The sequence below is a fragment of the Glaciibacter superstes DSM 21135 genome (assembly GCF_000421145.1).
Lineage (GTDB): Bacteria > Actinomycetota > Actinomycetes > Actinomycetales > Microbacteriaceae > Cryobacterium > Cryobacterium superstes.
Genome location: NZ_ATWH01000001.1, coordinates 287749 through 344451, shown reverse-complemented (window position 1 = coordinate 344451; position 56703 = coordinate 287749). Strand labels below are relative to the sequence as shown.

Sequence of the window (56703 nt, the reverse complement as noted above, 5' to 3'; positions counted from 1 at the left end):
TACGCGGAGCGGCTGCGCCCGATGGTCGACGACACCGCACTCACCCTGCACCGCGCTCTTGATGACGGCAAGACGGTGCTGTTCGAGGGCGGTCAGGCGACGATGCTGGATGTCGACCACGGCACGTATCCGTTCGTCACCTCATCGAATGCCACGTCGGGGGGTGCGGTAACCGGTTCGGGGATCGCGCCGAACCGCATCGACCGGATCATCGCCGTGGTCAAGGCGTACACGACACGCGTCGGCGCAGGGCCGTTCCCGACCGAGCTGTTCGACGAGTCGGGAGACTTTCTGCGCGAGAAAGGCTTCGAGTTCGGCACCACCACCGGCCGTCCGCGCCGCACCGGCTGGTACGACGCTCCGATAGCCCGCTTCACGGCGCGGATCAACGGGGTGACGGACTTCGTGCTCACCAAACTCGACGTATTGACCGGGCTCGAGCAGATTCCCGTTTGTGTCGCCTACGAGGTCGACGGGGTGCGCTTCGACGAGGTGCCGGTGTCACAGTCCGATTTTCACCACGCGACGCCGGTCTACGAGAACTTCCCTGGCTGGAAAGAGGACATCACGGGTGCCCGCGCCTTCGACGACCTGCCGCAAAACGCCCAGGACTACGTGCTGGCGCTCGAGGCCATGAGCGGTGCGCGCATTTCGGCGATCGGCGTCGGCCCAGACCGCGAGGCCATCGTCGTGCGTCACGACCTCATCGACTGAGACCACCGGATGCCGGGGGCGCCGGCAGATAATCTGTAGTTTCCCGTGGGGGTGTAATGAGTTCTTCTGACCAAGTGTGGCCAGTCTTTGCCGCGATCTTCGTCGCAACCATGGTCTTCACGCTGGCAATGCTCGTCGTGGCGTACGTCGTCACGGCGATCGCTCTGTCGTTCTTCTTCACGAGGGTCGGTGTCGAACCGTGGAAGGCGTGGGTACCGGTTTACGGGTACTACATCTGGCTGCTCATCGGCGGAGTGCCTGGCTACTGGGCCTTCTTCTCGATCATTCCGTACGTCAATGTCGTCACGTCGGTCTTCCTGTACATCGGGATGTACAGGTCGAACATCGCATTCGGAAAGTCGACAGGCTTCTTCGTGCTCGGAATTTTCCTGCCGTTGGTCTGGCTCTTCATGCTCGGATGCGGGAGCGCCCCTTATCGCCCGGATCTGATCTCCCGCGCGGGATATGCGGGGCCGTGGGCGGGCCACGGCGCCTATCCGGCCGGAACTCCGGCTCCTTCGACGGGATACCGCCCGTAGCGGTCGGCGTGACGGTGTCATCAGCCCAACACTGCCCGTCGACCACCGGATGCGCTACGCTTCGTCCGCTGCTCTGCGCTGAGCCGAGCCGAGCTGAGCTGAGCCGGGCACAGCTGAGTCGAGCACAGTGGAAGGAAGCTGAAACTGCCCGCTGGTGTGCGCGTAGAAGAGGCCGCGCTGCGGCAGCCAGAGTTCGCCGAGCCTGGCTTGCGAACGCAACGACTGCTGCGCACCGAGATCGCGCCCCTCGATCTGTGCAGTGGACCGCTCAACGACCCAGACTTTCCGTGGTGCCAGACGATAATCGTGACCGTTCGGCATCTGCCCCGTCAGCTGCATCCGTCCGCTTCCGAGCATCGGGCCGATGCCGGCGCCCATGGCACGCAACAGCCAGTGCATCCCCCAGATTCGGTTGGACATGGCCGAACCTGCGGCGCTCAGCAGGCGCGTGGCGCTCGTCTCCGCCAACTCCATGGACCACGTGATGTGCGGGGCCACCCGCACGCTCAGTCGACGATCGTCATGCCAATCGATGGTGATCCCGGCCGTCTTCGTGCGATGCGCGGCCGCACCCACAAATCGTGCGCAACTGAGTTCGGGTGGGGCATCGGCATAGATCGTCCAGTCGCCGACGCGGTCACGATGCCACACCGACCGGTAACCAGGGCCGAATGAACTTGCCGTCCAATGCCGGAGCGCCAGGTACTCGCCGTTGGCAAACGGAACGCCCATCACGCCGTAGCCGGCGACTCGGTCCCCGACTCCCGCTGGTACGCGCGCTTCCCGCGCCGTTCGCTCTGCCTCGCTGTGGGGGCTCTGTGTCTTCATGGCTCAACCTCACCTTCATGCTTCGTGCTTCTTTCTTCTACAGTGCGCGAGCGGGAATGAAACGGCATGAGGCATCCGCCTCATTTATCGAGGGCAGCGCCCGTTGACCGATTCAGGGCAGAGCGGATGCGTCGTCGACGTTTCCGACGATGCCGTGCTGCAGGGCGAAGAGCGCTGCGCCGGTGCGATTGGTGACGGCGAGTTTCGCGTAGATGTGCTCAAGGTGATTTCGGGCGGTCTTCTCCGAGATGACGAGATCCGCGGCGATCTGGCGGCTCGAGAATCCGCGCACGATCAGCCGGAGTACATCGACCTCTCGACTGGTCAGCCCGGCGGGCCCGGCCGGCCGTCGCGAGCGTCGGTGACCGGCGGCGTCGAGCACGGCTTCCACTGCGGACCCGTCGAGGCGGAGAGCGACCACTTCGTTTCGAAGCCTGGCGGCGGCCTCCGCCATTGACGATGGCTCCCGATGTGGCCGGGGTTCGGTCGAGGCGCGGTAGCTGTCAGCGGCCGCAAGTATCCGGGATGTTACGCCGAGGCCCTCTGCGGATACCCCGCGCGAATACCCTGATCCGTCGAGACGCTCGTGATGCGCTCCGGCGAGTGCAGCGATCGGGCGAAGGGCTGGCACGCGGCCCAGGATTCTCTCCGTCAGATAGGGGTGCAGATGCACCCGTTCCTGCTCTGCGGTGGTCAGCGGTGTCGTTTTGTCCCAGATCGCGTTCGACACGCCCATCCGGCCGAGGTCGTGCACCAGTCCGGCCAGCCGGAGTCGGCGTTGTTCAGCCGCGGGCAGCCCGGCGTTCTGCCCGGCGGCTTCGGCCAGGGCTGCCACGGCGCGAGAGTGCCCGATCGTGAAGGGGGACTTGAGATCGGCGAAGTCCCCCATTGCGGTGAGCACACGATCGAGCTCGGAATCGTCGAGCACCTGATCCTCCGGCGCAGAGGCGAGCGCAGTTGACCATGCGTCTTCCTCGGCCAGCCCTCGGCACAGTTCCGGTGCGGAGTCGCAGAAGGCGTCGGCGATCTCCGGGTCGAAGTGGGTGCCGCGGCGCTGCCGAACCATCTTCATTGCGGCCTCCGGCCCGCCATCTCGAAGGTATGTTTCTGCTGTGTCACACAGATGAACGATGCGCATCTCCACGGGGATCTCCGGGCCATGCGCACCGTTTGGCAGCCCGGCGCCGTCCCAGCGCTCGAAGGTGAAGCCCAGCAAGCGCCCCACTTCGTCGTCGACGCCGAGACGGCCGGCCAGCGCGCCGGCCGAGACACAGTGCGAGACGATCACGTCATGCAGTGTGCTGCGTCCTGTCACGAGGAACGCTGCGGTGCGCACGCCACGAACGAGCGGCGGTTTCCCGGAGGCGACTTTTCTCAGCATCAGCCCCATCAGTGCCGCGCCATGCATGTCGACACGATACGTCGCGGCACGAAACCCGATGTCATCGCCGAAGACGGCGGCCAGCTCCGGAGAGTCTGCGTGGCAGCCGATCCAGGCGAGAAGTGTCGCGTAGAAGACCCGGTCGCGGTGCTCTCGCCCGAGTCCGAGCTGCTCGGTCAGGCGCATGCCCAGCGTGCACGATCGCAGCATGTGTTCCAAGGGTTGGCCAAGCCCGAGGTCGATCGCCAGTGACGTCGCTGCCAGGAGCTCAACGCGCCTCGGCATCAGCGGCGCTTGAAGGCCGTCGTTGTGACCGCCCTGGTCCCGGGTGTTGTGCGCCATAGCGCCCACCTCCAGTGCCAGTATCCGCCGGGTGGACGCCGGTGTCGACAGCAGCCGCCGTCGCCGCACGCGGACGGGGTGCGGGGGTGCGCGGGGCGAGCGCGGGCGAGCAGGCGACCGGGAGCTGGCTAGAGCGACGCCTGGTTGCGGTCGGCGCGCACCAGCACAACGCCGGCGACGATGCCGAGACCGCCGAGTAGCTGGATGAACGTCGGCAGCTCGGCGAGGAGGAGCCACGACGCCAGCACAGCGAACATCACCTCGGTGAGCCCCACGAACGAGGCGATCCGCGAGCCGAGCTTGCCCGCTGCGACGATGCCGGAGATGTAAGCGAACACGGTCGGCACCAGGATGAGGAACAGCACCGGCCAGATCCAGTGCGTCTCCCAGCCGACGATCGTCACCGGCTGATCGGAGAAGCGCATCGGGAGGAGCCCGACGAGTCCAAGCAGCCCGATGGTGACGGCGCCGGTGACAAACCCGCCCGACGCCAGGATGATCGGGGGAAGCTCGTCGTCAACGCGTGCAGACAGCACGAAGTAACCGGCCAGGCAGACGGCAGCCGTCAGCGCCCACAGCACACCAGGAACACTGATCGACACCTCGCCGATGATGCCAAGCACCAGCACCATTCCGATCATTGCGAGAACGGCCCCACCGATCGTGAGCCATCCGGGGCGTCGGCGCCGGATGATCCACACGGCGAGCACGAGCAGCACCGGCGCGAGATACTCGATGAGGAGCGCGACCCCCACGGTGAGGGTCTGCACGGCATTGAAGAACGACACCTGCGCACCGGCGATCGCAATCACGCCGTAGGCCACCAGCATCCGGCCCTTGCGGAACAGCAGCGACCAGCGGCCGCGCAGCATCAGGATGCTGGGAATGAGCATCACAAGCGCCGCGCCGCCCACGCGCACCAGCACGGCGGCGCCCGGCGACCATCCGGCTTCCATCAACGCCTTGGCGAACGGGCCGGACAGGCCGAACATCGCTGCTGAGAGCAGGGCGATCAGGATGCCGGCTCCCGCGCCCGACTGCGCGGCCCGGGTCGGCACGGCGATCGACCCGGTGCTCGCGAGGGACGGTTCGGTCACGGTAGGCCTTTCGGGCATCGTCGGTGGTGCGTTGGCGCGGTGGTCCGGTGGTGGGGTGTTGCGAGTGAGTGGTGTTCACGCGTTTCGGGGAGTGGCTCTGGCGGCAGCCGGGTCAGCAGGCCGCGTCAGTACCAGTGTCAGGAGTCAAACGACGTTATACTCATGACATCCGTCAGTATCACAGTAGACCTGAACGAGGACAGGAGTCAACATCCTCTTTGCTCATGACACCGAGGTGTCTCTCCAATCAACCGCAGCGCTCGTGAATACGGTTCCAGGTGCTTCTCATTCCGGTGAGGACGAGCTCGCGACGCCCGGGCAGTTGGCGGGTCTCCTGGACCTGTGGGAATTCACCGGGCGCCGTGATGGCGACGATGCCGAACTCGAGGCCATCCGCGAACTTCGAGGCAGACTTCGCCGCCTGTGGACGGCAACAGAAGTCGACGTCGTCGCTGAGGTCAACGACATGCTGGAGGAAGCGCACGCCATGCCCCAGCTCGTCAGACACGACGCCTGGGACTGGCACCTGCACGCGACATCCGCCGACTCGGCGCTCGTCAGTCGAATAGCGGTCGAATCCTCAATGGCAATCGTCGATCTGGTGAGGTCAGGCGAACTCTCGCGCCTCGGGCTCTGTGCCGCAGACGACTGCGATGGTGTGCTCGTCGATCTCTCCCGCAACCGCTCCAAGCGGTTCTGTGACACCGGCAACTGCGGCAATCGCGTGCATGTCGCCGCCTACCGGGCCCGACTGGCCGACCGCGACTGAGCTCGGAGCGGGCGGCTCAGCCGCTGTCAATCCGTCGACGCCGGTGACGGATGCCGCCCGTCGCGTTTGCAGAATCGCCCCATTGCCGCAGCCCAGCTGCCTCCGTAGGGTGGCATACGGAGGGAGGATGCCATGCGAATTCTGATTGCCGGGGCAGCGGGGGTGCTCGGTTCCGGCGTTGCGCGGGCGCTGGCGGCAGAGGGGTACGAGGTCGTCGGCACAACGAGGAAGCCCCACCGATTCGCCGAGATCGAGCGCTCGGGTGCGCGGGCCGTGCTGATGGATGCCCTCGACGCGGCATCCGTTCAGGCGGCGGTTCGTGAGGCGGCACCCGACGCGATCATTCATGAGCTGACCGACCTGGCCGATGCCGACTTCGCCGGCAATGCCCGGGTTCGGGTGGAAGGCACCAAGAACCTGGTCGATGCTGCACTCGCGAACGACGTCCCGACCATGGTCGCGCAGAGCATCGCCTGGGCCTACGAGCCCAGCGATGACTTCGCCGACGAATCGGTGTCACTCGCCACGGACCCGGAGACCGGCGAGCCGGCATTCCCCGCGATCAACGCGCTGGAACGCGAGGTGAGGCGGATGCCGCGGGGCGTCGTCCTGCGGCTCGGACTGCTTTACGGACCGGGCACCTGGTACGCCAGCGACGGCGCGATCGCCGACCAGGCCAGGCTCGGAACGGTCGTCGCCACCACGGCGTGGACGAGCTTTCTGCATGTCGACGACGCGGTGAGCGCAACTGTTCTGGCGCTGGACTGGCCGGCCGGACCGGTGAACATCGTCGACGACGAGCCGACCCATGTCGGCGAATGGGCGCCGGCGTACATCTACGCGGTCGGCGGCCTGTCGATCGCTTCGATCACCGCTCGCGGCGAGGGCAGGAGCGCCGACAATGCACTCGCGCGTTCCCGCGGATGGGTGCCGGCGCATCCGAGCTGGCGTACCTCACTGATCCCGCTCGAGTAGTCCTGCGCTCTGCGCTCTCCGCCCGCCGCCTTCCCCCCGCTGCTTTCTCGCCCAGAATCGCCCCTCGCGCCGACCATCGCCGTTCCGGCGGCGATTCTGGGCCGAAACAGCGATTCTCGGCGCAAGCCCGGGCGCACGCGCACGCGCACGCACAGACAGCGGATGTCGGCTGCCATACTTTCGGCGGATTACGGACATCGTGTTGGGCAGGCGACCAGCGTGTCGGCGGCGGGCGGTACTGTCGACAAGTGAACGAGATTCCTCCCGCGCGAAAGACCTTTGTCACCCTTCAGTTCCTCGGGATGGGCGTGGTCTGGGGTGCGAGCTTTCTGTTCATGAAAGTGGCGCTGGAAGGGGTCGAATTCGGCCAGATCGCCTGGTCGAGACTTATTCTCGGCGGTCTGACGCTCGGGCTGATCGTGCTGATCACGAGGCCGCGCATCGGCGGCGGCCCGGTGCTGCCTCGCGAGAAGATCGTCTGGGCGCACTTCCTGGTGATCGCAATCACCGGATGCGTCATCCCTCACCTCCTGTTTGCCTGGGCTGAGCAGTACGTGTCGTCAAGCCTCGCCAGCATCTACAACGCGGCGACCCCGATCATGACGGCAATCATGGCGACCCTCGCCTTCCGAGTCGAAAGGCTCGCACGCGGCCAAATGGTCGGAGTCGCGATCGGCATCGTCGGTGTGCTGATCATCATCGCGCCGTGGCAGTACTCGGCGCTGACCGGCGACCTCTGGGGTCAGCTCGCCTGCCTCGGCGCGGCGACCTGCTACGGCTTCACCTTCGGTTACACCCGAAAGTTCCTGAGTGGCCGGCCGATCGCGGGCACAACGTTCGCCTTCCTGAACATCGGCATCGCCGGGGCGATCATGCTCCTGCTCACCCCGGTTCTCGCCTGGCACCCGGTGGCATTGACGTGGCCGATCGTGTTGAGCCTGCTCGCCCTCGGCGCTGTCGGAACCGGTTTCGCCTACATCTGGAACATCAATGTTCTGCGCGCCTGGGGCCCGACCAACGCCTCGACGGTCACCTATGTGACTCCGGTCGTCGGGGTCCTGCTTGGGGTGCTCGTGCTCTCCGAAACACTGTCCTGGCACGAGCCGCTTGGCGCAGCCCTCGTACTGTTCGGCATCCTGCTCACCCAACAGCGCCTGCGGATGCGGCGCCGGCTGGCCGCCGTGCGCGAACCGGTGCGGGCAGGCTGACGCGAACGGCCCAGCCGTTCACCTTGCGCTCACCCTCGTGTCAGCGCGCCGATGCCCCAGGCCACAGGCGCCAGGTACAGGATGATCGGCGGGCTGTCCCTGGTGACGGCAAGCAGCCCGAGCGAGAGGACGCCGAGAGCGATCGCCACCCATCCCGTCCAGGCCGGGAGGAGACCCCAGAGCAGGGTGGCGATTCCGATTCCGAGAACTGCCAGTCCCAGGAACGCCGCGGCGATGAGCCAGAGCGTCGCCGCCCACTCGGCAATGGGGCCGTACCAGGTGGGCGGATCGCTTGCGTGCTCGCGCGCCACGGTGACCGTCACGCTGAGCCGGAAGGCCAGGTTGGCCGCCCAGAGTGCAGTGCCGACACCGAAAACGACGACGGATGCCGTGGCCAAGTGCGAGGCTGCGCCCGTGGCGCTGCCGAAGAGAAGGGCGGTGCCGACCAGCCCGACGATCGCGCTCGCCAGGAAGAGGAGGCCATCCAGCCGCCAGGCGACGAGGTTGTCGTGGATGACGTCGAGCGATCCGCGTCCACGCGCCATCCACACCGGGTAAAGCTGCGGCAGCAGCGCGGCGACGAGAGCTGTCGCACCGCTGAACAGGAGGAGTGCCGCTGTCGCAATTCTCATGGCAGTTCGCCTCGTGTCAGGTCGCCCGGATGTGATCCGTGAACAGCATTGTAGACCCACTGCCGAAGGCAGGGAATCGGTTGGTGCGGTTGGGCGTCGAACGGTCACTGCATTATCGTCGGACTATGGCCGCAGACTCCGAACCCACCCCCGACGGCTCCACCGTCGCAGACCAGAGCGTGCTCGATGAGCTGTCCGGCATCCGGCAGAGCATCGACAACATCGATGCGGCACTGGTGCACCTGCTCGCTGAGCGGTTCAAGTTCACCCAGCAGGTCGGGCGGCTCAAGGCGGCGCACGGTCTGCCTCCCGCCGACCCGGAGCGGGAGCGCCTCCAGATCCAGAGGCTGCGCAGCCTCGCGGAGGGCGCGCACCTCGACCCGGCCTTTGCCGAGAAGTGGTTCAATTTCGTCGTCGCAGAGGTGATCCATCACCACGTGAAACTCGCGGGCAGCGACGTTGCACCCACGTCCACGGCGTCACTGCCGGAATCACCGGCTTGATGCCCAGGCCGACATCGTGAAATGAGCGACATCGTGAACTGGAACCCCTACGCCGTACCGCTGCAGGCAGGCAAGACGTTCGTCGTCACCGGCGCGAACGCCGGCCTCGGCTACTTCTCCAGTGAACAGCTTGCCCGCGCAGGCGCGCATGTTGTGCTCGCCTGTCGCAACCCGGTGAAGACGGATGCCGCACTCGCCGCGATCCGCAGGCGCGTGCCGGGCGCATCCGTTTCTGGCCTGCATCTTGACGTTGCCAACCTGCAATCGGTGCGTACCGCCGCCGATGCGCTGCTCGAGATGCCGCGCATCGACGGGCTCATCCTGAACGCGGGAATCGTGCACCCGCCGCGCGATCGAGAGGTCAGCGCTGACGGCAACGAACTGGTGCTCGCGACGAACTATCTCGGCCATTTCGCGCTCACCGCTCACCTGCTGCCCACCCTGCATGCAACGCCCGGCAGCCGGGTCGTCGCGCTCGGCTCGATGATCTCGCGAATACTTGACTCGTCCCTCGAGAACCTGCAGCTCGAGACGGGTTACGACCGGTGGAAGGCGTATGCGCAGTCGAAGATCGCGTCGCAGGTGTTCGGGTTCGAGCTCAATCGGCGTCTCCTCGCGGCCGGCATCGGTGGGGCAGGCGGCGTGCAGGCCATGGTGGTGCAGCCCGGATATTCGATCTCAGGGGTGACCGTCGGCATCCGTGGGGTCAACCAGCCGACCCGCGGCAAGCGATTCGTCGACAATCTGCAGGGCAGCGTCATGGCCCAGAGCAAGGAGCGGGGAGCCTGGCCGTCCGTGCGGGCTGCGACAGACACGGATGCCGTCGGTGGGCAGTACTACGGCCCGCGTTGGTTGACGCGCGGCCTTCCCGTCGTGCAACGGCCGACCCGCACGTCGCTCGATCGCGCTGTCGCGGCACGCCTCTGGGCCCGCTCGGAGGGCCTCACGGGCGTTCCCTTCCCCGTCTAGCTCCGGCACCGAACTCCACCCGTGCGCCCCATGTGCCGCTTTGAGTGCTCGCGAGGCGACACTTGGAGCGCACGCGCGATCATGTTCAGCTCGGCGGATGCCAACCACGTTCGATGAGAGCCCGCCGGATGCGGCCCTCGATCTCATTCTTACGCGGGCCGAGGTGGCTCTTGTTGTAGCGGATGACCCGCCAGTTCTCCTCCATGAGTGCATCGAGCCGATCAACATCGCGGTGAAACTGCTTCTCGTCTTCTCGGTGGCCCTCGCCGTCATACTCCGTGAGGACCTTATAGCGCCGATACAGCAGGTCTCCCCAGGCCAGAAACTCTCCGAAGCGCCCCAGAATCTCGCCGTTCACCTCCGGCTCCGGCAGTCCTGCACGCAGGATGATCAACCGGAGCACGGTCTCCCGCGGTGAGTCGGTGCATGGCCGAACGTGACGGAACGCCTCTCGCAGAAGACGGGCCCCTGGGCGTCCGGCCTGGCGACCCACGGCATCCTCGAGCTCCGCCATGGTGGCAGGCGGGCGCTGTCTGCACACGAGTGCGTCGCCCATGATGATCAGCTCGTCAAGCGTGAGTGTCGTGCAGAGCTGGCGCCAGGTGTCGACAACGGATGCGACGGGCAGTCCGCCGACGTCGACGACCGTCACTGAATCGGCCGGGATCAGGTGGCCGCGCACCTTCGTCCCTGTGCGCCGGCGCGTTCGCACCGACGTCGCCGCGTCGATCATGGAGTACTCCCGGAGCCGGTTCGGAAGAGGCAGGCCATGGAGGAAGGCGGCCGTGAGATGGCTGAAGTACTGGTCGCCTGGCATCCGTACCGCGTATTCGCGGGCCAGGGCATCGGAGGCTGCGTAGGCGCGTACCCAGAGTGCCTTCAGGGACTCGTGCCTGCCAGGGATGCCCGGCTCCACGGCCGGGCGCGCCTGGGCGCGAACCCCTCGAAACGATTGGCGGAGGTCACTGCGCCGAAGTCGTCCGCGATTGACTCCCTGGGCTTGCGCGGATTGCACATCGAACGGACCGTCGCGGAGCGCTTCGGGTAGATCGGCTGGGCGGGTCATCGCTCGATAATGGCACCGCCTACCGCCACCACGCGGAAGTTATCCACAGCCCCGGCTGCCCGGTCTCGCCCGTGCGCCCGTTGTGCCGCCCTCCGTCAGCGTGAGGCGGCACAACGGGCGCACGCGTGAAGTAAGTCGCGGCGGCGTCAGTTGGCGAAGGCGGCGGGTAGCGTCGAACGGTGCCGGGCCGCCAGTTCATCGAGTGTAACCGTGAACTGGTCCTGCACCTCGATGCCGGGCGCCGTCGCATCCGTCACGCCGATGCGCAGCACCGGGTAGTCGCGCCCCTCGCAGAGCCCGCGGAACTTCACGTCGTCCTCGCGTGGCACGGTCACGATCACGCGACCGGTCGACTCGGAGAACAGGGCGACGGATGTGTCGATGCCGTCACGCTCGACGATGTCGCCGAGCCACACCCGGGCTCCGACGCCGAACCGCAGTACCGCTTCGGCAAGCGCCTGCGCCAGGCCGCCCTCGCTGAGGTCGTGCGCGCTGTCGATCAGTGCTTCCTGCGACGCGGCGTGCAGCAACCCGGCCAGTGCCTTCTCGCGACCGAGGTCGACCGACGGCGGACGCCCGCCGAGGTGGTCGTGGATGACGCCGGCCCAGGCGGAACCGTCGAGCTCCTCGCGGGTGATGCCGAGCAGGTAGATGTTGTGGCCGTCGTCCTGCCAGCCGCTCGGCACGCGCTTGGCGACGTTGTCGATCACGCCGAGCACGGCGATGACCGGCGTCGGGTGGATCGGCACATCGCCGGTCTGGTTATAGAACGAGACGTTGCCGCCGGTGACCGGGATCTCAAGCTCGAGGCATCCGTCTGACAGCCCTTCGACGGTCTGGCCGAACTGCCACATGACCTCTGGATTCTCGGGCGAGCCGAAGTTCAGGCAGTCGCTGACGCCGGCGGGCACGGCGCCGGTTGCGGCGACATTGCGGTACGCCTCGGCGAGGGCCAGCTGTGCACCGCGGTACGGGTCGAGCTGGCAGTAGCGGCCGTTGGCGTCCGTCGCGATAGCGAAGCCGAGCCCTGACTCCTCGTCGACGCGGATCATCCCGCCGTCGTCTGGAGTCGACAGGGCGGTGTTGCCCATCACGTAGCGGTCGTACTGATCGGTGATCCAGCTCGGGTCTGCCAGGTTCGGCGAGCCGAGAAGTGTCAGAAATTGCAAGCGCAGCGTGTCGGCATCCGTCGGCCGAGGCAATGCGGATGCCGAGTCGGCCTGCAGCGCGTCGATCCAGGTCGGGTAGGTGACGGGTCGGTCGTAGACGGGCCCGTCGACCGCGACGGTGCGCGGGTCGACGTTGACGATCTCCTCGCCGTGCCAGTCGATGATGAGTCGGCCGGTGTCTGTGACCTCGCCGAGCACGCTGGTCTCGACGTCCCATTTGGCGGTGACCGCGAGGAAGCCCTCGAGCTTCTCCGGCGCGACGACCGCCATCATCCGTTCCTGGCTCTCCGACATCAGGATCTCTTCGGCGGTGAGCGACGGGTCGCGCAGCAGCACCTTCTCGAGCTCGATGAACATTCCGCCGTCGCCGTTCGAGGCCAGCTCGCTGGTCGCGCAGGAGATGCCGGCGGCGCCCAGGTCCTGGATGCCCTCGACGAGCTTCTCGCGGTACAGCTCGAGGCAGCACTCGATGAGCACCTTCTCGGCGAACGGGTCGCCGACCTGCACGGCCGGGCGTTTCGTCGGGCCGCCTTCTGAGAAGGTGTCAGAGGCGAGAATGGATGCCCCGCCGATGCCGTCTCCGCCGGTGCGCGCGCCGAAGAGCACGACCTTGTTGCCGGCGCCGGTGGCGTTGGCCAGGTGCAGGTCTTCGTGGCGGAGCACGCCGACAGAGAGCGCGTTGACGAGCGGGTTGGCCTGGTAGACGGAGTCGAATACGGTCTCTCCGCCGATGTTCGGCAGGCCGAGGCAGTTGCCGTAGAACGAGATGCCGGAGACGACGCCGTGCACGACCCGGGCGGTGTCGGGGTCATCGATGGCGCCGAAGCGGAGTGCGTCCATCACGGCGACCGGTCTGGCGCCCATGGAGATGATGTCGCGCACGATGCCGCCGACGCCGGTCGCAGCGCCCTGGAACGGCTCGATGTACGACGGGTGGTTGTGCGACTCGATCTTGAACGTCACGGCCCAGCCCTCGCCGACGTCGAGCACGCCGGCGTTCTCGCCCATGCCGACCATGAGGTTCTTCTTCATGGCTGGAGTGACCTTCTGGCCGAACTGGCGCAGGTAGTTCTTCGAGCTCTTGTACGAGCAGTGCTCGCTCCACATCACCGAGTACATGGCGAGTTCGCCGCTGGTCGGGCGCCGTCCGAGAATCTCGCGGATGCTCGCGTACTCGTCGTCCTTGAGCCCGAGCGCGCCGTAGGGCTGTTCTTTCTCCGGAGTGGCGATCGCATTGGTCACGGTGTCGGCGACGCCGCGACCTGCACTCGTCGAGACAGCGCTCGTGGAAACACTGGGGGATGCAGCGGTGTCGGTCACAGGGAAATGCTCCTTGAAGAAACGGATGCCGGGGGTCGTTTCAGTCTACTTCGGCCGGTTGGCCGACACTCCCGCCATGCCCGCAACGCTTCGGCATGCATGACTCCTGCACACGTGCGGCAGGAGCACATGGTCACCCGGAATTACGCGGCCGCATGTGCCGGAGTCCGGCGGATTGCAGGAGTCACGCCACCGAGGTCGCTCACCGAGGTCGTTGGCACGGGCGAGGAGCGGCGCTACTTCCAGCCGCCGGGAGGGCCGACGATCAGCAGCACCGTCATGATCACAACGATGCCGACGACGAACAGGGTGATCAGGATCGCGGGGTGGTTCAGGAACCAGCGGAGCAGTCGCGACACCCAGGTGTGATCGCGCGGGTCATCCGTGGCGGTCTTGCGCCAGACCCCCTCGAGCTGACGATTGCGGTCGAGCCAGATGTCGAAGGGGATCGTCGCGTACGGCACGATCGCGGTGATCACGGCGAACACGATGAGTTTGACGCTCCAGCGCTGGTTCACACCGACCAACACCGCCGTCATCGCATAGGTGATGAACACAAAACCGTGGATGGACCCACCGATCAGCACCGGCAGGCTACCGGCGTTGCCGACGTACTTGAGCAGCATCCCCGTGATGAGGAGGGTCCAGGTCACCGCTTCAGCGATGGCGACGGTTCGGTAGAACAAGCGGGGAGACACGGGGGCAACACTCCAGACATGGCGGTAGCCGGGCAGGCCGGCTGGGGGACTCCTCCATCGTGTCAGGCTCGGCTGGGCGACGCATGGTCCGAAAGTTTGAACCAGAACTGAAGGTTTGTCGCCGTTTCCTCCCCGCATCGCTGGAGGAGCGGCGATTCTCGGCGCGAAGTGCGACTCTGGGCGGCTACCGAGGGGGTGCGGGCGGCTACGGACCTACGCGCCGACGAGGGAGCGCTCGATGACGGACGCGAAGAACGTCAGCCCATCGATGCCGGAGCGCATGGCAGCGGGGGTATCAGGACCGAAGCCAGGCTCGACCGCGTGCTCGGGGTGCGGCATCAGGCCGACCACGTTGCCGCGAGCATTCGAGACCCCCGCGATGTCGTTCAGCGAGCCGTTCGGGTTGACGTCCAGGTAGCGGAACACCACCTGGCCCTCACCCTCAAGCCGGGCCAGCGTCTCGGCGGATGCGATGAAGCCGCCCTCGCCGTTCTTCAGCGGAATGGTGATCTCCTGACCGGTGGAAAATCCGCCGGTCCACGCGGTCGACGTGCTCTCCACCCGCAACCGCTGGTCGCGACAAATGAACGTGCCGCTGTCATTGCGGATCAGCCCGCCGTCAACGAGATGGGCTTCTGCCAGCATCTGGAATCCGTTGCAGATGCCGAGCACCGGCATCCCCTTGTTCGCCGCGTCGATGACCTCGGTCATGATCGGTGAGAGGCTGGCGATCGCACCGCAGCGCAGGTAGTCGCCGTAGCTGAACCCGCCGGGAAGAACGAGTGCGTCGACACCGTGCAGGTCGTGGTCGCCATGCCAGAGTGCGACCGGTTCTGCCCCGGCGATACGAATGGCGCGCTGCGCGTCGCGGTCGTCAAGCGAACCGGGGAAGGTGACAACACCGATGCGCATCAGTGCGTCTCCCCGGCCGGCGGCGTCGCCACGTCGGTGCCTGTCACGTCGGTGTCCTCGGTGACGTTGCCGACGGCGAAGTCGGCCGCTGCACTTGCCCCGAAACCGTCGACGCCGGCGTAGTGCACGCTGATCACGTCTTCGATGACGGAATTGGAGAACATCGACTCCGCGAGTTCCTGTACCTCGGCCAGCACCGCGTCATCCGCCGGCCCATCGACCGTGATCTCGAAGCGCTTGCCGATGCGCACACCGGTGAACTTGTCTTTGCCGAGTCGACCGAGGGCGCCTGCGACGGCCTTGCCCTGCGGGTCGAGCAGCTCGGCCTTCGGCATCACTTCAACAACGATGGTTGGCACAATTCACTCCAGGGCGGCTCGTGGGTGGATGCGTCGATTCTACCGTTCGCGGGTGAGGTGCCAACTCCTCGTGCCGCCGGCTCCGCACGAGGTGTCGCACGAGGAGAAGTTGGCACCTCACGGCTCGAGCAGCCCACTCCGGCCGAGCAGGATGCCGCGCAGCACATCGCGAATCGCCGCAACGCCCTCGTAGGTCTCGACATAGCTCGTCGACAGCGGCGACAGACCGATGCGCAGCCCATCCGGCGCGCGGAAGTCTGGGATGACTTCGTGCGCCCAGAGCGTCGCGGTCACCTGCCGCATGTCGGGGTGATCGATGGTCACGTGCCCGCCGCGATGCGTCTGCTCGCGAGGTGACGCGACGGTCACCCCCATCGGAGCCAGCCACTCGTCGACGAGCGAGATCGCGAATTCAGTCAGCCCGACCGACTTGGCCCTCACCTCTTCTATGCCGGCTTCGGCGATCATGGCGATGGTGTCCTGCATGGCGAGCATGCCGACGATGGCCGGCGTTCCACTCATGAAGCGACGGATGCCGGCGGCCGGCCGATACCCCGGCCCCATTTCGAAGATGTCCTGTGTTCCCATCCACCCCTGGATCGGCTGGGCGAGAACCTCCTGCAGGTCGCTGCGCACATAGCCGAACGCGGGCGAGCCTGGGCCGCCGTTCAGATACTTATAGGTGCAGCCGACGGCGAGGTCGACGCCCCACAGGTCGAGCTCGATCGGCACGGAACCTGCGGAGTGGCAGAGGTCCCAGAGCACCAACGCTCCAGCGTCGTGCGCGACGCGGGTGATCCCGCGCACATCGGCCAGGAACCCGGAGCGATACGCCACGTGACTGAGCAGCACGAGCGCCGTCTGTGGGCCGACGGCATCCTGAACCTGCTCTGTGGTGACGCCGCCCGAGTGATCTGGGCGGATCCAGCGGAGAGTGAGCCCGCGCTCCGCGGCGATGCCCTCGAGTACGTAGCGGTCGGTCGGGAAGTTATCGGTGTCGAGCACGATCTCGGTGCGGTCGCTGCGGGAATCGACCGCGGCTCGCGCCAGCTTGTAGAGCATCACGGTCGTCGAGTCGCCGACCCAGACCTGGCCCGATGCCGCACCGAGTGCGGCACGCCCGAGATCGTCGCCGATGCGGAGCGGCAGCTCCATCCACTCCTCGTCCCAGCCACGGATGAGGCGGGTGCCCCAGGCGCCGGTGAGAAACTCGGTGATGCGCTGCACGCTGGCGAGCGTCGGGCGGCCGAGCGAATTGCCGTCGAGGTAGGCGACCGGGTTCGCACCGGAGGCGCCCCCGCTCGCGTCGTCCAGTCCGACGCTGTGCATGCCGAAAAACCGCGCCCGGTAGTGTGCCAGACCATCGATCCGGTCCATGCGCCTGGCGAACGCGAGCTGGGGACTCTGGCCGCCGTCTGTGCCCTGCAGGTGCGTCAATCCGTGTCCTCGAGGTCGTCGGCGGTGACGGCGCGCGCTTCGCACAGCCAATCGGCGAACCCTTCGCGGTCGGTCGGGCGCTCGCCGGGTACAACCGTAACCCGCTTCAACGGATGCCGCCCAGCGCCGCCCGCAGTCCTCGCGAGGGCGCCGCCCGGCAGCGCGGCGGTGAGCGCGCCGATAACCTCATCCGGCGCCATTCCTGCGCCGAGGAGAGCATCGATCTCTCGCCGATTGAGGCCGACGGGAAGAGGCCCGTTGCCGAGATCCGTTCCGTAGAGCACGCGTCCGCCGAACGCATGAAATCGACGCAGATTGTCGCTGGCACGGGTGAAGTCGTCTGTGGGCTCGCCCCAGCCGTGAATGTCGAGGGTGCTGATCCACGTCATCCGCCCGGCCATGGCGTCGACGAGTTCATCGACGAGGCGCTCGCTGAACGGCGTGTGCGCGAGCATGTCGACCCCGGCGCTGAACGCCCGAACGGCCTGTCCGACACCCTCGGCGTGTGCGACGACGGGCACACCGTTCTCATGCGCGCCGGCAACGATCGCACGCAGCACATCGGTGGCGAAAACCGGACCGGCGTCTGAATTCAGGGTGACTTTGATGACGGATGCGCCTGACGCGAGCTGTTCTCCGACGGCTGCTGCGGCATCCGTCACCGTCGTCACCTCACGAACGCTGCCCGACGGCGCCCATGCCTGCCGACCGGGGTAGCCGCCCGGTGCGGCGAGGAACTGGTTCGCGTACGCGATCTCGAGCTCCGCAGCCTCAGCTGGTGCGCCGGGCTGCCAGCCGCCGAGGTCGAGCACACGTGCGACACCGCCCGCAGGAAGCACGGCCGGGTCGATCAGCGCGAGATGGACGTGGGCGTCGAGGAACCCCGGGAACGTCGTCTGAGTCATTGCCCGATCTCCGTGCGCACCGCGAAAAGCTCGGGGAAGAAGGTGAGCTCGAGCGCCTTCTGCAGGAATGCAGCGCCGCTTGACCCACCGGTACCCGGCTTCATGCCGATGATGCGTTGCACGGTCTTCAGGTGGCGGAATCGCCACAGCTGAAAGTTGTCTTCGAGGTCGACGAGCTCTTCGCAGGCCTCGTAGGCGGCCCAATGTTCTGTCGCGTTCTCGTAGATCGTGCGGAATGTCTGCACCAGTTCCGGGTGCAGCACCCAGGCATCCGTCACATCGCGGTTCAGCACATCGACCGGAATGTCGAAGCCGGCGCGGTGCAGGTAGCGTAGGAACTCGTCGTAGATGCTGGGTGCTTCGAGCACTTCGGTGAGGAGGGCGTGCGCGACCGGGTCGCTCTCGAAGACACGCAGCATGCGACGATTCTTGTTGCCGAGCGCGAATTCGACGGCGCGGTACTGGAACGACTGGAATCCGGATGCATTGGCCAGGAACCCGCGGAACTCGGCATACTCTGTCGGCGTGAGCGTGGCCAGCACAGACCATTGCTCGGTGAGGGTGCGCTGGATGTGCTTGACCCTGGCGATGGCCTTCAGCGCCGGGGCGAGCTGGTCGGTGCGGAGGAATTCGGTCGCGGTGCGGAGTTCATGCAGCACCAGTTTCAACCACAGCTCTGTGGTCTGGTGCTGGATGATGAACAGCAGTTCGTCGTGGTGCTCCGGCACGCTGACCGGCTTCTGGGCGCTGAGCAGGGTTTCCAGCTCGAGGTACGACCCGTAGCTCATCCGTTCCCGAAAATCGGTGACGATCTCCGGGTCGAAGGCGCGCGTGTTGTTTTCGACCGGCATGTGGACTCCGTTTCCGAACCCGTGCTGGCTTGTGGCCGCGATGCACCGGTTCCGCTCTACGCATTCTCAGGGCAATCGGTCCGCTGTGCAAGACGGCGGGGAGGTCCGGCGCAAGTTGCCCACTACCGCTCGCAGGATTCGGCCTTAGAATCAAGCCCATGACCTCGTCTGCTCGCCCCTCGCCCGAGGGGTCGCCCTCACGCCGCCGCGATGCCAGGGCGAATCGCGATCGGTTGATCAACGAGGCGCGAGCGCTCATTGCCCAGAACGGCGTGGATGCGTCGCTGGAAGAGATCGCCAGGCGGGCGGAGGTCGGCGTGGCAACGCTGTACCGCAACTTCGCGACCCGCGACGACCTGGTGCGCACCCTCTTCGGCCTGGCCATCGAGCAGCTGCAGCACGTGCAGGAGGAGATCGCCTCTGCGCCGAGCGCGTGGGAGGGCATCGTCGTCTTCCTGGAGCGGGCCTCCGAGTGGCTGGTGGCCGACCCGTCGATTCCGCCGATCATGCAGCGGATGGAGAAGATCGACCCCGCATATCACCCGGCGGAACAGCTCAAAGAGTTCATCGCGCCGCTGATCGCCCAGGCGCGGAAAGACGGCGACCTCAGGGGGGACGTCGACGGGATCGACATCGGAGTGCTGGTCTCCATGGTCGGGTCGCTCGGCAGGAGCGACAGCGGCAATGCCGGGCAGTGGCGTCGGCAGCTGGCGGTCATCATCGACGGGTTGCGCGCGCCAGGTCATGATCGACCCAAGCTGCCCGCGCGACCGACGGCGCGCGGTGCCTCCCGGCGCGCGGCACGCAGCCGGGCGTAATTCTCGCTGCCACCGCCGCCCCGGCGTCAAAACATCAAGAACTGGCCAGCGACGCCACCCTGCAAGAGGCACTCTACGGCGTGGGTCGGGTCGCTTCCTCGAGCAGTTCGAGCACGTGGCGGTAATTGGCTCCGGTCGCCCGGCTCATGCCGATCTCACAGGTGCGATTGGTCGAGGCGTGGGCGTCGAAGTCGCCCGCCCGCACCTCGGCGGCCTCAGCGGCGGTTGCCGAAGCGGTCAGTTCGGGGTGCAGCATGCCGCGGTCTCCTGCGAACCCGCAGCATCCCCAGTTCTCCGGGGTGTGCACGGTGCCGGCGATGCGCCCAGCGATCTCTCCCAGCGCGTCATTGACGCCTAACTGTGTCGACGAGCAGGTCGGATGCAGCGTTAGGGAGCCGAGTGACACTGAGACGTCGAGATGACCCAGGAGGGTGTCGCGCGCGAAGTCGATCGAGTCGATGAAGCGCAGCTCGGCGAATTTCCCGCCCTCCGACATGGCACTCGCGCGCAGGGTCTCGAGCCCTTCTGTGCAGGAGGTGGCGTCGCAGATCACCGGGAGGCGCCCGCCGTCACTGGCCGCGAGCAGCGCGGGGAGCACGATCTCGCGCATCCGGTCGTAGCCCGCGAGGTGGCCCTTCGACTTCCACGGGGTACCGCAGCACATCGATCCGACACCCTCCGGTATTCGCACCTGCACGCCGGCGCGTTCGCAGAGCGCCAGCAGGGCATCCATGGCGCCGAGCCCTTCACGACCAGCGTCGTCGTTGCCGGCCTGTTCCGGCGCGAACATGGTACCGATGCATGACGGGAGATACACCGCTACCGGGTCTGCTGCCGCCAGAGGCTTTCGGGGGCGCCCACCGGCGGGGAGATCGTCGCTGTAGAGCGGAACGGTGTCTTCGCCGAGAAGCGCCCGCCCCAGCTGGGTCGCACCGCGCACGAGGGCAGTGGGCACGGCATCCGCCACGTTCAGTGCCACCGCGCCGACGCGGGTCACGGTGCGCCAGTGCCCGGCAGCGGTCTTCCAGCCGCGCCCCTCGAGCGCCGAGGAGTTCTCTGCCCGAAGCCGCCGCACCAGGTCGCCCGTGTTGATGGTGACGGGACACGCGGTCTGGCACATTCCGTCGACGGCGCAGGTGGCGAGGCCCTCGTAGTCGTAGTCCCGGCGCAACTCGTTCAGAAGATCGGTGTCGCCCACAGCCTCGGCGTTCGCCATCTCGCGCCGGATGGCAATGCGGCCGCGTGGAGTGAGCGTCAGGTCTTTCGAGGGGCAGGCCGGCTCGCAGTACCCGCACTCGACACAGCGGTCGACTTCTTCCTCGACCGTTGGGGTGATTTTGAGGTCGCGCAGGTACGCGTCGGCCTCGTCGGAAAGTACCGAGCCCGGGTTCAGGATGCCGGCGGGGTCGAACAGGCGTTTGACCTCGCGCATCACCTGATACAGCTCGGTACCGTACTGTCGCTCGACGAACGCGGCCATGATGCGTCCGGTGCCGTGCTCGGCCTTGAGCGAGCCGCCACGGCCCAGGACCAGTTCGACCATGTCTTCGGTGAACGCGCGGTACCGGTCGAGGCTGGCCGGGTCGTCGAAACGTTCGTTCAGCATGAAGTGCACGTTGCCGTCTTTGGCGTGCCCGAAGATCACGCTCTCCTCGTAGCGGTACCGGTCGAACAGGCCGGTCAGCTCTGTGCAGGTGTCGAGCAGCGCGTCGACGGGAACGGCGATGTCTTCGAGCAGCGCCGTCGTGCCAGACGGTCTGGCACCGGCCACTGAGGTGTACAGCCCTTTGCGAATGGACCAGAGACGCTGACGGATGCCGACATCGGTCGAGAATTCGGCCGACGTCGACACGCCCCGGCGGCCCAGGATCGCGGCGCTGTTCGCCACCCGTTCTGCAAGCACGTCGGCGGAGTCGGCCTGGTGCTCGATGAGCAGGGCGGCATGACCGTCGACGGTGAGGGCATCAAGCTCGGCCGTGCGCTCTGTCAGGGTCTTGGCAACCCGCAGCGAAACGGAGTCCATGAGCTCAATGGTCGCCGGAGCGGATGCGACGAGGTCGGGAAGTGCCGCCGTGGCGGCCGCGAGAGTGGGGAAGATCGCCAGCGCCGTCGACGCCTGGGGCAGCGTCGGCACGGTGCGGAAGGTGGCCTCGGCGATGAAACCGAGTGTGCCCTCGCTGCCGACCAAAAGATGGGTCAGGATGTCGATGGGCGAGTCGAAGTCGAGAAACGAATTGACGCCATAGCCCATGGTGTTCTTCATCGCGAAGAGCCTGCGGATGGTCGCGACCGACGCGGAGTTGCCGCGCACCCGGTCACGCAGCCGCAGGAGCCCGGCATACAGCTCCGGCTCGAGTTCGCGGAGTGAGCGATCGGCATCCGGCGCCACGGTGTTGATCGTCGTGCCGCTCGGGAGAACAACGATGAGCGACCCCAGGGTGCGGTAGCTGTTCTGGTCGATGCCGCAGGCCATGCCGCTGGAGTTGTTGGCGATCACGCCGCCGATTGTGCACGCGATCTCGCTCGCAGGATCGGGGCCAAGCTTACGGCCGTACCTGGCCAGTGCGACGTTGACCTGCCGCACCGTGGCACCGGGCTGCGCCCTCACCAGGGAACCGTTCTCCAGCACCTCGATCCGCCGGAACGACGAACGGGTGTCTGCGAGTATGCCGTCGGTGACACCCTGGCCGCTGAGGCTCGTGCCGCCGGATCGGAACGTGAGCGACCCGGCGCCTGCGTGCGCGTCACGGAACAGGGCCTGGACATCCGTTGCCGTATTCGGCGTCACAACGGATGCCGGCACCAGGTAGTAGTGAGACGCATCGTGAGCCTTCGCAAGGCGATCGATCGAGCGAACGGATGCCGTCGGCGTCGGCGGCTGGCGATCGGTGTGAGTCTGGTGAATCTTGTGTGACTGCTGAATCGTGTGAGTGTGGCGAATCATGGTGGGTCCCGTTGTCTCTGCCAGCCTGACTCTAGCTCGCGTCGGCTTGCGAGCCGGAAATCGCCACCCTCAGCAGCCCATTCGCTCGCGCCAGCTCGGCGACGGCCTGCTCGCGGCCTTGCCCGGTGGCCAGCATGAATATTGCGGTTTTGACGGACCCATCGGCCGCACTCAAGGCTGCGCGCGCGGCCCCGGCGTCAACCCCGGTCGCGGTCATGACGGTGAGTTCGGAGCGTACCTGGAGCTTCTCGTTGGTGGCCTGCAGGTCGACCATGACGCCGTTGTAGGTCTTGCCGAGCTTGATCATGCTGATCGTGGTGAGCATGTTGAGCACCAGCTTCTGGGCGGTGCCAGACTTCAGACGCGTCGAACCGCTCACGAATTCTGGGCCAACGACGACGTCGATGGCGATGTCTGCGACGGCAGCGATGGCGGAGTTGTCATTTGAGGCGATCGAGACGGTGAGCGCGCCAACTTCGCGGGCGAAGCGCAGGCCGCCGAGAACGTAGGGGGTGCGACCGGATGCCGAGATTCCCACGACGGTGTCGTCGGCCGTGAGGTTCAACTCGGTGAGCGTTGCTGCCGCAGCCTGCGTGTCATCTTCGGCGTTCTCGACTGCGGTGAGAATGGCCGGCTTCCCGCCGGCGATCAGCCCGACCACCAGGCCGGGGTCGGTGCCGAAGGTGGGCGGGCACTCGCTGGCGTCCAGGATGCCGAGGCGACCAGGGGTCCCAGCGCCAACGTAGAACAGGCGGCCCCCGCGCATGAAGCGCCGGGCGATTCCGTCGATCGCGGCTGCGATCTGCGGGGCCTGCCGCCCGACGGCGGTCGGCACCAGGGCATCCTCACCGTTCATCTCGCGCACCAAGGTGAGGGTGTCGAGCGTGTCGAGGTCCGGTCGATTCGTGTTGACGGATTCCGTGGTCAGCCCGGTGAGTTCCGCGCGGAGCTCGTCGCGCGCGGAGGATGCCTGCTGGTCGGCGAACGGGAGATTATCGTGCACGGTGGATGTGCCTTTCATGCGGAAGGTCGGTGCGGAGCGCTGCGAGAGATGCGCCCCAGAGTGCGTCTGAATGCGGATGGATGGCCGTCAGGCCAGCCGAGGTGATGGCGTCGCTCAATCGCGCGTTGAACCACGGATGCAGGGAGAGACCACCCAGCACGGCCACCGTTTCTGAGTCGGCCGTTTTGGCCGAGTCGTCGCGGGCCGTTGCGGCTGGCGTTGCGGCTGCTGCGGCCGCCGCAGTGGCGCTGAGCAGCCGGGCAGCTTGATCGGCGATGCCGACGGCGACCGTGTCTGCCTGCTCTGCCGCCTCGAGCACGAGCGGAGCGAACCGGGCAAGCTGCCTGGCCGAGTTCTCGGACTCCGCCACCCAGCGAACTGGGTCACGGCCGAGGGTGAGGGACGCGAGTCTGGCTGACAACTCGGTGGGTGGCCGCAGCCCTGATCCCGCGCCGAGCACGGCGCGCAGGCCCTCTCGGCCGATCCAGGAACCGCTGCCGAGGTCGCCGATGTCGGGCCCCCAGCCGTCGACGCGGCGCATTTCGCCCGCTGCATCGATACGAACAGCCACGGCCCCGGTGCCGGCTACCAGGATGGTGCCTGGTGCGCCGTCGAAAGCGCCGAGGTGCGCCGTCACGACGTCAGACGCCACCGCGACAGGCACTCCGAGCCGTTCGTGGACGGCTGCTGCGATGGTGTCGCCGGCAACCGGGTCGGTGAGAACGCCGGCCGCTCCGACTCCGCAGGCCTGCACGGCCCGGGCGTGGTGAGCGGGGAGGAGCCGAACGGCGGCGATCAATCGGTCGACGGCCAGGGCGCCGCCGTCGGCGTCCGCTCGAACCCCGTCGAGTTCTGAGGACGCCAGAACGACTCTCGCCCGGATGATCACCGCCCGACACGACGTCTTTCCGAGGTCGAGGCAGAGGAGAGTCGGTTCAGTGCTCACAGTTGAAAATGTACTACAGATAATCGAAAGAGTTCGAAAATTCTTTCCGGGTTGCGCACCATGCGGCATACTTCTCGTACAACTGTCGCGGCCCATGCCGGCCGCGATCACTGAGTCGCGAGGAACTGCATGAGCATCCAGTCCACGATCGAAGCGGTCGTTTCGACGTTGTCACCGTCGACCAGGCGGATTGCCGATGCGATCAGGGAGAATCCGTCGATCGTGCTCGGGAATACCATCAGCGAACTGGCGACACTCTGCCAGACGTCTGAGGCATCCGTCGTGCGCTTCTGCCAGGCGATCGGTATGTCTGGCTACTCGCAACTGAAGATCAGCCTGGCCACGGAACTCGGGAGGGAATTCGCCCAGTTCGGGGAATCGCTCAACTACGGGTCGGACATCGCTCGGACGGATTCCCTGCAGGAGATGGCTGTGAAGATCTCCTCGCTCGAGATCCTGGCCATCCAGGAGACCGTGGCCAAGCTGGATTTCGGCGCTGTTGCGCGCGTTGTCGATGCCCTGGACGCCGCGGATCGCAGCATTCTGTTCGGGGTCGGGGCGAGTCATTTCATCGCTGAAGACCTGCAGCACAAGTTGTTTCGAATCGGGCGAAACGCCTTCGCGCTGAACGACGCCCATGAAGCCTGGGCAGGGGCCTCTCTGCTGACGCCGAACGCCGTCGCCATCGGCTTCTCGCACATGGGCGAGACGAAGGAGACGGTGAACTTCCTGCGGGTGGCGCGCGAGGAAGGGGCATTCACCGTCGCGGTGACCAGCGCTAGGGAATCCTCGCTGGTAGCGGCGGCCGAGGTGAGCCTGTTCACTGAGGTGCGCGAGACGACATTCCGCGCCGGAGCAATGGTGAGCCGGATCGCTCAGCTCGCCGTGGTCGACTGCGTGTTCGCCGGAGTAGCCCAGCGTCGGTTCGACGACACCGTCGAAGCGCTCAAGCGCACACGGAACGCCACTCGCGGCGCTCGCGGCGTCTGAAGACTCGCACCGCGCGATTCCCGCAGTCTGCACGGCGCATTTCGGCGATCCTTGGGCGCACTTCAAGACAATCGCGTAAATGAACTCCCAAAAACTGGAAGTCTTTGAAAATTCTTGACATCATCGGACGAACGCCGGTAAGTTCTAGCCAGCGAACCGATGGGGTCTCGCAATTCACGCCCGGCAGAGTGAAAGGGACACACGTGTCACAGCCCGACTCCCCGACCGTCGGCGAGGTCGACTTTCGCACGTTCGAGGTCGGCGACGCCGCGAAGATCGCCGCCGCCTGGACGCACGCTGCGCCCCAGGACGGCATGACGGCGCTGCGCTTTCGCGACCTGGTGTTGCTCGATCGCAACTTCGATGCGTCCGGACTCTTCGTCGCAGAACAGAGCGGCCAGGTCGTCGGTTCTGCTTACGCGGTGCGACGGCGTGTCGCCCACGACGGCGATGATCTCGAACCCCAGACCGGCTGGATTCTCTACTTCTTTGTGACCCCGCCGGCGCAGAACAACGGAGTCGGCCGGCGACTGGTGACCATGGCGATGGACTGGCTTGCCGGCCTCGGGCGCAGCGAGGTGGTGTTCTCCAGCTACACGCCGAACTACGTGTTGCCCGGACTCGACACCGACCGATACCCGGCGGCAAGCGCACTCCTCTCCTCCCTCGGCTTCGAGACGATCGAGCGGCCGAGCGCCATGGACCGCTCGCTCATCGGTTATCAGATGCCTGCCGACATCCGTCAGCTCGTCGACAACCTGCGCGCCGACGGGTATGCGTTCGACAGCCCGACGTCAGACGAACTGGTTCCCCTCATCGCCATGGCCGGCGACCGGTTCAACTCCGATTGGGCGCGCGCGATCCGCGATTGCGTCGTCGGCGGAATGCCGCTTGAACGCATCATCGTCGCCAGGGACCCGGCCGGCACGCTGCTCGGTTGGGCCATGCACGGGACATACGAGAACGTCATCGAGCGCTTCGGACCCTTCGGTGTCCTGCCGGAGAGCCGCGGCACGGGGCTCGGCAAGGCACTCCTTCACGTCACGTTGGAACGCATGTGTGCCCTCGGCGCGCACAGTGCCTGGTTCCTCTGGGCTGACGAGGACTCAACGGCGTCGCACCTTTACCGCAAGACCGGGTTCGGCATCAGCCGCACCTTCGCCATCCTCCGGGCGCCGTTGGCACCGGCGACCGCGATTTGAAAGGCCGAAATCTATGACGAAGACAGTTATCGCCGTCGGCGGGCACATCGGTGACATGGAACTCACCGCCGGGCCCACCCTGGCGAAGATGGTGCTCGAGGGAGCCAGAGCCATCATCGTTGACTGCACCTGGGGCGAGCGCGGGCATCCGTTGCTGACTCCTACCGAATATCGTGAGCAGAAGCTGCACGAGGGGCGTTTCTTCGCGGATGCCATCGGCGCTGAATTCGTGGCGCTCGACTACAGCGACGGTTTCCTGCCAGACGACGAGGCGGTTGCAGAACAGATCGCACAGATCATCCGTGAATCGAAGCCGGACGTGATGATCACGCACTGGATCAAGAGCATGCATCGCGATCACGTCAACGCTGCGAAGGCAGCGCTGCGCGGTGCCTTCCTCGCTTCCATCCCCATCGAAGGCGAGCCCCTTGCGCGCCATTCAGTGCCTTCGATCCTGCACGCAGAGAACTGGGAAGACATGGAGGGATTCGAAGCGGACACCTTCGTGCCCATTCCCGACGAGGCGTTCGACCGCTGGCTCGCCGGAATCAGCGAGCACGCTTTTGCACGCGGCGAGACCTATGGCTTTCGTTTCATCGACTACTACTCCGCGCTGATGCAGGTGAAGGGATGCCTCGTCGGGCACCAGCGAGCCTGCGCATTCAAGAACGCGGGAACAGAGAAGTTCGCTCTGGCCGGCCCGTGATTGGGCTTGCTCGCAATCCCCCACCCTCGCCACACCACGCACCCCACACACAGAGAAGGTCATCATGAAGAAAACGACACTCGGCACGGCGGCGGGCCTCGGCCTCGCGACCCTGCTTGCCGTCACCGGATGTAGCGCCGGAGGCTCGAACGACGAGGCGGGCGGCGACACCACCGTCACGTTCCTCACCCATTGGGGTCCTGACCAGGTCACCATGCTCGAAGACGCGGCGGCGGCGTTCACGAAGGAGAACCCCGACGTCACGGTCGATGTCCAGGCGGTTCCGTTCGGCAACCTGCTGTCAACCCTCCGCACCCAGGGTGCATCGGCCGATGGGCCGACGATCACCGGCATCTACGACCTCTGGCTGCCGGAACTTGTGCGCGACGGACTGGCGGATGCCGCCCCGGACGACGTCGCCACCGAGGTGACAGACAACTGGCCGTCGAGCCTCGTCGACGCTGCCAGCTCAGAGGGCACCGTGTATGGGGTGCCGAATGAGGTCGACCTGTACCAGCTGAACTACAACACTGCGCTCTTCGCCGAGGCCGGCATCGACGGTCCTCCCGCCACCTGGGATGAACTCCTCGACGACGCGGCCAAGCTCACCAAGTCGGAGGGAGGAACAACCACGCAGCAGGGCATCGGCTTCATCACCGGCTGGGGCTCTGGGGCCGTCCATCCGTTCCTCTCGCTGCTGGCTTCAAACGGCGGCACCTTCCTGAACGAGGATGGCACCGCATCCGCCCTCGGCGATGACGCCGCGCTCGAGACAGCAGAGCTCTATCAGAAACTCGTCGACGACAAGCTGACCGATCCGTCGAAGTCGACGGCAAACGCCAACACCACCGGCCCGTACCTCGACAATTTCGCCGGCGGCAAGACGGCGATGATCATCATGGCGAACTGGTGGGAGAGCGCCATCAAGGACGCGATGGGTGACGACTACAAGAACGTCGCAACCGCGCCGATCCCTGTCGGTCCGAACGGAACGGAATCATCATCGATCTCCTACTCGTGGATGACTACCGTCAACGCCAAGGCCGACGACGACAAACGTGACGCGGCCTGGAAGTTCCTGAGCTGGCTGAACGGCCCGGACTCGGGCGAAGCTGGTTCGTCCGCAATGGCAGACATCCTGCTCAGCATGGGAATCCTGCCGAGCCGGAACTCCGACATCGAGGTAAACGCCGCGGCCCTGGAGACACCCTTCCTCGCCTCGTACGTCAGCGCTCTCGAGACGGCCACGCCGTTCCCGACCGTCATCGGCGGCCAGGCGGCCGCAGACGCCCTGCAGAAGCAGATCGAGTCATTGCTGAACGGGCAGACGGATGCCGCGGGAGCGATGAAGACGGCCTCAGACGAGGTCGACTCGGCACTCGAACGGGCGCAGAAGTAGCACGTGGCCCCCGTCCACTCGACAGTACGAGAGAAGCGATTAACCGAGTGACAACAGTCAAGATCGCCGGGGAGGGAGCAGCCCTCCTTCCCCGGCGCGCTCCACGCCCGAAGAGCCGGCAGAAGGGTCAGGGCCGCTGGTCCGCGTTATTCCTCAGCCCCGCGCTCATCGTGATCGGCGTCTTCACGCTGATCCCGATGGTCATGACCTTCGTCATCAGCCTCCACGAGTGGTCGATGTTCACACCGATCACCGAGATGAACTGGGTGGGGCTCGAGAACTACGAGACACTCTTCGACGACTCCAACCGCATCCAGGCGATGGGGAACACCGCGATCTACGTCGTGCTGAGCATCGTGATCACCGTTCCCCTCGGCCTGCTGATCGCCATGCTTCTCTACTTTCCCAAACTCAAGGGCAAGGGACTGGTGCGGGTCATCCTGTTCTCGACCTACGTCATCCCGACGATCGCGATCGTCATCATCTGGAGCAACATCTACGCGCCGGGTTACGGGCCACTCAGCACCATGCTGCAGGCGATCGGAGTCACTCCGCCCGGTTGGCTGAGTGATCCATCCTGGGCTCTTATCTCACTGGTCATCTTCAACGTCTGGCAGATGCTTGGCTACTACGTGATCCTCTTGGTCGCCGGTCTCACGCAGATCCCGGAAGACCTGTACGAGGCAGCCAAGATCGACGGCGCTGGTCTCGTCAGGCAGACCTGGTCGATCACGATCCCGATGCTGAACAAAACGCTCGTGTTCGTTCTCCTGATGACCTTCATCAACTCGATCCAGGTCTTCGACCCGATCTATCTGCTCACCCAGGGCGGGCCAGCAGGATCGACCAACATGGTCTCGTACGAGATTCAGCGTTCGGCCTTCTCCTATGGGCTGGCCGGCGAATCGAGCGCCCTCGCGGTGACCCTGTTCATGTCGATAGTTGTAGTCGGTGCCGTGCTCGGCATCGTCATGAAGGGCAGGAACAAATGAGCGGCGCCGTCGCAGTACAAGCGCGCAGGGCACCGATCCGCAGGACGCCGCCGCGCGGGCGACTCACGAAGGCCTTCCTCTACCTGCTGCTCGCCATCGTCGCCATCATCCCGCTGTTCCCGCTCTACTGGCTGCTGATCTCGGCGTTCAAGACGCCGGCCGAGTTCGCCAGCGTGCCTCCGACGTGGTTCCCCGCGGAACCGACCATCGCCCCTCTGGTTACGGCACTCACCGAGGTGCCGTTCGCCCAGTCGATGCTGAACAGCCTGATCATCGTCGGCGGCAGCACCGCATCCGTTCTGGTGACCAGCGTGCTGGCAGGCTACGTCTTCGCTAAGCATCGGTTCCGCGGTCGGGACGCCCTGTTCTACGGGGTCGTGGCGACGATGTTCCTCCCGCCGATCGTGACCTTGGTTCCGTTGTATTACCTGGTCAGCACCATGGGACTCGACGATTCGTACCTCGGGGTGATGCTGCCGTGGCTGGCGAACGCGTTCGGCATCTTCCTGATGCGCCAGTTCATCATGGACGTGCCGGACGAGATCATCGAGGCTGCGCGAATGGATGGCGCTGGAGAGTTCCGCATCGTCTGGCAGTTTGTGGTGCCCATGTTGAAGCCCGCCGTCGTCACGCTCGCGGTGTTCATGTTCGTCTACGGCTGGAACAACTTCATCTGGCCGCTGTCCGTGCTGAAGTCGGAGGCGCTCTACCCGGTTGTGCTGACCATCAACCGCCTGATGTCGTACACGATGAGCTTCGAGTATCAGAACGTGGTCATCGCCGGCGCGTTGGTCGCCTCGCTTCCGACGGTGCTGGTCTTCCTGGTCGCACAGCGCGTGTTTGTGCAGGGGATCGCCAGCAGTGGCGTGAAGGGCTAACCTCCTCTCCCTGTCGCGTAGCCCATTTCGCCGCATCGTGTGAAAATCATTTGCTGGATCCAGTCGACTCCTGAGGGGTCAGGCGACGGCCTTCTGAACGAGGTCAGTGATCTTCTGCTCGACCACCGGGGTCCACTTGTGGATCGCGAAGCCGACGGGCCACATGTCGCCGTCGTCCAGGTTCGCTGTGCCTTCGAATCCGATGGTCGCGTAGCGCGTCTTGAACTTTTTGGCCGGCTGGATGAACACGACAATCTTGCCCTCGGCGTTCGCGAAGCCGGGCATGCCGTAGTAGGTCTTCGGAACGAGGTCGGGCGCGACCTTGACGACGACTGTGTGGAGCCCCTCGGCGAGCACCTTGTCTTCCGGCTCCAGCTGGGCGATGGCCTCGAGCAGCGCCTTCTCACCGGCCTCACGGTTCTTGCCGGCTTTCTCCTGCTCGCGGACCTCCTTGGCGCGCTGCTTGACCGCGTCGCGCTCCTCCTTGCTCAGCCCTCCGGACGTGTCTGACTTGGCCATTGTGGGTCTCCTTCCGGGATTCTCGTCGGTGATGCCGCGTTGGTCGAGACATCGATCTCAGGCTACGCGGGCGTGTTCATCACGTGCTTCTTCAATCCTGATCGATCTGAGTCTCCTGCCAGGGACTCCGGTGCTCGAGCAACGTTTTCCTTCACGCGTGCGCCTGAATCGTCGCTTGCCGCGTCGTGAACAGACGATTTAGGCGCACTCGCGGATGACTGGGCTGCTGGGGCCTCAGGTGGGTCGAGTCAGACGGCGGGCGAGACGGATGCCGTGCGCACCGTGATCGCGTTCGCCCACGGGTCGTCGAAGCCGACCGTTTGCCCGTCGTTTCGGGTCTGCACACCGTAGTGCGACATCCGTTCGTTCAGCGCAGCCAGATCGTCGCCGGTCGGCACGATGATGTCTACCTGGCCGAGTCCGAGCGCGAGACGGCGCCGGCCGCTGCCCGCGCTGTTCCAGGTGTTCATCGCCATGTGGTGGTGGTAGCCGCCCGCAGAGACGAACAGGGCGGAGTCACCGAGCGCCGCCGTGGTCTCGAAGCCGAGTCTGTCAACGTAGAACTCGCGGGCGCTCGCCACGTCTCCGACCGAGAGATGCACGTGGCCGACGACCGCGTGCCCGGCCGATGGGTCGCTCACTCCCGCCTCCGTCATGTGCTCGGAGATGAACGTGTTCGGGTCGAGATAGAGGGTCGCCATCTCGACCTGACCGTGGGTCCAGCTCCACGAAGAGCGGTCGCGGTCCCAATACAGCTCGATGCCGTTGCTCTCTGGGTCGGTGAAGTAGAAAGCCTGGCTGACCAGATGGTCTGCGCTGCCGGTGAAGGTGCCCGGATGCTTCGTGGCAACCGAATAGACGGCCGCGGCGAGCTGCGCCTGGGTGTCGAACACGATGGCGGTGTGGAACAGGCCTGCCGCACGAGGTTCCGGCGACGCCAGCTCTGGTGCGTGCTGCAGGATCACGATGGGAGTGGTGCCGCGGCCGAGCACGGCGACCGGTCCGTCGTGGCTGAGCAGCTCGAGCGTGACGGCATCGCGATAGTAGGCGATCATGGCGTCGAGGTTTCCGACGCGGAGGGTCACCGCGCCCATGCCGGTGTCGGCAGCCAGTAAGTCTGTTCGGGTCATGCTCAGTTCAACGGATGCCGCGCACGGCATATTCCGCCGCCTGTTCGATCGACGCCTGCGCCCTGCTGCTCACGCGCGCGCCCCATGTGTCGCCTCAGATGCCCGGAAGGCGGCACATAGAGCGCACGCGCGGAGGAACGTTCGTTCGCCAGGAGCCCCGAGGTGGGTGCACGCGCCTTCGATAGTCGTCCCGCGCCCGCCCCTCCTTCGCCGAGTGTCGCCGTTTGCGCCGGGTGTCGCCGTTGCACCGGCGATTGTGGGCGCGAGTGGCGATTCTCGGTGCGGTGCCGGCCCGGCCGCGGCGGGGTGCCCCGCGATGCCGAGCCTCAGGCGGAGGTGAGCCGCTCGAGCAGCTCGCGGTAGCGCGCCGCCGTCTGCTCCACGATCGCGGCGGGCAACACCGGTGCGTCCCCCGTCTGGTCCCAGTTGGCCGCCAGCCAGTTGCGCACGATCTGTTTGTCGAAGCTCGCCATTCGTTCTTCGGGGGTGGTGCCAGTCGCCCACGCCTCGGAGTCCCAGTACCTGCTCGAGTCGCTCGTGAGCACCTCGTCGGCGAGGGTCAATTCGCCCGTCACCCGGTCAGCACCGAACTCGAACTTCGTGTCGGCCAGAATCACCCCGGCACGTTCCGCGATCGACGAAGCCGTGTCGAAGATCGACAGTGACTGGTCCCTGAGGTGGCCTGCGGCATCCGCTCCGACCAACTCGACGGTGCGCTCGAACGAGATATTCTCGTCGTGCTCACCCATCGGCGCCTTCCAGGCGGGCGTGTAGATCGGTTCAGGCAGCCGGTCTCCGTTCTGCAGGCCAGCCGGCAGCGGGATGCCGCACACCGTCTGGTTCTGCTGGTATTCCTTCCAGCCGGAGCCGGTCAGATATCCGCGCACCACGCATTCGACGGGGTACATGTCGAGCGTCTTGCACAGCATCGCGCGTCCTGCCACTGCCGCCGGAATGAGCGATCCGCCAGCCGGTGTGTGATCGGCGGCGAGGTGGTTCGGCACGGTGTCCAGCCGGTCGAACCACCAGAGGCTCAGAGTGGTGAGCAGCTCACCCTTGCCGGGAATGCCGGGCTCGAGCACCTGGTCGAAAGCACTGACGCGATCGCTGGCCACGACCAAAACCCGGTCGCTGGTGGCCAGGCCGGCTGCGGCATCCGTTCGGGGCGTGCCGTTCAGATGCTGGTCGTTCACATACAGATCGCGCACCTTGCCCGCATAGACATGGCGCCAACCGGGAAGAACGGACGGGGCGGAGGTGTCGACGTCGCTGGGGATCGGATCGGTGTCAGTGGTCACTGGTTTATTCTCTCCCAACTGGGCGCACGCTACGCCAGGGGCTTGCGATGCCTCCTCGCTTATCCCAGCAAAGGACGCGTGAGGGGACAGCTTTGCCTAGTCCTGGCCCCCGCCGCAACAAGGGAAAGCTGGCACCTCACGGGGTGGATTCCACGACGCGCGCGGCGATGTCGCTGCGGAACTGGCCGCCTTCGAGGCCGATCTGCGCCAACGCCTCGTAGGCGCGGCTGCGCGCCTCGCCGAAGTCGGCGCCGGTGGCCACCACGCTGAGTACCCGGCCGCCGGTCGCGACGAGCTCATCAGCGTTCTGTACTGCGCCGGCGTGTACTGCGTTGGAATGCGCGGTCGCGGCATGGGCGATGGTGACGCCGGGCACCGCCTCGGCGGCAGCCAGGCCGGTGATTTGGCGCCCGGTGATCGGTGCATCCGGGTAGTTCTCGCTCGCCAACACCACGGTGACGCATGCGTCGCGCGAGAACTGAGGACGCGCGACGCCGCCGAGTTCTCCATTCGCCGCCGCCAGCAGAAGTCCAGACAGTGGGGTGACCAGTCTCGGCAGCACGACCTGAGTCTCCGGGTCTCCGAAACGCGCGTTGAACTCGATCACCCGGATGCCGGTATCCGTCAGGATGAGCCCGCAATAGAGCAGCCCGATGAACGGGGTGTCTTCGTCGGCAAGCCGGCGCACGGTCGGCAGGGCGATCGTCTCGATGACCTCGTCGACGAACGCGCTCTCGCTGCCGAAGCGTTCGTCGAGCCAGGGCAGGGGGGAGTATGCGCCCATGCCTCCCGTGTTCGGGCCGGTATCGCCGTCGCCGAGGCGCTTGTAGTCCTGGGCTGGGGAGAGGGGGATGACCGTGGTGCCGTCGCTGAGAAGGAAGAGCGAGACTTCCTGACCGTCGAGGAATTCCTCGATCAGCACGCTCCCGTGCTGCAGCCAGTGTGTGGCGTGGGCGATCGCCGCGTCGCGCTCGCCGGTGACGAGAACGCCCTTGCCGGCGGCGAGACCGTCGGCCTTCACCACGTATGGGGCGCCGAACTCGTCGAGGGCCGCCTCGACCTCTGCGAGCGATCCGGACCGCACGGCGCGGCCGGTTGGCACGCCCGCCTCGTCCATGATGCGCTTGGCGAAGGTCTTCGATCCCTCGAGTGCGGCGGCGGCCTTGCCAGGACCGAATACCGGGATGCCGCGGGTGCGGAGAGCGTCGGCGACGCCCGCGACGAGCGGCGCTTCTGGCCCGATGACAACGAGCTCGATGTTGTTCCGGATCGCAAAGTCGGCCACGGCGGCCGGGTCGACCGGGTCGAGGGTGACGAGCTCGGTCTCCTGGGCGATGCCGGCGTTGCCTGGAGCGGCATACAGCTCATGCCCCACGTGTTCGCGCCGCAGCGCCAGGACGATGGCGTGCTCGCGGGCACCGGAACCGAGGACCAGAATTCTCACCGGTTCAGGCTACCGGATGCCGCCGGTCGCCTGCCTTCCGCGCGTCCCGGCCAGCGCGTGAGCGACCGATCCAACCCCAGTGCGGTGCAACTCCGGCCTCCGCGTGGCCAATTCACGTGGCTAATTCAGGAGAATCGGGGAACTCCGGCGCGCGGGGCGCGGAATCTCGCTGCGGCAGTGGGGCAGCATACGCAATCTCCTGAGTTAGCCACGCACGGTCGGGTCGACCGCGAGATGCTGGCCGCCGGAGAGGGCAGACTGGTGCCATGGCGCGAGCGAGAATCGACGATGCGGCGGGAACAGCCGCCGTGCGCGAATGGGCGACCGGCCCCGAGAATGCGTCCAGAGACATCCGTGCCGTCGCCGTTCGCTACACCCTGCAGTTGCTCGCCGAGCGCGCCGAAGGCAACACCGTCGAGGTGCGGGTGCCGCCGTTCGGCGCCGTGCAGTGCATCGAAGGGCCGCGCCACACGCGTGGCACCCCTCCGAACGTGGTCGAAACGGATGCCGCCACCTGGCTCGCCCTCGCGACCGGCACCCTCGCATGGGCAGACGGACTCGCAACCGGGCGTATTCATGCCTCAGGGCAGCGCGCCGATCTGGCCGCGCAGCTGCCGATTCTCTGAACGCGGCGAGCGGCGTTACGGCGCGCCAAACGCATGTTTCCATCACGATCAGTGTTGCGCGGGCGTGGTCACCTGCTGGTACGGCGCGCGCCGCTACGGTGTGAACCATGAGCTTCCGAATTGCGGCCGCGACCGCACTTGCGCTGTCCGTCTCGGTCATTGTTGCCGGCTGCACTGCGGCTCCGCTGACCGACGGCACGCCGACCCCGACCCGCACCGCGGAGGCGACTCCGAGGCCAACGCCGACCGCCACGCCGCAACCCACCACTACTGAGCTCGCACCGGGACCGGCCCTGCTCCTCGACTGCGCCGGCCTCCTGAACGCCGAAAGTCTGGCCGAGTTCGACGCTGGCTCCTTCGGCCTCCCCGACCAGGCGGGCATCGACGGCTACGTGGACAAGACCAGAGGCGAAGGCGACTCGCTGGCTCTCTTCGCCGACTATGGCGGCGTGCTCTGCCCTGTCACGAACGGAACGCGAGTGAGCGAGCTGTTCGGCTACTCTCCGATCACCGCGGAACAGTCAGCGGAACAGCAGGCCCGCCTGGCCCTAGAGGGATACACCATCAGCGACCACAACGGTGGTGTGCTGCTCAGCGACACCAGCGGCCAGGAGAGTGCGGCCCGCGAGTACCTGTTCCTGGACGGCTACTGGGCCACGGCGTTCGATGTCATCCGGGTCGACGAGGTCGTCGCCAACGCGCCGGTGGCGTGACGCCAGGCCAACCGGCCGACCGCGCCGGCCGACTGGCCGGCCGATCAGCCCAGAATCGCCTCGACTTCGGCCAGCGTCGGCATCGAGCTGGTTGCCCCTGCGCGGGTGACGGCGACGGATGACGCCACGGTCGCCCAGCGCACCGCCTCGATCATGTCCGCTTCGGAGAGCTTTCCGGGCTGAGCGTCCTTCGCGGCGAGCCTGGCTACCAGTGCCCCGACGAAGGTGTCTCCCGCTGCCGTGGTGTCCACTGCTGTGACCGGCCTGGCAGGCGCCAGTCCGAGAACCGAGCCGTCGTGCGCGACCACGGATCCCTCCGACCCGAGGGTCACGATCGCCCAGGTGCCGTCCCGGCTGAGCTGTTCGGCGGCGGCGACGGGATCGTCTTCCCCTGTCAGCTCGGTCGCCTCGATCTGGTTGGGAACCACCAGGTCGACCGATGCGAGAAAGCCGTCGGGGAACGGCATCACCGGTGCGGGCGTCAGCACGGTGAACGTGCCGGCATCCTTTGCTGCAGCAATGCCTTCGACCAGCACAGATACCGGCAGCTCACACTGCATGACGAGGAACGCTGAGGCGGCAATGGTCTCCCGCTGCGCCTCGCTGAGGGAGGTCACGGTCGCGTTTGCGCCTGACACCACAACGATCGAATTCTCACCGGAATCGACGACGGAAATATGCGCCGTTCCGGTCGGCGCGGCATCCGCCGTCGCCAGACCATCGGTACGGATGCCTTCGGTCGCCATCAGCGCGCGGAGCTCGGTTCCGTAGGCGTCGCCTCCGACCGCGCCGAGGAAATCCACGGTTCCCTCCAGCCTGGCCGCGGCCACCGCCTGGTTGAGTCCCTTGCCACCTGGCACCGTGGTGAAGGTCGACCCGAAGATCGTCTCTCCCGGTTGGGGCAGGCGAGGCTGCCGTACGACGAGGTCCATGTTGGCGCTTCCGAGCACGGCGATCCTGTTCACTCGCCCAGTCTCGCATCCGTTTGGATCGATGCGCGAAAGCAGCGGTCGGTGGTCGGTGGTCAAAACATCGGGAACTGGCCAACTGTCGTCCACAACATCGAGAACTGCATGGTTCACGGTTGTTCTTGCTGTATTCGCGACGCGGGAGGTGGCCGTGGCGCCGCCATCTGGCCACGGCGCATCAGCCTGCGCGCCGGGCGCTTCGGCGTCTAACTGGCGTGTGTCTGACGCACGGCCGCGGCACAGGCGCGCGTGAGACAATATTCAGGTGAGTTCCTCCGAGCAGCCAGAGCGAATGGGCGCAGAGTCGACCAGCGCAGCGCCGGCCGGCGCCGAGACCGCCGTGCCGACCGAGACCGCCGAGCCGACCGAAACCGTGCTCGACGAGACGACGGTCACGGTGCGCCGCTCGCCGCGCTACTTCCACTTCATGATCGTGGGTGCTGTCGCCGGAGCTATTGCCGCCCTCATCCTCACATTCGCGTTCCCGACGAACGCCGAGTTCGACCGTGGCCAGGTGTTCGGCTTCCTGCTGCTCGCGGGTGTCGCGTTCGGCGTGGCCATCGGCTGCCTGCTCGCTCTCGCGCTCGACCGTGCCAGTCGCCGCACAGCGTCGACCGTTGTCGCGGATAGACTCGGTTCACACGCGCAGACCCCGCCCAACGTCGCCACGGGAGTCACCGATTCACCGGTCACCGACGCACCATCGACCGAAGCACCCGCCCTCGGCGCACGCGAACCGGGCGCGGTATCCGTTTCTCCCCCATCCCGCACCAACACGACGAACACCGACTCAGAGTAAAGGGGCTGCGCTTGGCCGGCGACGGACTTCTCGGGCACGATCTCATTCCGGGTGAGAAGGGGCCGCAGGATGCCTGTGGCGTCTTCGGAGTCTGGGCGCCGGGCGAAGAGGTGGCGAAGCTCAGCTACTTCGGCCTCTACGCACTCCAGCACCGTGGCCAGGAATCGGCTGGCATCGCGACGAGTGACGGCAGCAAGATCCTCATCTACAAAGACATGGGACTCGTCTCCCAGGTCTTCAACGAGGCCGCGCTGAACACCCTCGTCGGCCACATCGCCGTCGGGCACTGCCGGTATTCGACGACGGGGTCGTCCAGTTGGCAGAACGCGCAGCCGACTCTCGGGCGCACTTCCAGCGGCACGGTGGCGCTCGGACACAACGGCAACCTCACGAACACGGCCGAGCTGATGCAGCTGGTGCATGAGCGGTATCCCCAGACCGACGGCGAACTCGCACGCGGCAACACCACGGACACCGCGGTTCTGACGGCGCTGCTCACCGGCGACCTCGACCACACCCTCGAAGCGACCGCACTGGAGGTGCTGCCAAGGCTTCGCGGCGCGTTCTGCCTGGTGTTCATGGACGAGAGCACCCTCTACGCGGCCCGCGACCCGCAGGGTGTCCGCCCGCTGGTGCTCGGCCGTCTCGAACGCGGCTGGGTGGTCGCCTCTGAGACCGCTGCACTCGACATCGTCGGCGCCAGCTTCGTGCGCGAGGTCGAGCCAGGCGAACTCATCGCCATCGACGAGAACGGACTCCGCACACAGCGTTTCGCCGAAGTGAAGCGAGCCGGCTGCGTCTTCGAGTACGTGTACCTCGCTCGGCCCGACACCGCCATCGCCGGCCGGGGCGTGCACGAGGCACGCGTCGAGATGGGTCGCAAACTCGCTGCCGAGCATCCCGTCGAAGCCGACCTGGTCATCCCCACCCCCGAATCCGGAACCCCGGCGGCCATCGGCTACGCACAGGCATCCGGTATTCCCTTCGGCCAGGGCCTGGTCAAGAACTCCTACGTCGGCCGCACCTTCATCCAGCCGTCGCAGACCATCCGCCAGCGCGGCATCAAGCTCAAACTGAACCCGCTCAAGGAAGTCATCAAGGGCAAACGGCTGATCGTCGTCGACGACTCGATCGTGCGCGGCAACACCCAGCGCGCCCTGGTCAGCATGTTGCGCGAGGCCGGCGCGGCCGAGGTACACGTCCGCATCTCGAGCCCGCCCATCACCTGGCCGTGTTTCTACGGCATCGACTTCGCCTCGCGCGCCGAGCTCATCGCCACCGGCCTCGGGGTCGATGAGGTGCGCCAGTCGATCGGCGCGGATTCGCTCGGCTACCTCTCCGAAGACGGCATGATCGCGTCGACAGAGCAGCCCCGCGAGAGCCTGTGTACCGCGTGCTTCACCGGTGTCTACCCGATCGCACTGCCTGAGTCGCAGCACCTGGGCAAGAATCTGCTCGAGCGCGAGCCCGCATCGAACGGATGCGACCCAGGCCCAGACGCCGACCTCGAGGTCGTACTCGACCCGGCCTCGGTTCGCGAAGCCGTGCTCGCGTCACACGGTCAAGTACCCATCGGCGATCCGGGAAGACAAGAATGAGCAACGCGTCATACGCCGCCGCCGGAGTCGACACCGCGGCGGGCGATCTCGCCGTCGAGCTCATGAAGGCCGCGGTCTCGAACACCCATGGGCCACAGGTGCAGGGCGGGGTCGGCGGATTTGCCGGGCTCTACGATGTGTCGTTCCTGACTTCGTTCCGGAAGCCCTTGCTGGCCACCTCTACCGACGGAGTCGGTACGAAGGTCGCCATCGCGCAGGCCATCGACAAGCACGACACCATCGGGCAAGACCTGGTCGGCATGGTGGTCGACGACATCGTTGTGGTCGGCGCCAGGCCGCTGTTCATGACGGATTACATCGCCTGCGGCAAGGTCGTGCCCGAGCGCATCGCGTCGATCGTGGCCGGCATCGCCCGCGCCTGCTCTGAGACCGGCACTGCGCTGGTCGGTGGCGAGACTGCAGAACACCCGGGGCTTCTCGGGCCAGATGACTACGACGTGGCTGGCGCCGCAACCGGTGTCGTCGAAGCCGACCGCGTGCTCGGCGCCGAGCGGGTGGGGCACGGTGACGTCGTTGTGGCGATGGCGTCGTCCGGACTGCACTCCAACGGATTCTCTCTGGTGCGCCACATCCTCGCGCAACGAGGGATCGGCTACTCAGACACGTCGGCCGAGTTGGGCGGAGTGGTCGGCGAGGTACTGCTCGAGCCGACCAGGCTCTACACGACGCCGCTGCTCGCCGTTCTCGACGACCCGGCGTTCGACGGAGCGGTGCACTCGCTGAGTCATGTCACGGGCGGTGGCATAGCGGCGAACCTCGCGCGAGTGCTGCCCGTCGGTTCGTGGGTGGAGGTCGAGCGGTCAACGTGGTCGCCGCCCGGTGTGTTCAGGGTGCTGAGCGATATGGCCTCTTCGACCCTCGAGAGTTCTGAGGGAACCTGGAACCTCGGCGTGGGCATGTTCGCCGTCGTCGCAGCCGAGGCGGCGACATCTGTCATCGACAGGCTGGCTTCGGCTGGCATCCCGTCCTGGATCGCCGGCACCGTCTCGACGACGCCGCGCGATTTCGCGGGCTTCGAGCAGGGCGCCAAGGGCGTCGACGGCGGCGCGGTGCGCCTCGTCGGCTCGTACGCGACGTAACGCCGCCTGCTGCTCGGTCCAGTGGAAGGGACCAGACGAGTGGCGCAATCTCACGCCCTTCGAAGAGCCGGACCTCAGCGCATCAGCCCTCACATAGACGACGGATGAACAGCAACAAAGCAGATCGGACGAACTAATTCTCACTCCGTGATACGGGACATAGTGTGAAGTCGATAGATAATTCAAGCTAGAACCCGTCACGAGTGTGATGTTGTGCGACCTCGACGGGGAGGAAACGTGAAGGCAGTTCGTCTGCACCATTATGGGGAAAATCCGAAGATCGAAGATGTGTCGGAGCCCAAGGTCACCGGCCCGTGGGATGTCATCGTTGACGTCGGTGCAGCCGGTTTGTGCCGTACGGATCTTCACATCATCGAAGGCCAGTGGGATCCAATCCAACACCCTCATTTGCCGTACACGCTTGGGCATGAGAACGCCGGATGGGTTCGCCAGGTGGGCAGCGCCGTCCATAACGTGAAACCGGGTGACACGGTGATCATGCATCCGCTCACTAGTTGTGGTCTATGCCCGGCATGCAGAGTGGGTCAGGACTCACACTGCGAGAACGCGACTTTTCCTGGAATCAACGCTGACGGTGGTATGGCTCAGCAGCTCCTGACCAATGCGCGCGCGGTGGTCAGGCTGGACGGCGGGCTGCAGCCGAAAGATGTAGCCGCACTGGCTGACGCGGGTCTCACCGCTTACCATGCGGTGCGTAAAGCCGCCGATGTCCTGTTCCCGGGGACCCACGCGGTCGTGGTCGGTGCCGGTGGCCTCGGACACATCGGTATCCAGGCACTCGCTGCGATCACGAGTGCGACCATAACGGTCGTCGACCGCAGTGAGGCCGCACTTGAACTCGCTCAGACACTGGGTGCGCACCATACCGTGCTCTCGACGAGCGACGATGTCGTCGAGAAGGAGGTGCTCGAGATTACGAGCGGTGGAGCACACGTCGTGTTCGACTTCGTCGGGGAGCGCGGTGCCGAGCTGCTGGCTCCGCGACTTCTGCGCAATCGCGGCTCGCACTACGTGATCGGCTACGGCGGAGCCGTCAACATCCCCACCATCGAGATCATTTCGCGCGAAATCAACGTCATCGGAAACCTGGTCGGAACCTACAACGACCTCGTGGAGCTCATGACGCTCACGGCTCAAGGCAAAGTCACGCTTCACACCGCCACCTATCCCCTTGATGCCGCCCTGGACGCGATCGCAGACTTGGACGCCGGACGGATCGTCGGTCGCGGAATCCTCGTCCCCTGAGGACGAACACCAATCACCAACCACCACGACGACATGGAGCAAAGGAGCTCAGTAATGGCTTTTCCAGCCAAGTATCCACAACTGAATGAGACGGAGTTGACCGGTGAGGCACGCAGCGTGCTCATCCGTGTTATCCGGGTCGCGTTTCCTCACCCGTCGTTCCCCGATGGTCCCTACGAGCGCACGGCAGACACGATCTTGCGAGAGGCAGAGAACTCAACCTGGTTTCGCGTCGCACTGACGCAAGGACTCCTTACTTTGGGCCACCTGGCCGGAGGCGATTTCCGCGACCTCAACGATGAAGACGCCACCAAGGTTCTGCGCCGAATCGAGACCACGGAGTTCTTCGGTTTCATCAGGCGGACGACCGTACTGAATCTTTATGACAACGAGGACGTCTGGGAGATCCTCGGCTTCGAAGGACCGAGCTTCGACAAAGGCGGCTACGTCAACCGCGGCTTCAACGATCTCGACTGGCTTCCCGAAGCGCGAATCGAAAGCTACGACGGACCGGAACAACTCATCGAAATTGCCACAAACGTGTCGGTGGCAACCGTTCGCGGCGGCGAGAGCGCGTCTGCATCAGAGCGTGACACGAGCAATCAACCCGGCAAACGCGACGCAACCATGACGGCGGTGAAGAAGTGACCAACATCGAGCACGATGACGCAGCGATAATCATCATTGGATCGGGAGCTGGGGGCGGAACGCTTGCTTACGAACTGACCGCCCGAGGTCTTCCGGTTGTGGTTCTGGAGGCGGGTTCGTACCTGCGAAACGAGGACTATGTCAACGATGAGTGGGAGGCATTCAACCAGATGGCGTGGCTCGACCCACGAACCACCTCAGGTTCCTGGCGAATCGCTCGCGATTTCCCCAACCTTCCTGCCTGGATCGTGAAGGCGGTCGGTGGCACGACGACGCACTGGTCCGGTGCAACACCGCGGTTTAAGGCTCACGAGTTCGCGGCGCGAAGCACCTACGGTCGGATCGACGGCGCCAACCTCCTCGACTGGCCGATCACTCTCGCCGAGCTTGCACCCTTCTACGACAAAGCCGAAGTAGCGATGGGATCGACGCACGTGCACGGCCGTAAGCCGCTACCGGCGAACAATAATTACAAGGTCTTCGCAAACGGCGCGGAACGCATTGGATACAAGTTTTACGCGACGGGCCCGTACGCGACGAACGCTGAAGAGTACGACGGCCGTCCGGCATCCGTTCAGGACGGCTTCAACTTTCAGGGCGACAAGAACAAGTCGAAGTGGTCGACGCTGGTGCGCGAAATCCCTCGTGCGGAAGCGACGGGCTTACTCGACCTACGACCCGAGTGTCATGTGGTGCAGATCACCCACGATGCCTCGGGACGAGCAGACGCCGTCTTGTATCTCGATAAAGACGGCAACCTGCAACGACAGTCCGCCAAACTCGTCGCGGTGGCTGCGAACTCTATCGAGACACCCCGGCTGTTGCTTCAATCCGCGAGCCCGATGTTCCCTGACGGCTTGGCCAACTCTTCCGGCCAGGTTGGCCGCAATTACATGCGGCACACCACGGGTTCGGTCTACGCCAGGTTTAACGATCCGGTGCGGATGCACCGTGGTGAAACCATGGCCGGAGTGATCGCGGACGAGTCCAAGCATGATCCAGACCGCGGCTTCGCTGGTGGCTACTACCTGGAGACACTATCACTCGGGCCAGCCTTCCTGGCCAGCTTTGGCGATCCCGGAGCGTGGGGCCAGGGATTCACCACAATCCTCGAGGCGTATGCCAACACGGCTGGGCTCTGGATCGTCGGCGAAGACCTGCCGCAAGAGAGCAATCGAGTCACGCTGAACACGACGGTGTCCGATAAGAACGGTCTTCCCGTTCCCAACGTGCACTTCGACGACCATATCAACGACATCGCCATGCGAGACCACGGATACACCCAGGCAGAGTTGCTGTACGAGGCTGTGGGTTCGGTCGGTGCGCAGCGCACGCCCCCGTATCCGTCCACGCACAATATGGGCACGTCACGAATGAGCGAGAGACCCGAAGATGGTGTCGTCGATAAATGGGGACGCGCCCACGACGTACCAAACCTGTTCATTAGCGATGGGTCCGTATTCACAACCGGTGCGGCAGCCAATCCCACGCTCACGATCGTTGCCCTCGCCATACGGCAGTCCGAGTACATCGCAGATCAACTGAAAACGGGAGGAATCTGAGCGACTTGAGGTGGCCGGATCCGTTTGACAGGGGTCGGCTCTCACTCGAGGCAGTCTTTTAATCTCCCACCAGGCAACACACAAGATTGAGGAATAACACTATGGCTACAACTCCCTATGACCTGATCAAGAAGGTTCCTGCCTTTACCGTGACTAGTACTGACGCGATTGACGGACAGGAATTCTCCCTGCCCCAGGTCAGTGGAATCTTCGGCGCTGGCGGTGAGGACACGAGTCCCCAGCTCAGTTGGAGCGGATTTCCGCCGGAAACGAAGAGTTTCGCCGTTACCGTCTATGAACCGATGGCGCCCACTGGCGCGGGGTTTTGGCACTGGGCAGTAATGGACATTCCGGCGAACGTGACGTCGCTTGAGAGCGGCGTCGGCGATGAGTCGGGAACTGGCCTTCCCGCGGGAGCCCACCAGTTGAAGAATGACGCCAGCATGGCCCGTTACCTTGGCGCTGCTCCTCCAGCCGGCACCGGCAAACACACCTATTTCATCGGTGTCCACGCTTTGGACGTTGAGTCTCTCGGACTCGATGTTGGAGCAACCCCCTCATTCCTCGGATTCAACATGTCGGGGCACACGCTCGCCCGTGCCGTGATTGCACCGTGGTGGGAAGCCACGTAAACGTTCCCCAAATTGCGCGACGAAGGTTTGGCATCCTGGGATGTCGAACCTTCGTCATTTACATGACACGGCCCGTATCAGCCGACGGTCGGCGCACCTGTCCCGAACGGTAGTACTTGCTGACATGGTTCGATGCATCGCGCAGAATACGCTCGATTTCTCGTTCGCGCGTTCCGGAAATCTGGCCGCTCGGCACGCTAATCGCAACAGAGCCAACGATCATCCCTGCACCGTTTCGCACACCATTGGCGGCGCAGGTCATACCCGGAACGAACTCCTCGCGTTCCCACGCGATTCCACGGCTGGCGACCGCGGAGAGTTCGGCATCCAGTTCTTCTCTGGACGTGATCGTGGTACCGGTCAACCTCGGCATCCCGTGCACCTCCAGATACTGTCCCACCTGTTCTGCGCTCATTCCGGCCAACAGAATCTTCCCAAAGGCTGTCGCGTGCGCTGCTTCATGGAAGCCGAAGTTGAGGGGTATGAGACGCGGATGCGCAGGACTGTCCACTACGTACGCGACGACGACATCTGCCCCGCGATAGACCGCGAAGTACCCGGCAGCCTGTGCAGTCTCGTGAAGGCGGGCGATCTCCGCCCGAACAGGCGTCGGAACACCAATTTGCCGGTGCAGTGAGACTCCGAGCCGGTCGAGTTTGTAGCCGAGCTCGAATCGGCATTCACCTTTAAGATGAATGAGATAATCGCTCTGCACCAGCGATTGAAGAAGACGGTAAACGGTGGGAAGCGGATAACCAAGGGCCTGAGAGACTTCCTTGGCGGAAGCCCCTCCGCGCTCGGCGACAATCTCGAGGATTGAGAGGGTCTTCTCCACCGTGACAACCCCGGATCCACGCAGGACGCCGCGCTGTTCTCCGATTCCCTCACCTGGTTCTAGCGACAAAACTTCTCCGGTTCGCATGCAGCTATTCTGCCCTCGCTGCCTCGAAGGAGCAATGAAAAGGCCGCGATTTTATCGCTGGGCGAGAAAGCGATCCCACCATTTCTACATCGATGTCTATAGTGATTTCGTGCGATCGTGGCAGTCGCGACCGACAACGACGTTAGGAGGAACAATGTTTCAATCCACACCCATCCGTTCCGTGATCAGCCCAGGCAGGTATGTCCAGGGCCCGGGAGCGATCACGCGTCTCGGTGAGTTTCTCGCTCCGATCGGCAGTACCCCGCTGATCGTCGCAGACGACATCGTCTGGGGTTTTGTTGGTCACGATGTGGAATCGTCGCTACGCGCTGCAGGGCTGCCAATCACACGCGAAAATTTCAACGGTATCCCATCAGCGGCTGAGATAGACCGACTCGTGGGAGTTATTGCCGAAGCGAATGCGGATGTCGTCGTCGCAGTCGGCGGCGGAAGCACCATCGACGCCGTCAAGGCGTCTGGCTTCCTTTCGGGCATCCGCTGGGTCACCGTGCCATCCGTGGCGTCGACCGACGCGCCAACCTCGGCACTCGCGGTCATATACACCGAGGATGGTGCGTTCGAGGAGTATCGGTTCTTTCCGAGAAACCCCGACCTCGTTCTCGTTGACTCGCAGATCGTGGCAAATGCGCCCGCCGCATTTCTCGCCGCTGGCGTCGGCGATGCACTCGCGACCTGGCTGGAGGCTCGCGCGACTTCACGGTCGCATTCCACAACCATGGCTGGCGGCCTACCCACTCTCACGGGAACGGCACTCGCCAAGCTCAGCTGGGAGGTGCTATGGGAAAACGCTCTTCCCGCTCTCGACGCTGTCCGCGACCACGTCGTCACACCCGCCGTCGAAAAGGTCATCGAGGCCAACACGCTGCTGTCGGGTCTCGGCTTCGAGTCCGGCGGTCTCGCCGCGGCTCACGCGATCCACAACGGATTGACCGCAGCGGCCCAGACGCACGGGCTCGCCCACGGGCAGAAGGTGAATATCGGGTCACTGACCCAGTTGATCCTCGAGGGAGCGCCGACATCCGACATACGCGATTTCGTCGAATTCACGACCCGCGTCGGATTGCCAACCACTCTCACCGAGATCGGACTCTCTGTGGATGACACGGATGATCTGCAACGGGTTGCCGCTGCTGCCACCGTTGAAGGCGAAACCATTCACAACATGCCATTCGAGGTTCGTCCGGCAGACGTCGTAGCAGCCATGAAATCGCTGGAGCGCTTCGCCCGGCGGGTCCGGGAGGAAGCCGGGCTCTCCGCCCCCCAGAATTACGTCTCTCACGGCTCAAGTGGGTCGCGTCAGTAGCCCGTGGTGACGGTCGGGCGCGTCTTGAGGAGACTCTCACCCCGATCGGCCATGCCCTACCCTGGTTGCGTCAGGCAATGCTCACTGCGCGTATTACACTTCGCCGTTGCCGAACGACCAGTTCTCCTTGTTCACCTCAACGAGGCCGATCACGAGGCGTGAACGGCGACTCCCGGCAATGCGCACCCGGAGTGAGCGGCGATTGTCGTCAGTGGTGCGCTGTGGCACGCGCTTCGGTTCGCCATATCAACTTGCGCGGAGCAGACCTGAGACGGAGACATCCTCGTCGACAGCGGCCCAGTGGACACCCTCACCGGCGCCGAAGAGCCGCCAGTTGTTCCGCTGTTCTTGGGTCGCAGTGTTCAATCGCGGGAACCAGGCGAGCGGAGCCGAAATTTCGCGCCCGTCGGCGAGCCGCACCCTCAACGCATCATCGCTCACGTCGACGGCGGATGAAATTACTCTCGTCAAAGTACTCATGCCACGCCTCCAGAACTCATTCGCACTGCTGAGAGTCGCCGACATAGCGACATCACTGGGCGTGAACGGCGATTGTCGGCGCACAGACGACAGGCGGGTAGACGCTACGCGCGCTTCTGCTCGTCTTCCGTCGCGTAGGTGTCGACGTACTCGTCGGTCTCCTTGGCGTCTGGCGCCTCATACTCCGGCCACTTCGCGACATCTTCATCGACACGTGGGTCGGTCGCCGGATGACCGGTCAACTCACGTTCGAGCGCGTTGTAGTTGGTGTCGGGGCTGAAATACTTCAACTCCCGGGCAACTTTGGTGTGCTTTGCTTTTTGACGGCCGCGCCCCATGCGTGACCCCCTTACGATGCCAGGCCGGGTGAGCGATGAGTAACCCGGGAAATTCCGAACAGACAGAGTGAAATCCAACCGCTAGTTTAGCATGGTGGGCTAGGTAACTCGCCGAGGTGGCTCACAGCGGCAACTGTTGAGATGAGGTGTGATGGCGAGCGACACGACAGTGCCCGTCGTCATCATCGGTTCCGGTCAGGCCGGACTGTCTGTGGCCTACTATCTGCGCAGGTTCGAGCTCGTCCCTGGCCGCGACTTTGTCATCTTCGATCGGGGTCCGGATGCCGGCGGAGCGTGGCAACACCGCTGGGAGGCCCTGCGCCTCGGCACCGCCCACCGGGTCAACGACCTGCCGGGTATGAAGGAACTCGGGGTCAGTTTCGACACGGCAGACCGCTCATTGCCCGCGCGCGAAGTGGTCACCGACTACTACCGCCGCTACGAGGAGCACTTCGACCTGAAGGTGGTGCGCCCGGTCACCGTCAGGTCGGTGTTCAACCGCCGGGCCGATCTGGTTGTGGCCACCACCTCACCCGACTACGGCGACCGCGAAACCGTCGCGCGTCTGATTGTCAACGCCACCGGCACCTGGGGTGCACCGTTCGTGCCGTACTACCCTGGCGCGCAGACATTCGCCGGCCGGCATGTGCACACGGCCGGCTATCCCTCCGCCGACGAGTTCGCCGGCCAGCGGGTCATCGTGGTGGGTGGAGGCACCTCCGCCATCGGCTTCCTGCTCGAACTCGAGGGCGCCGCCGCTGAACTCACCTGGGCCGCGCGGCGGCCGATCGACTGGATCCACACCGAACAGCTCGACCTTGAGGGCGCCTCGGCAGCGGTCGCGATGCAGGACGAAGCCGCGCGAACCGGGCGCGCCCTCCCGAGCATCGTGAGTGGAACAGGCGTGCCGGTCAGCCGCCGGATCTCCGCGGGCATCGAGCGGGGCATCCTCGTGGCACGCCCAATGTTCACAGCAATCGAGCCTGGCGGCGTGCGCTGGGACGATGGCTCATTCACCCCGGCAGACGCCATCATCTGGGCATCGGGATTCCGCCCAGAACTTCGTCACCTGGCACCACTCAAGCTGCGCGAAAAGGCGGGCGGGGTCAGCGTCGGAGCCGGGGCATCCTGGACCGACCCTCGCATATTCCTCGCCGGCTATGGCCCCCAGGCGAGCACCATCGGCGCCAGCCGGGCCGGCCGCATCATCGCCAGGCAGGTGATGGCGCAGTTGTAGGGCTATAGCTGTGAACGCAGCTCAGCGGGCGAGCAGGTAGGCACCAGCGCACGCGGCTATCCCGAGCACCAGCGTCACCCCGACATTGAGCAGCGCCGCTCGCCACCGGCCGTTGTCCAGCAGTTCGAGCGTCTCGACGCTCCAGGTGCTGAACGTCGTCAGTCCACCGCAGACCCCCGTCAGAATGATCAGCTGCAGGTCCTCGGAGATCGCGGCTCGCTCAGCCAAGCCGAGCACCAGCCCGCCGAGAAGCGCACCGGCAACGTTGACGATCAGGATTCCGGCCGGCAGATGGCCGGGCCGAACAGGCAACGCCCGCGACACCAGATAACGGATGACCGCTGCCGCGCCCCCAGAGGCAACCACGCTCAGTGCTACCCAGGCGCTCATTGGGTGAGCCCGTCATCCGGAAGCTCAAGATCCGGAAGACCATCCCGACGAAGGCGATGTGCCATGCGGCCGCCGGTCCAGAGGCCGAGTGCCGCGGCAACGAAGCCGAGCACGATCGTCGCGCCGAAATAGGTCCAAGCGAGGCCTACAGCGTCGGCAGTCGAGAGTGCGACCAACGACACCATCACGCCGGAAAACGTGGTGAAGGCGCCGAGAAGGCCTGGCCCGAGGGCGACCTTCAGCCACTGCGGAACCTCGGGGCGCGTCCACAGCCCGCCGACGAGCCAGCCGAGAACGAGGGCGCCAAGCGTGTTGGCCAGCAACGTGCTCACGGGAAACTGGGCGTCTGAGTGTGGCAAGGCCAGGTCGATGGTGAATCGCAGGGCAGTCCCGACCATTCCGCCGCAGAAAACGGCAAGCACCAGTCGCACGGGCTACTTCCGCTTCCGGCGACGGGAGGACGCCGGTCGTGAAATGGGCGGCGGACTGCCTGGCGAACCCGAAACGGGCTTCGGGACATCCGTTTTCGCGGCACCGGTGTTTGCAGGGGCAAGCGGCTTCCTGGGCACCGGCCGCGGACGCACTGGCTCACCGCGGCGCTCCTGGCCTGGAATCGGGCGCGACCGGCGACCGTAGATCAATTCGGAGGAGTCAAGCAGCCAGGGCACAAGAGCAATTGTGACACCGTGCACCAGCATGAGCTTTTGACGGATGCGACGGGCCTTGTGATTGTGCAGCAGGCCCTCCCACCAGTGCCCGACGATATAGATCGGCGTGTACACCGTGATTACCTCTGGACCGTGATGCGCCCGATGCTCCTTGATGTAGTTGATGAGCGGCCAGCTGATGTCGCGATACGGGGAACGGACGATGCGCAGGGGCACCTGGATGTTCTGCTTCGTCCACGCTTTCTTGAGCTGTTTGGTCTCGTCGTCGTCGATGGACACGTGCACGGCCTCGATCGTTTCGTGGCGAGCGGCGATCGCGTAGTCGAGGGCCTTGAGCGTGGGCTTCTGCATCTTGCCGACGAGCACGACGGCGTGGTCTCCCTGCGCGCCGAACACCGTCACCGGGTCGACGGCGATCTCCTTCGCCACGTCGCGGTAGTAGCGGTTCACACCCAGCATCAGCAGGAACAGCACGGGCATCATCACAAACACCAGCCAGGCCCCGTGCGTGAACTTGGTGACGGTGACGACGATGAGCACAACGAGGGTGAGCATCGCGCCGAAGGCATTGATCGACAGGCTCCGGATGATGGAACCGCGGTTCGGCGGATTGCGTTTCAGGAGGCCGAGCCAGTGGCGAACCATCCCGGTCTGGCCGAGGGTGAACGACACGAAGACACCGATGATGTAGAGCTGGATCAGCACCGTCAGGTTCGCCTGGTAGACCACGAGGATGGTGCACGCGGCGAGGGCCAGCAGAATGACGCCGTTCGAGTAGATCAACCGGTCGCCGCGGGTGTTCAGCGACTTCGGGGCGTAGGAGTCTCGAGCCAGGACCGACCCCAGCAGCGGGAACCCGTTGAACGCCGTGTTTCCGGCGAGAAGCAGTACGGTCGCCGTTGCAGCCTGGATCACGAAGAACAGGATCGAATTGTTGCCGAACGTCGCAGCCGCGATCTGGGCGATGAGGCTGCGCTGGGGAGAGGTGGCGCAGTCGGTCCAGCCGATCAGGTCACAGGGGTTCTCCGCGTAGTGCACGCCGGAAACGAGGGCGAGCGTGGTGAGGCCGATGAACATGACGACGGCGATGCCGCCCATGAGTACGAGCGTTCGCTGGGCGTTCTTGACCTTCGGACGACGGAATGCCGGAACACCGTTTGCGACAGCCTCGACGCCGGTAAGCGCACTGCATCCGCTCGCGAATGAACGCAGCAGGAGCAGGATGAACGCGGTCTGCGCCAGGTTCTGCGCCTCGACCTCGAACCCGGCCGACTCCGCGATCGGCGCGTCTCCGTTGACGACGCGAACAAGGCCGACGACGACCATCAAAAAGACGCTGGCGATGAAGAGGTAGGTGGGAAAGGCGAATGCCTTGCTCGATTCGCGCACTCCGCGCAGGTTGACGGCGGCAAGCAGCACGACGAAGAACACGGCCAGTTCCACCCGGAACGGCGCCAGAACAGGGAGGGCGGAGATGATGTTGTCGACGCCGCTGGCCACCGAGACGACAACCGTCATCACGTAGTCGACGAGAAGAGCGGATGCCACGACGAGGCCGGCCTTCTCGCCCAGGTTCTTGGAGGCGACCTCGTAGTCGCCGCCGCCAGACGGGTAGGCCTTGATGAGCTGCCGATACGAGGCGACGACGACGAGCATCAGCAGCACGACAGCTGCGGCGACCCAGGGCGCGAAGCTGAGGAACGCGAGGCCGCCGATCGTCAGGATCATCAAGAGTTCTTGCGGAGCGTATGCCACGCTCGACAGCGCGTCGCTGGCGAAGATGGGAAGCGCGAGCGACTTCGGGAGCAGCTGGCCTTCCAATTGTTCGCTCGGGAGGGGGTCGCCGATGATCCAGCGTTTGGCAGAGCGACTCTCTGGTGTGGGGGTGTTCCCCTCATTTGTCACGAGGGATGACACTACTCCGTTGCGGCCCGCAGTCAAGCCCGCTGGTCAGGGAGTTTTCGGCGGCGTGGAACGTGGGGCCAAGCCGGGGCCATGTGTGGGTCAGGCCGGGGCTAGGCCGGGGCTAGTCCGCGGGGTGTGCGGCGCCGATGACGCGCCAGAGGGACGTGCGCAGCGCCGTCAACTCGTCCAGGCTCATGCCGAGCTTTTCAACGATGCGCGGCGGCACCGTTTCGGCTTCGGCGCGGAGGGCGACGCCGGTCTCGCTGAGCGAGATGTGCAGCACGCGCTCATCGGACCTGCTGCGTTCCCTCGTGACCAGACCGGCGGATTCGAGCCGTTTCAGAAGGGGGGAGAGGGTCGCCGGCTCCAGCTGGAGTTCCGTGCCGAGATCCTTGACCGAGCGCGGGCTGCGGTCCCAGAGTGCAAGCATCACCAGGTATTGCGGATGCGTGAGGCCGTAGGGTTCAAGGATCGGCCGGTAGATGGCGTTGACGCTGCGAGAGGCAATCGCCAGGGCGAAGCAGACCTGGTTCTCGAGGCTGAGAACATTGATCTGCTCGTCGGCCACGGAATCTCTCTTTCGTCAATTGGATAGTACACTAATCATTATGGCACGAACGAAAGCACGAGGGGGAGGGGCGCGGCGCCCAGGCGGATTCGTCAACTGGCTGAACCGCACTCTGTTCCCCTGGATCGGCCCGCCGCCACTCGGTCCGTACGACGATGTTCCCGAAGCCGAAGTGGCAGCGACGAAGGCGGCTGCGACCTGCCCCATCTGTGGCTCCCTCATGTCACTGCACGAGATCGACCGCTCGGGGGAGCGCACGATGGTGCGGCATCCCGGCGCCGACCCCGCTTGAGCGAAGAGCGGGGACAACTACCGATCGAGGGCCGCACGGATGCTGGTGCGCACGTCGGCGAGCTGCCGGCGGAGTTCCGGCACCAGATCCGAAGGCACCCCGGAACGATACGCGTGGGTGCGAAGATCAGTGCGCAGCTGCTGACGGAACTCGTTCAGCACCATGTCGGCCTCGTGCACGGCGCGATTGGACTCGGCGTGCAGGTTCGGCCCGGCGTCCTGTGACGTGGATCCCCGCTTCGACTCCGACTTTGCCTGCCGCGCCGCTGAGGCCAGGTCGGCCCTGAGGCTCTTCATAGCCGCATTCACGCCAGAGCGTACCTCGTCGGCCAGGCGCCTGACCGAGTCGGTCACCTCACTCTCGATGTCGTCGAGCTCGGCGCGGCGGGCCTCGAGTTCCGCGCGTCCGGCGGCCGTGATTTCATAGACGGTCTTGCGGCCGTCGGCAACCTTGGTGACGAGACCCTCGTCTTCCAGCTTCGCCAGACGCGGGTAGATCGTGCCGGCGCTGGGGCTGTATGTTCCTCCGAAGCGTTCGCTGAGTGCCTGGATCAGCTCGTAACCGTGCCGCGGCTGCTCGGCGAGCAGACTCAGCAGATAGAGACGAAGGCTTCCGTGGGAAAAGACCGGGGGCGTCATTCTGAGGCCTCGCCCGTGTTGGCCTCGCCTGTGCTGGCCGAAGAAGTGCCGGCGGATGCGTCTGCGGATGCTGCGCCGGCGGAGGGCGCGCCGGCCGCGGCATCCGTCGTCTCATTCGCGCGTCGCACCACCGAGATGTCGCCAGACACCGAGCGGGCCGTGAGTTCAAGCCAGGCGCCGCTGAGTTCTCCGGTGCTGCCGTCGTAGCCTTTGCCGAGCGTGCCGCGCTCGGTGTGGTCGTCGAGCTGGAGGGTGCCGGAGACCGTGTTCATGCGGTAGCGGATGGCGACGTCGGGTGCGAGCCGCACCGTCACGTTGCCGCTGACGCTGTTGGTGTTGATGCGGTCGGGGACGCCCTGGATGTCGAGGAAGATGTTTCCCGCGACGCCGTCGACGCTGAATCGACGGATTGTGCCGCTGGCGGTGATGTCTCCGGAGACGGTGTGGGCGTTGATCTCGCCGGTGTGGTTGCGAATGGAGAACTCGCCGTTGACGCCGTTCAGGTCGAGGTCGCCGGTGATGCCGTCGACGACAACGTCGCCGGACACCGTGCTCAGCTTGGCGTCGTTGGTGAGTCCGGAGACGAGTGCGTCGGCTGAGACGACGCCGAATTTCATCGCCACGTCGCGCGGCACCATGATGCTGACGTCGGCCCGCGCGTTGCCGCGGAACGAGGAGAAGACCTCGATGAAGTTGTCCCAGCGCAGTTGCGGGTGGTCGATCTCGAGGGTGTCGCCGTCCATGGAGATCAGCAGGTCTTTGCCGTGCACGCTGTGCACCTCGACGCGGGCGCCTGGTTCGTCGTGGCCAATCACGTCGACCTTGCCGGCGATCAGGCCGACCTTCAGCCGGCGCACGAGCTCGACGTCGATGACCTTGGTCTGGCCGGGGGTGACCAGCCACTTTTCGTGTGACATGTGCTTTCTCCTTGTGCCTGGCATCCGGTGAACGGATGCGGAAGTCGAGTTTTCGAGATATATCGCGTTCTGCCTGCACACACGATATATCGCGTTTGTGCCTCGCGCAAGTAGAAAGTTCGGGATGGCGCTTGACATTGACGAAGCGTCAACCTCTAGCGTGTAATTCACACGCAAACGGATGCCGAGAGGAGCCCTAATGGACTGGTCCATCCAGGACATTGCGCGGCTGGCCAACACGACCAGTCGCACGCTTCGCCACTATGGCGAGCGTGGCCTGCTGAAGCCCAGCCGGATCGGCAGCAACGGTTACCGCTATTACGACGAGCGGGCGCTGGTGCGCCTCCAGCGCATCCTGATGCTTCGTGAACTCGGGCTCGGGCTTCCCGCCATCGGCGAGGTTCTCGAGCACGAGGCAGACGAAGGGCGTGCGCTGCTCAGTCATCTCAACTGGCTGAAGCAGGAGCAGGAACGGCTCGGCCGGCAGATCCAGTCGGTCGAGAACACGATTGTGACGATGGAAGGAGGTGAACAACTGATGGCAGAGAACATGTTCGACGGATTCGACCACACCCAATACAAGGAGGAGGTCGAGGAGCGTTGGGGCAAGGACGCGTACGCGAAGAGCGATGCCTGGTGGCGCGGTATGTCAGCGGAGGAGAAGTCCGCTTGGCTCGAGACGCAGAAGCAGCTCGGCACCGACTGGATCGAGGCTGCACAAAGCGGCATTGCTCCAGACGGCGACGAGGCACAGGCGCTTGCGCAGCGGCGTTTCGACTGGCTGCGCGGCATCCCGGGTACACCGGAGGGTGGAGCGCATGGTCCGACGAAGGAGTACTTCGTCGGACTCGGCGAGATGTACGTGGCCGACGACCGCTTCGCTGCGAACTATGGTGGCCCATTCGGCGCCGAGTTCGTGCGCGACGCGATGAAGGCCTACGCCGACCGCAACCGGTAGCGAACGGCTAGTTCGCCGGTGAGTCGATGATCGGAGCGGAGGGGGCTGCAGAACCCTCCAGCTTCGCCTCTCGCGCGAGTTCGACCGGGGAGGACGGCTCAATCGGGAACGCAGGGCGCTTGATCGCGAACAGCGGCATCGTCCAGTTGCAGAGCGGCCCCACCAGCACGGCGAACAGCACCGTACCGATGCCCACGTTGCCGCCGAGCGCCCAGCCGATCGCCAGCACTACGACCTCGATCGCCGTGCGCACCACCCAGATCTTCTGCCCGGTCGTCTTGTGCAGCCCGGTCATCAGGCCATCACGCGGCCCCGGCCCGAAATGCGCCCCGATATAGAGGCCGGTCGCAATCGCGAGTATCAATAAACCCGCCGCGAACAGGATGATGCGGAGCCACAGGTCGAGGCCCTCCGGTATCAGCCACAGCCCGACATCCGCGCTCGGCCCCACCAGAAACGCATTCAGCACGGTGCCCACACCCGGCTTCTGCCTGATCGGAATCCAGAACAACAGCACGACTCCGCTCACCAGCACCGTGATCAATCCGAAGCCGAGTCCGGTGTGATTGTCGATGCCCTGCGTCAGCACATCCCACGGCGCAACGCCGATCTCCGCGCGCACAATCAGCGCAATCCCGATTCCGTACAGGAACAGGCCAATCAGGAGTTGCGTAATGCGACGCGTCATGAAAATCAATCCAATTACAACTGAACCCTGTTATCAAGAGGCCAATCTGTCTATAGTGGCCTCATGTCAGCCCATCAGGTCAGTGCTCGCGCACTCGAATCCCTGCTCGGAGAGTGGCGAAGCGGTTCCAGCGCATACGCGGCGTTGGCCGACCGCATCCGTCTCCTGATCCTTGACGGTCGCATCCCGACCGATAGTCGCCTGCCGGCAGAGCGCGACTTCAGCACCCGTCTGGGGCTGAGCCGCACCACGGTCGCCGCCGCCTACCGGCAACTCCGTGACGCCGGCTTCCTGATCAGTGTGCGCGGCTCTGGCAGCATGACCCGCATACCTGGAGGCGCAACGACACTGACCGCGGTCGGCGGCCGCGGCATGCTCGATTTCAGCAAGGCGACGTTGCCAGCGCTGACGGGGTTGGCGGATGTCGCGGAGCTGGCCGCCAGAGACCTGCCACGGCACCTGGGCGAGTCCGGGTTCGATCCCGTTGGCATCCCCGAACTGCGTGCCGCCATCGCTGACCGCT

58 protein-coding genes and 1 pseudogene (2 of these 59 cut by a window edge) are annotated in these 56703 nt (G+C 65.3%); 28 read left to right on the top strand and 31 right to left on the bottom strand.

Annotated features, from left to right (window positions below; translation table 11 throughout):
- Both K323_RS0101690 and K323_RS28680 read left to right on the top strand, forming a co-directional pair.
- Positions 1 to 714: the 3' portion of an adenylosuccinate synthase gene (locus K323_RS0101690; protein WP_022883559.1), read on the top strand. It extends 573 nt beyond the left edge of the window; the window shows 714 of its 1287 coding nt (coding positions 574–1287); the start codon falls outside the window, past its left edge; the stop codon is at positions 712 to 714.
- A 56-nt stretch (positions 715 to 770) separates the two neighbouring features.
- Positions 771 to 1253, top strand: coding sequence for a DUF5684 domain-containing protein (locus tag K323_RS28680; protein WP_022883558.1), 483 nt, complete (start codon positions 771 to 773; stop codon positions 1251 to 1253).
- Positions 1254 to 1307: 54 nt separating this feature from the next.
- Here K323_RS28680 and K323_RS0101680 read toward each other — a convergent pair whose 3' ends face one another.
- The 3 genes from K323_RS0101680 to K323_RS23690 all read right to left on the bottom strand — a co-directional run bounded on the left by K323_RS0101680 (position 1308) and on the right by K323_RS23690 (position 4901).
- Complete coding sequence (locus tag K323_RS0101680; RefSeq protein ID WP_022883557.1) at positions 1308 to 2081, bottom strand: hypothetical protein; 774 nt, start codon at positions 2079 to 2081, stop codon at positions 1308 to 1310.
- Between the two features lie 112 nt (positions 2082 to 2193).
- On the bottom strand, positions 2194 to 3804 hold the full coding sequence (locus K323_RS0101675) for an HD domain-containing phosphohydrolase (protein ID WP_022883556.1): 1611 nt from the start codon (positions 3802 to 3804) through the stop codon (positions 2194 to 2196).
- Between the two features lie 128 nt (positions 3805 to 3932).
- Positions 3933 to 4901 (bottom strand): EamA family transporter, encoded by a 969-nt coding sequence (locus K323_RS23690; protein ID WP_022883555.1) that lies wholly within the window; start codon positions 4899 to 4901, stop codon positions 3933 to 3935.
- Between the two features lie 211 nt (positions 4902 to 5112).
- Between K323_RS23690 and K323_RS0101665 the strand changes: the two genes are divergently transcribed.
- From K323_RS0101665 to K323_RS0101655, 3 genes are all read left to right on the top strand, one after another.
- A complete protein-coding gene (locus tag K323_RS0101665; protein ID WP_026851093.1) occupies positions 5113 to 5670 on the top strand; it encodes a CGNR zinc finger domain-containing protein in 558 nt (185 codons plus the stop codon).
- A 132-nt stretch (positions 5671 to 5802) separates the two neighbouring features.
- Positions 5803 to 6645 carry an NAD-dependent epimerase/dehydratase family protein gene (locus K323_RS0101660; RefSeq protein ID WP_022883553.1) on the top strand — a complete coding sequence of 281 codons (843 nt, stop codon included), beginning with the start codon at positions 5803 to 5805 and terminating at the stop codon, positions 6643 to 6645.
- Positions 6646 to 6893: 248 nt separating this feature from the next.
- Positions 6894 to 7853 carry an EamA family transporter gene (locus K323_RS0101655; protein ID WP_022883552.1) on the top strand — a complete coding sequence of 320 codons (960 nt, stop codon included), beginning with the start codon at positions 6894 to 6896 and terminating at the stop codon, positions 7851 to 7853.
- A gap of 29 nt (positions 7854 to 7882) precedes the next feature.
- Here K323_RS0101655 and K323_RS0101650 read toward each other — a convergent pair whose 3' ends face one another.
- On the bottom strand, positions 7883 to 8485 hold the full coding sequence (locus K323_RS0101650; RefSeq protein WP_022883551.1) for a hypothetical protein: 603 nt from the start codon (positions 8483 to 8485) through the stop codon (positions 7883 to 7885).
- A 125-nt stretch (positions 8486 to 8610) separates the two neighbouring features.
- Between K323_RS0101650 and K323_RS0101645 the strand changes: the two genes are divergently transcribed.
- Positions 8611 to 8988, top strand: coding sequence for a chorismate mutase (locus K323_RS0101645; protein ID WP_022883550.1), 378 nt, complete (start codon positions 8611 to 8613; stop codon positions 8986 to 8988).
- A gap of 21 nt (positions 8989 to 9009) precedes the next feature.
- Entirely contained in the window at positions 9010 to 9957 is a 948-nt protein-coding gene (locus K323_RS0101640) for an SDR family NAD(P)-dependent oxidoreductase (RefSeq protein ID WP_022883549.1), read from the top strand.
- An 85-nt stretch (positions 9958 to 10042) separates the two neighbouring features.
- On the opposite strand, the gene K323_RS23685 is transcribed toward K323_RS0101640, so the two are convergent.
- The 8 genes and pseudogenes from K323_RS23685 to kynA all read right to left on the bottom strand — a co-directional run bounded on the left by K323_RS23685 (position 10043) and on the right by kynA (position 18674).
- Positions 10043 to 11023 carry a hypothetical protein gene (locus tag K323_RS23685; RefSeq protein WP_022883548.1) on the bottom strand — a complete coding sequence of 327 codons (981 nt, stop codon included), beginning with the start codon at positions 11021 to 11023 and terminating at the stop codon, positions 10043 to 10045.
- A 146-nt stretch (positions 11024 to 11169) separates the two neighbouring features.
- The gene (purL, locus tag K323_RS0101630) at positions 11170 to 13434 is read right to left on the bottom strand and encodes a phosphoribosylformylglycinamidine synthase subunit PurL (protein WP_245570899.1); all 2265 of its coding nucleotides are present in this window, start codon (positions 13432 to 13434) and stop codon (positions 11170 to 11172) included.
- 314 nt (positions 13435 to 13748) lie between these two features.
- Positions 13749 to 14210 carry a DUF3817 domain-containing protein gene (locus K323_RS0101625; RefSeq protein ID WP_022883546.1) on the bottom strand — a complete coding sequence of 154 codons (462 nt, stop codon included), beginning with the start codon at positions 14208 to 14210 and terminating at the stop codon, positions 13749 to 13751.
- Positions 14211 to 14423: 213 nt separating this feature from the next.
- Positions 14424 to 15122, bottom strand: a complete 699-nt coding sequence (gene purQ, locus K323_RS0101620) for a phosphoribosylformylglycinamidine synthase subunit PurQ (protein WP_022883545.1) — start codon at positions 15120 to 15122, stop codon at positions 14424 to 14426.
- Positions 15123 to 15241: 119 nt separating this feature from the next.
- Positions 15242 to 15481: pseudogene (gene purS, locus K323_RS23680) on the bottom strand (phosphoribosylformylglycinamidine synthase subunit PurS); the annotation flags it as partial.
- Positions 15482 to 15598: 117 nt separating this feature from the next.
- Positions 15599 to 16858, bottom strand: a complete 1260-nt coding sequence (locus K323_RS23675) for a kynureninase (protein ID WP_084696987.1) — start codon at positions 16856 to 16858, stop codon at positions 15599 to 15601.
- A 56-nt stretch (positions 16859 to 16914) separates the two neighbouring features.
- Positions 16915 to 17823, bottom strand: a complete 909-nt coding sequence (locus K323_RS23670; RefSeq protein WP_022883542.1) for an amidohydrolase family protein — start codon at positions 17821 to 17823, stop codon at positions 16915 to 16917.
- A complete protein-coding gene (kynA, locus tag K323_RS0101600) occupies positions 17820 to 18674 on the bottom strand; it encodes a tryptophan 2,3-dioxygenase (protein ID WP_022883541.1) in 855 nt (284 codons plus the stop codon). The genes K323_RS23670 and kynA overlap by 4 nt, the downstream gene beginning before the upstream one ends.
- Before the next feature lie 158 nt (positions 18675 to 18832).
- On the opposite strand from kynA, the gene K323_RS0101595 reads away from it, so the two are divergent.
- Entirely contained in the window at positions 18833 to 19492 is a 660-nt protein-coding gene (locus K323_RS0101595) for a TetR/AcrR family transcriptional regulator (RefSeq protein ID WP_084696965.1), read from the top strand.
- Between the two features lie 73 nt (positions 19493 to 19565).
- Here the strand turns inward: K323_RS0101595 and K323_RS23665 are convergent, their stop codons facing one another.
- From K323_RS23665 to K323_RS0101580, 3 genes are read right to left on the bottom strand one after another with little or no spacing between them, the layout of a single operon-like run.
- A complete protein-coding gene (locus K323_RS23665) occupies positions 19566 to 22436 on the bottom strand; it encodes an FAD-binding and (Fe-S)-binding domain-containing protein (protein ID WP_022883539.1) in 2871 nt (956 codons plus the stop codon).
- Positions 22437 to 22467: 31 nt separating this feature from the next.
- On the bottom strand, positions 22468 to 23439 hold the full coding sequence (gene murQ, locus K323_RS0101585) for an N-acetylmuramic acid 6-phosphate etherase (RefSeq protein ID WP_022883538.1): 972 nt from the start codon (positions 23437 to 23439) through the stop codon (positions 22468 to 22470).
- Positions 23429 to 24385 carry an N-acetylglucosamine kinase gene (locus K323_RS0101580; RefSeq protein ID WP_022883537.1) on the bottom strand — a complete coding sequence of 319 codons (957 nt, stop codon included), beginning with the start codon at positions 24383 to 24385 and terminating at the stop codon, positions 23429 to 23431. Before K323_RS0101580 ends, murQ begins: the two co-directional genes overlap by 11 nt.
- Positions 24386 to 24514: 129 nt before the next feature.
- On the opposite strand from K323_RS0101580, the gene K323_RS0101575 reads away from it, so the two are divergent.
- The 6 genes from K323_RS0101575 to K323_RS0101550 all read left to right on the top strand — a co-directional run bounded on the left by K323_RS0101575 (position 24515) and on the right by K323_RS0101550 (position 30552).
- Positions 24515 to 25375, top strand: a complete 861-nt coding sequence (locus tag K323_RS0101575; protein ID WP_022883536.1) for a MurR/RpiR family transcriptional regulator — start codon at positions 24515 to 24517, stop codon at positions 25373 to 25375.
- A gap of 203 nt (positions 25376 to 25578) precedes the next feature.
- Positions 25579 to 26577: a GNAT family N-acetyltransferase gene (locus K323_RS0101570; protein WP_022883535.1), complete on the top strand. Its 999-nt coding sequence runs from the start codon at positions 25579 to 25581 to the stop codon at positions 26575 to 26577.
- 13 nt (positions 26578 to 26590) lie between these two features.
- Complete coding sequence (locus K323_RS0101565) at positions 26591 to 27283, top strand: PIG-L deacetylase family protein (protein WP_022883534.1); 693 nt, start codon at positions 26591 to 26593, stop codon at positions 27281 to 27283.
- A 64-nt stretch (positions 27284 to 27347) separates the two neighbouring features.
- On the top strand, positions 27348 to 28682 hold the full coding sequence (locus K323_RS23660) for an extracellular solute-binding protein (RefSeq protein ID WP_022883533.1): 1335 nt from the start codon (positions 27348 to 27350) through the stop codon (positions 28680 to 28682).
- Positions 28683 to 28729: 47 nt separating this feature from the next.
- Entirely contained in the window at positions 28730 to 29674 is a 945-nt protein-coding gene (locus tag K323_RS23655; RefSeq protein ID WP_022883532.1) for a carbohydrate ABC transporter permease, read from the top strand.
- Complete coding sequence (locus K323_RS0101550; RefSeq protein WP_022883531.1) at positions 29671 to 30552, top strand: carbohydrate ABC transporter permease; 882 nt, start codon at positions 29671 to 29673, stop codon at positions 30550 to 30552. Before K323_RS23655 ends, K323_RS0101550 begins: the two co-directional genes overlap by 4 nt.
- 78 nt (positions 30553 to 30630) lie before the next feature.
- Here K323_RS0101550 and K323_RS0101545 read toward each other — a convergent pair whose 3' ends face one another.
- From K323_RS0101545 to purD, 4 genes are all read right to left on the bottom strand, one after another.
- Entirely contained in the window at positions 30631 to 31071 is a 441-nt protein-coding gene (locus tag K323_RS0101545) for an iron chaperone (protein WP_022883530.1), read from the bottom strand.
- A gap of 248 nt (positions 31072 to 31319) precedes the next feature.
- Positions 31320 to 32201 (bottom strand): VOC family protein, encoded by an 882-nt coding sequence (locus tag K323_RS0101540; RefSeq protein WP_245570887.1) that lies wholly within the window; start codon positions 32199 to 32201, stop codon positions 31320 to 31322.
- A gap of 326 nt (positions 32202 to 32527) precedes the next feature.
- Positions 32528 to 33499, bottom strand: coding sequence for a phosphoribosylaminoimidazolesuccinocarboxamide synthase (locus K323_RS0101535; protein WP_022883528.1), 972 nt, complete (start codon positions 33497 to 33499; stop codon positions 32528 to 32530).
- 136 nt (positions 33500 to 33635) lie between these two features.
- A complete protein-coding gene (gene purD / locus K323_RS0101530) occupies positions 33636 to 34943 on the bottom strand; it encodes a phosphoribosylamine--glycine ligase (protein ID WP_022883527.1) in 1308 nt (435 codons plus the stop codon).
- Positions 34944 to 35209: 266 nt separating this feature from the next.
- Between purD and K323_RS0101525 the strand changes: the two genes are divergently transcribed.
- Positions 35210 to 35569, top strand: coding sequence for a sterol carrier family protein (locus K323_RS0101525; protein ID WP_022883526.1), 360 nt, complete (start codon positions 35210 to 35212; stop codon positions 35567 to 35569).
- Positions 35570 to 35676: 107 nt separating this feature from the next.
- Complete coding sequence (locus K323_RS28675; RefSeq protein WP_022883525.1) at positions 35677 to 36282, top strand: hypothetical protein; 606 nt, start codon at positions 35677 to 35679, stop codon at positions 36280 to 36282.
- 44 nt (positions 36283 to 36326) lie between these two features.
- Here the strand turns inward: K323_RS28675 and K323_RS0101515 are convergent, their stop codons facing one another.
- Positions 36327 to 37247 carry a ribokinase gene (locus K323_RS0101515; RefSeq protein ID WP_026851088.1) on the bottom strand — a complete coding sequence of 307 codons (921 nt, stop codon included), beginning with the start codon at positions 37245 to 37247 and terminating at the stop codon, positions 36327 to 36329.
- A 268-nt stretch (positions 37248 to 37515) separates the two neighbouring features.
- Here K323_RS0101515 and K323_RS30170 point away from each other — a divergent pair, with 268 nt between their 5' ends.
- From K323_RS30170 to K323_RS0101480, 7 genes are all read left to right on the top strand, one after another.
- Complete coding sequence (locus K323_RS30170; protein ID WP_211219808.1) at positions 37516 to 38049, top strand: hypothetical protein; 534 nt, start codon at positions 37516 to 37518, stop codon at positions 38047 to 38049.
- A 5-nt stretch (positions 38050 to 38054) separates the two neighbouring features.
- The gene (gene purF / locus K323_RS23640) at positions 38055 to 39647 is read left to right on the top strand and encodes an amidophosphoribosyltransferase (RefSeq protein ID WP_245570897.1); all 1593 of its coding nucleotides are present in this window, start codon (positions 38055 to 38057) and stop codon (positions 39645 to 39647) included.
- The gene (gene purM, locus K323_RS0101500) at positions 39644 to 40747 is read left to right on the top strand and encodes a phosphoribosylformylglycinamidine cyclo-ligase (protein WP_022883521.1); all 1104 of its coding nucleotides are present in this window, start codon (positions 39644 to 39646) and stop codon (positions 40745 to 40747) included. The genes purF and purM overlap by 4 nt, the downstream gene beginning before the upstream one ends.
- Positions 40748 to 40960: 213 nt before the next feature.
- Entirely contained in the window at positions 40961 to 42013 is a 1053-nt protein-coding gene (locus K323_RS30345) for an NAD(P)-dependent alcohol dehydrogenase (protein ID WP_342662994.1), read from the top strand.
- Between the two features lie 54 nt (positions 42014 to 42067).
- On the top strand, positions 42068 to 42661 hold the full coding sequence (locus tag K323_RS0101490) for a hypothetical protein (RefSeq protein ID WP_022883519.1): 594 nt from the start codon (positions 42068 to 42070) through the stop codon (positions 42659 to 42661).
- On the top strand, positions 42658 to 44223 hold the full coding sequence (locus K323_RS0101485) for a GMC family oxidoreductase (RefSeq protein WP_022883518.1): 1566 nt from the start codon (positions 42658 to 42660) through the stop codon (positions 44221 to 44223). The genes K323_RS0101490 and K323_RS0101485 overlap by 4 nt, the downstream gene beginning before the upstream one ends.
- Positions 44224 to 44324: 101 nt before the next feature.
- Entirely contained in the window at positions 44325 to 44855 is a 531-nt protein-coding gene (locus K323_RS0101480) for a YbhB/YbcL family Raf kinase inhibitor-like protein (RefSeq protein ID WP_022883517.1), read from the top strand.
- Between the two features lie 58 nt (positions 44856 to 44913).
- On the opposite strand, the gene K323_RS23635 is transcribed toward K323_RS0101480, so the two are convergent.
- On the bottom strand, positions 44914 to 45690 hold the full coding sequence (locus tag K323_RS23635) for an IclR family transcriptional regulator (protein WP_169515595.1): 777 nt from the start codon (positions 45688 to 45690) through the stop codon (positions 44914 to 44916).
- Positions 45691 to 45931: 241 nt separating this feature from the next.
- Here K323_RS23635 and K323_RS0101470 point away from each other — a divergent pair, with 241 nt between their 5' ends.
- Positions 45932 to 47101 (top strand): glycerol dehydrogenase, encoded by a 1170-nt coding sequence (locus K323_RS0101470; protein WP_022883515.1) that lies wholly within the window; start codon positions 45932 to 45934, stop codon positions 47099 to 47101.
- A 93-nt stretch (positions 47102 to 47194) separates the two neighbouring features.
- Here the strand turns inward: K323_RS0101470 and K323_RS30340 are convergent, their stop codons facing one another.
- The 3 genes from K323_RS30340 to K323_RS0101455 all read right to left on the bottom strand — a co-directional run bounded on the left by K323_RS30340 (position 47195) and on the right by K323_RS0101455 (position 47919).
- Positions 47195 to 47329: a tautomerase family protein gene (locus K323_RS30340; protein WP_022883514.1), complete on the bottom strand. Its 135-nt coding sequence runs from the start codon at positions 47327 to 47329 to the stop codon at positions 47195 to 47197.
- 18 nt (positions 47330 to 47347) lie between these two features.
- Positions 47348 to 47581, bottom strand: a complete 234-nt coding sequence (locus tag K323_RS0101460) for a DUF2442 domain-containing protein (protein WP_033372294.1) — start codon at positions 47579 to 47581, stop codon at positions 47348 to 47350.
- A 104-nt stretch (positions 47582 to 47685) separates the two neighbouring features.
- Positions 47686 to 47919 carry a DUF3073 domain-containing protein gene (locus K323_RS0101455; RefSeq protein ID WP_022883512.1) on the bottom strand — a complete coding sequence of 78 codons (234 nt, stop codon included), beginning with the start codon at positions 47917 to 47919 and terminating at the stop codon, positions 47686 to 47688.
- Between the two features lie 151 nt (positions 47920 to 48070).
- Here K323_RS0101455 and K323_RS0101450 point away from each other — a divergent pair, with 151 nt between their 5' ends.
- A complete protein-coding gene (locus K323_RS0101450; RefSeq protein ID WP_022883511.1) occupies positions 48071 to 49156 on the top strand; it encodes an NAD(P)-binding domain-containing protein in 1086 nt (361 codons plus the stop codon).
- Between the two features lie 21 nt (positions 49157 to 49177).
- Here the strand turns inward: K323_RS0101450 and crcB are convergent, their stop codons facing one another.
- From crcB to K323_RS0101430, 4 genes are all read right to left on the bottom strand, one after another.
- A complete protein-coding gene (gene crcB / locus K323_RS0101445; protein WP_022883510.1) occupies positions 49178 to 49546 on the bottom strand; it encodes a fluoride efflux transporter CrcB in 369 nt (122 codons plus the stop codon).
- A complete protein-coding gene (locus K323_RS23630) occupies positions 49543 to 49977 on the bottom strand; it encodes a fluoride efflux transporter FluC (protein ID WP_022883509.1) in 435 nt (144 codons plus the stop codon). Before K323_RS23630 ends, crcB begins: the two co-directional genes overlap by 4 nt.
- Positions 49978 to 49980: 3 nt before the next feature.
- Positions 49981 to 52131, bottom strand: a complete 2151-nt coding sequence (locus K323_RS23625) for an APC family permease (protein ID WP_022883508.1) — start codon at positions 52129 to 52131, stop codon at positions 49981 to 49983.
- Positions 52132 to 52240: 109 nt separating this feature from the next.
- The gene (locus K323_RS0101430) at positions 52241 to 52687 is read right to left on the bottom strand and encodes a MarR family winged helix-turn-helix transcriptional regulator (RefSeq protein ID WP_022883507.1); all 447 of its coding nucleotides are present in this window, start codon (positions 52685 to 52687) and stop codon (positions 52241 to 52243) included.
- Positions 52688 to 52727: 40 nt separating this feature from the next.
- Between K323_RS0101430 and K323_RS0101425 the strand changes: the two genes are divergently transcribed.
- Positions 52728 to 52979 carry a hypothetical protein gene (locus K323_RS0101425; RefSeq protein ID WP_022883506.1) on the top strand — a complete coding sequence of 84 codons (252 nt, stop codon included), beginning with the start codon at positions 52728 to 52730 and terminating at the stop codon, positions 52977 to 52979.
- A gap of 17 nt (positions 52980 to 52996) precedes the next feature.
- On the opposite strand, the gene K323_RS0101420 is transcribed toward K323_RS0101425, so the two are convergent.
- Together K323_RS0101420 and K323_RS23620 are read right to left on the bottom strand one after the other, a co-directional pair.
- Entirely contained in the window at positions 52997 to 53617 is a 621-nt protein-coding gene (locus K323_RS0101420) for a PadR family transcriptional regulator (RefSeq protein ID WP_022883505.1), read from the bottom strand.
- Entirely contained in the window at positions 53614 to 54534 is a 921-nt protein-coding gene (locus K323_RS23620) for a DUF4097 family beta strand repeat-containing protein (RefSeq protein ID WP_022883504.1), read from the bottom strand. The genes K323_RS0101420 and K323_RS23620 overlap by 4 nt, the downstream gene beginning before the upstream one ends.
- A 199-nt stretch (positions 54535 to 54733) precedes the next feature.
- Here K323_RS23620 and K323_RS0101410 point away from each other — a divergent pair, with 199 nt between their 5' ends.
- Entirely contained in the window at positions 54734 to 55492 is a 759-nt protein-coding gene (locus K323_RS0101410; RefSeq protein WP_022883503.1) for a MerR family transcriptional regulator, read from the top strand.
- A 7-nt stretch (positions 55493 to 55499) separates the two neighbouring features.
- On the opposite strand, the gene yczE is transcribed toward K323_RS0101410, so the two are convergent.
- Entirely contained in the window at positions 55500 to 56180 is a 681-nt protein-coding gene (gene yczE / locus K323_RS23615; RefSeq protein ID WP_022883502.1) for a membrane protein YczE, read from the bottom strand.
- A gap of 63 nt (positions 56181 to 56243) precedes the next feature.
- Between yczE and yczR the strand changes: the two genes are divergently transcribed.
- Positions 56244 to 56703: the beginning of a MocR-like transcription factor YczR gene (gene yczR, locus K323_RS0101400; protein WP_022883501.1), read on the top strand. 998 nt of this gene lie beyond the right edge of the window; the window shows 460 of its 1458 coding nt (coding positions 1–460); it begins with the start codon at positions 56244 to 56246; its stop codon lies beyond the right edge, outside the window.

Bases quoted from the DNA above. Each gene is read 5' to 3' on its own strand.
- K323_RS0101660 (WP_022883553.1), top strand. From the start codon at position 5,803: ATGCGAATTCTGATTGCCGGGGCAGCGGGGGTGCTCGGTTCCGGCGTT.
- kynA (WP_022883541.1), bottom strand. From the start codon at position 18,674: ATGCCGGTCGAAAACAACACGCGCGCCTTCGACCCGGAGATCGTCACC.
- K323_RS0101425 (WP_022883506.1), top strand. From the start codon at position 52,728: ATGGCACGAACGAAAGCACGAGGGGGAGGGGCGCGGCGCCCAGGCGGA.
- K323_RS23660 (WP_022883533.1), top strand. From the start codon at position 27,348: ATGAAGAAAACGACACTCGGCACGGCGGCGGGCCTCGGCCTCGCGACC.
- K323_RS23620 (WP_022883504.1), bottom strand. From the start codon at position 54,534: ATGTCACACGAAAAGTGGCTGGTCACCCCCGGCCAGACCAAGGTCATC.
- K323_RS0101545 (WP_022883530.1), bottom strand. From the start codon at position 31,071: ATGGCCAAGTCAGACACGTCCGGAGGGCTGAGCAAGGAGGAGCGCGAC.
- crcB (WP_022883510.1), bottom strand. From the start codon at position 49,546: ATGAGCGCCTGGGTAGCACTGAGCGTGGTTGCCTCTGGGGGCGCGGCA.
- K323_RS23675 (WP_084696987.1), bottom strand. From the start codon at position 16,858: ATGGACCGGATCGATGGTCTGGCACACTACCGGGCGCGGTTTTTCGGC.
- K323_RS0101595 (WP_084696965.1), top strand. From the start codon at position 18,833: ATGACCTCGTCTGCTCGCCCCTCGCCCGAGGGGTCGCCCTCACGCCGC.
- K323_RS0101525 (WP_022883526.1), top strand. From the start codon at position 35,210: ATGGCGCGAGCGAGAATCGACGATGCGGCGGGAACAGCCGCCGTGCGC.
- K323_RS0101470 (WP_022883515.1), top strand. From the start codon at position 45,932: ATGTTTCAATCCACACCCATCCGTTCCGTGATCAGCCCAGGCAGGTAT.
- K323_RS0101645 (WP_022883550.1), top strand. From the start codon at position 8,611: ATGGCCGCAGACTCCGAACCCACCCCCGACGGCTCCACCGTCGCAGAC.
- K323_RS0101540 (WP_245570887.1), bottom strand. From the start codon at position 32,201: ATGACCCGAACAGACTTACTGGCTGCCGACACCGGCATGGGCGCGGTG.
- K323_RS0101480 (WP_022883517.1), top strand. From the start codon at position 44,325: ATGGCTACAACTCCCTATGACCTGATCAAGAAGGTTCCTGCCTTTACC.
- K323_RS0101565 (WP_022883534.1), top strand. From the start codon at position 26,591: ATGACGAAGACAGTTATCGCCGTCGGCGGGCACATCGGTGACATGGAA.
- K323_RS0101455 (WP_022883512.1), bottom strand. From the start codon at position 47,919: ATGGGGCGCGGCCGTCAAAAAGCAAAGCACACCAAAGTTGCCCGGGAG.
- K323_RS0101460 (WP_033372294.1), bottom strand. From the start codon at position 47,581: ATGAGTACTTTGACGAGAGTAATTTCATCCGCCGTCGACGTGAGCGAT.
- K323_RS0101550 (WP_022883531.1), top strand. From the start codon at position 29,671: ATGAGCGGCGCCGTCGCAGTACAAGCGCGCAGGGCACCGATCCGCAGG.
- K323_RS0101675 (WP_022883556.1), bottom strand. From the start codon at position 3,804: ATGGCGCACAACACCCGGGACCAGGGCGGTCACAACGACGGCCTTCAA.
- K323_RS0101490 (WP_022883519.1), top strand. From the start codon at position 42,068: ATGGCTTTTCCAGCCAAGTATCCACAACTGAATGAGACGGAGTTGACC.
- K323_RS23685 (WP_022883548.1), bottom strand. From the start codon at position 11,023: ATGACCCGCCCAGCCGATCTACCCGAAGCGCTCCGCGACGGTCCGTTC.
- yczE (WP_022883502.1), bottom strand. From the start codon at position 56,180: ATGACGCGTCGCATTACGCAACTCCTGATTGGCCTGTTCCTGTACGGA.
- K323_RS0101410 (WP_022883503.1), top strand. From the start codon at position 54,734: ATGGACTGGTCCATCCAGGACATTGCGCGGCTGGCCAACACGACCAGT.
- purQ (WP_022883545.1), bottom strand. From the start codon at position 15,122: ATGCGCATCGGTGTTGTCACCTTCCCCGGTTCGCTTGACGACCGCGAC.
- K323_RS28680 (WP_022883558.1), top strand. From the start codon at position 771: ATGAGTTCTTCTGACCAAGTGTGGCCAGTCTTTGCCGCGATCTTCGTC.
- K323_RS0101450 (WP_022883511.1), top strand. From the start codon at position 48,071: ATGGCGAGCGACACGACAGTGCCCGTCGTCATCATCGGTTCCGGTCAG.
- purM (WP_022883521.1), top strand. From the start codon at position 39,644: ATGAGCAACGCGTCATACGCCGCCGCCGGAGTCGACACCGCGGCGGGC.
- K323_RS28675 (WP_022883525.1), top strand. From the start codon at position 35,677: ATGAGCTTCCGAATTGCGGCCGCGACCGCACTTGCGCTGTCCGTCTCG.
- K323_RS0101575 (WP_022883536.1), top strand. From the start codon at position 24,515: ATGAGCATCCAGTCCACGATCGAAGCGGTCGTTTCGACGTTGTCACCG.
- K323_RS0101650 (WP_022883551.1), bottom strand. From the start codon at position 8,485: ATGAGAATTGCGACAGCGGCACTCCTCCTGTTCAGCGGTGCGACAGCT.
- K323_RS23665 (WP_022883539.1), bottom strand. From the start codon at position 22,436: ATGATTCGCCACACTCACACGATTCAGCAGTCACACAAGATTCACCAG.
- K323_RS0101640 (WP_022883549.1), top strand. From the start codon at position 9,010: ATGAGCGACATCGTGAACTGGAACCCCTACGCCGTACCGCTGCAGGCA.
- K323_RS23670 (WP_022883542.1), bottom strand. From the start codon at position 17,823: ATGACTCAGACGACGTTCCCGGGGTTCCTCGACGCCCACGTCCATCTC.
- K323_RS0101420 (WP_022883505.1), bottom strand. From the start codon at position 53,617: ATGACGCCCCCGGTCTTTTCCCACGGAAGCCTTCGTCTCTATCTGCTG.
- K323_RS0101680 (WP_022883557.1), bottom strand. From the start codon at position 2,081: ATGAAGACACAGAGCCCCCACAGCGAGGCAGAGCGAACGGCGCGGGAA.